The organism is Blastococcus sp. CT_GayMR16, assembly GCF_004570875.1.
GTDB lineage: Bacteria > Actinomycetota > Actinomycetes > Mycobacteriales > Geodermatophilaceae > Blastococcus_B.
Genome location: NZ_SPQK01000016.1, coordinates 1 through 54,759 on the forward strand (window position 1 = coordinate 1; position 54,759 = coordinate 54,759).

The 54,759-nt window shown below is 72.9% G+C and carries 59 protein-coding genes and 1 riboswitch (1 of these 60 only partly in view); of the genes, 32 read left to right on the top strand and 27 right to left on the bottom strand.

Annotated features, from left to right (window positions below; translation table 11 throughout):
• Positions 1-512: hypothetical protein (locus E4P38_RS16085; RefSeq protein WP_245161072.1), on the top strand; the 512-nt coding region annotated here is incomplete at its 5' end.
• A gap of 142 nt (positions 513-654) precedes the next feature.
• Complete coding sequence (locus tag E4P38_RS16090) at positions 655-1,626, top strand: carbohydrate kinase family protein (protein WP_135132964.1); 972 nt, start codon at positions 655-657, stop codon at positions 1,624-1,626.
• 137 nt (positions 1,627-1,763) lie between these two features.
• Here the strand turns inward: E4P38_RS16090 and E4P38_RS16095 are convergent, their stop codons facing one another.
• The 6 genes from E4P38_RS16095 to E4P38_RS16120 are packed head-to-tail and all read right to left on the bottom strand — an operon-like array spanning position 1,764 to position 7,152.
• Positions 1,764-2,420 (bottom strand): flavin reductase family protein, encoded by a 657-nt coding sequence (locus E4P38_RS16095; RefSeq protein WP_209309143.1) that lies wholly within the window; start codon positions 2,418-2,420, stop codon positions 1,764-1,766.
• A complete protein-coding gene (locus E4P38_RS16100) occupies positions 2,417-3,559 on the bottom strand; it encodes a glycosyltransferase family 2 protein (protein WP_135132965.1) in 1,143 nt (380 codons plus the stop codon). The genes E4P38_RS16095 and E4P38_RS16100 overlap by 4 nt, the downstream gene beginning before the upstream one ends.
• Positions 3,556-4,383, bottom strand: coding sequence for a carotenoid biosynthesis protein (locus E4P38_RS16105; protein WP_245161073.1), 828 nt, complete (start codon positions 4,381-4,383; stop codon positions 3,556-3,558). Before E4P38_RS16105 ends, E4P38_RS16100 begins: the two co-directional genes overlap by 4 nt.
• Complete coding sequence (locus E4P38_RS16110; RefSeq protein ID WP_135132966.1) at positions 4,380-6,035, bottom strand: NAD(P)/FAD-dependent oxidoreductase; 1,656 nt, start codon at positions 6,033-6,035, stop codon at positions 4,380-4,382. The genes E4P38_RS16105 and E4P38_RS16110 overlap by 4 nt, the downstream gene beginning before the upstream one ends.
• 2 nt (positions 6,036-6,037) lie before the next feature.
• Positions 6,038-6,625, bottom strand: coding sequence for a GNAT family N-acetyltransferase (locus E4P38_RS16115; RefSeq protein WP_135132967.1), 588 nt, complete (start codon positions 6,623-6,625; stop codon positions 6,038-6,040).
• Entirely contained in the window at positions 6,622-7,152 is a 531-nt protein-coding gene (locus tag E4P38_RS16120) for a YbaK/EbsC family protein (protein WP_135132968.1), read from the bottom strand. The genes E4P38_RS16115 and E4P38_RS16120 overlap by 4 nt, the downstream gene beginning before the upstream one ends.
• Before the next feature lie 249 nt (positions 7,153-7,401).
• Here E4P38_RS16120 and E4P38_RS16125 point away from each other — a divergent pair, with 249 nt between their 5' ends.
• The 6 genes from E4P38_RS16125 (at position 7,402) to E4P38_RS16150 (ending at position 14,566) form a co-directional block, all read left to right on the top strand.
• Positions 7,402-7,728 carry a DUF6504 family protein gene (locus E4P38_RS16125; RefSeq protein WP_135132969.1) on the top strand — a complete coding sequence of 109 codons (327 nt, stop codon included), beginning with the start codon at positions 7,402-7,404 and terminating at the stop codon, positions 7,726-7,728.
• Positions 7,728-8,249: an SAV_6107 family HEPN domain-containing protein gene (locus tag E4P38_RS16130; protein ID WP_135132970.1), complete on the top strand. Its 522-nt coding sequence runs from the start codon at positions 7,728-7,730 to the stop codon at positions 8,247-8,249. The genes E4P38_RS16125 and E4P38_RS16130 overlap by 1 nt, the downstream gene beginning before the upstream one ends.
• A complete protein-coding gene (locus tag E4P38_RS16135; protein WP_135132971.1) occupies positions 8,246-12,004 on the top strand; it encodes a DNA polymerase III subunit alpha in 3,759 nt (1,252 codons plus the stop codon). Before E4P38_RS16130 ends, E4P38_RS16135 begins: the two co-directional genes overlap by 4 nt.
• A gap of 132 nt (positions 12,005-12,136) precedes the next feature.
• A complete protein-coding gene (locus E4P38_RS16140; protein WP_135132972.1) occupies positions 12,137-12,574 on the top strand; it encodes a hypothetical protein in 438 nt (145 codons plus the stop codon).
• 107 nt (positions 12,575-12,681) lie between these two features.
• Entirely contained in the window at positions 12,682-12,900 is a 219-nt protein-coding gene (locus E4P38_RS16145) for a cold shock domain-containing protein (RefSeq protein ID WP_135132973.1), read from the top strand.
• Positions 12,901-12,991: 91 nt separating this feature from the next.
• Positions 12,992-14,566, top strand: coding sequence for an HNH endonuclease signature motif containing protein (locus E4P38_RS16150; protein ID WP_135132974.1), 1,575 nt, complete (start codon positions 12,992-12,994; stop codon positions 14,564-14,566).
• A gap of 16 nt (positions 14,567-14,582) precedes the next feature.
• Here the strand turns inward: E4P38_RS16150 and E4P38_RS16155 are convergent, their stop codons facing one another.
• The 3 genes from E4P38_RS16155 to E4P38_RS16165 are packed head-to-tail and all read right to left on the bottom strand — an operon-like array spanning position 14,583 to position 16,539.
• Positions 14,583-15,194, bottom strand: coding sequence for an alpha/beta family hydrolase (locus tag E4P38_RS16155; RefSeq protein WP_135132975.1), 612 nt, complete (start codon positions 15,192-15,194; stop codon positions 14,583-14,585).
• Positions 15,191-15,862: an HAD-IA family hydrolase gene (locus E4P38_RS16160; RefSeq protein ID WP_135132976.1), complete on the bottom strand. Its 672-nt coding sequence runs from the start codon at positions 15,860-15,862 to the stop codon at positions 15,191-15,193. Before E4P38_RS16160 ends, E4P38_RS16155 begins: the two co-directional genes overlap by 4 nt.
• Positions 15,859-16,539, bottom strand: a complete 681-nt coding sequence (locus E4P38_RS16165; RefSeq protein ID WP_135132977.1) for a DedA family protein — start codon at positions 16,537-16,539, stop codon at positions 15,859-15,861. The genes E4P38_RS16160 and E4P38_RS16165 overlap by 4 nt, the downstream gene beginning before the upstream one ends.
• Before the next feature lie 72 nt (positions 16,540-16,611).
• Between E4P38_RS16165 and E4P38_RS16170 the strand changes: the two genes are divergently transcribed.
• The 4 genes from E4P38_RS16170 (at position 16,612) to E4P38_RS16185 (ending at position 19,458) form a co-directional block, all read left to right on the top strand.
• Positions 16,612-17,910 (top strand): amidohydrolase, encoded by a 1,299-nt coding sequence (locus E4P38_RS16170; protein ID WP_135132978.1) that lies wholly within the window; start codon positions 16,612-16,614, stop codon positions 17,908-17,910.
• Between the two features lie 262 nt (positions 17,911-18,172).
• Positions 18,173-18,535 (top strand): metalloregulator ArsR/SmtB family transcription factor, encoded by a 363-nt coding sequence (locus E4P38_RS16175; RefSeq protein ID WP_245161074.1) that lies wholly within the window; start codon positions 18,173-18,175, stop codon positions 18,533-18,535.
• A complete protein-coding gene (locus tag E4P38_RS16180; protein WP_135132980.1) occupies positions 18,532-19,017 on the top strand; it encodes an SRPBCC family protein in 486 nt (161 codons plus the stop codon). The genes E4P38_RS16175 and E4P38_RS16180 overlap by 4 nt, the downstream gene beginning before the upstream one ends.
• A gap of 54 nt (positions 19,018-19,071) precedes the next feature.
• Positions 19,072-19,458, top strand: a complete 387-nt coding sequence (locus E4P38_RS16185; RefSeq protein ID WP_245161084.1) for a VOC family protein — start codon at positions 19,072-19,074, stop codon at positions 19,456-19,458.
• Between the two features lie 7 nt (positions 19,459-19,465).
• Here the strand turns inward: E4P38_RS16185 and E4P38_RS16190 are convergent, their stop codons facing one another.
• Entirely contained in the window at positions 19,466-20,281 is an 816-nt protein-coding gene (locus tag E4P38_RS16190; protein WP_135132982.1) for an MBL fold metallo-hydrolase, read from the bottom strand.
• A gap of 43 nt (positions 20,282-20,324) precedes the next feature.
• Here E4P38_RS16190 and E4P38_RS16195 point away from each other — a divergent pair, with 43 nt between their 5' ends.
• From E4P38_RS16195 to E4P38_RS16210, 4 genes are all read left to right on the top strand, one after another.
• Positions 20,325-21,839, top strand: a complete 1,515-nt coding sequence (locus E4P38_RS16195) for a TldD/PmbA family protein (protein WP_135132983.1) — start codon at positions 20,325-20,327, stop codon at positions 21,837-21,839.
• Positions 21,836-23,224, top strand: a complete 1,389-nt coding sequence (locus E4P38_RS16200; protein WP_135132984.1) for a metallopeptidase TldD-related protein — start codon at positions 21,836-21,838, stop codon at positions 23,222-23,224. The genes E4P38_RS16195 and E4P38_RS16200 overlap by 4 nt, the downstream gene beginning before the upstream one ends.
• Positions 23,225-23,537: 313 nt before the next feature.
• Positions 23,538-23,840 (top strand): hypothetical protein, encoded by a 303-nt coding sequence (locus tag E4P38_RS16205; protein ID WP_135132985.1) that lies wholly within the window; start codon positions 23,538-23,540, stop codon positions 23,838-23,840.
• A 334-nt stretch (positions 23,841-24,174) separates the two neighbouring features.
• Entirely contained in the window at positions 24,175-25,191 is a 1,017-nt protein-coding gene (locus E4P38_RS16210) for a C40 family peptidase (protein WP_245161075.1), read from the top strand.
• Between the two features lie 58 nt (positions 25,192-25,249).
• Here E4P38_RS16210 and E4P38_RS16215 read toward each other — a convergent pair whose 3' ends face one another.
• Positions 25,250-25,828 carry a YdeI/OmpD-associated family protein gene (locus E4P38_RS16215; protein ID WP_245161076.1) on the bottom strand — a complete coding sequence of 193 codons (579 nt, stop codon included), beginning with the start codon at positions 25,826-25,828 and terminating at the stop codon, positions 25,250-25,252.
• A gap of 86 nt (positions 25,829-25,914) precedes the next feature.
• On the opposite strand from E4P38_RS16215, the gene E4P38_RS16220 reads away from it, so the two are divergent.
• From E4P38_RS16220 to E4P38_RS16230, 3 genes are read left to right on the top strand one after another with little or no spacing between them, the layout of a single operon-like run.
• Entirely contained in the window at positions 25,915-26,649 is a 735-nt protein-coding gene (locus tag E4P38_RS16220; protein ID WP_245161077.1) for a histidine phosphatase family protein, read from the top strand.
• Positions 26,630-27,520 (top strand): NAD(P)H-hydrate dehydratase, encoded by an 891-nt coding sequence (locus tag E4P38_RS16225; protein WP_135132987.1) that lies wholly within the window; start codon positions 26,630-26,632, stop codon positions 27,518-27,520. Before E4P38_RS16220 ends, E4P38_RS16225 begins: the two co-directional genes overlap by 20 nt.
• A 40-nt stretch (positions 27,521-27,560) precedes the next feature.
• Positions 27,561-28,142, top strand: coding sequence for a gamma carbonic anhydrase family protein (locus E4P38_RS16230; RefSeq protein ID WP_209309144.1), 582 nt, complete (start codon positions 27,561-27,563; stop codon positions 28,140-28,142).
• 1 nt (position 28,143) lies between these two features.
• Here the strand turns inward: E4P38_RS16230 and E4P38_RS16235 are convergent, their stop codons facing one another.
• The 3 genes from E4P38_RS16235 to E4P38_RS16245 are packed head-to-tail and all read right to left on the bottom strand — an operon-like array spanning position 28,144 to position 31,762.
• A complete protein-coding gene (locus E4P38_RS16235; protein WP_135132988.1) occupies positions 28,144-29,349 on the bottom strand; it encodes a cysteine desulfurase-like protein in 1,206 nt (401 codons plus the stop codon).
• A gap of 26 nt (positions 29,350-29,375) precedes the next feature.
• The gene (locus E4P38_RS16240) at positions 29,376-30,452 is read right to left on the bottom strand and encodes a homoserine O-acetyltransferase (protein WP_135132989.1); all 1,077 of its coding nucleotides are present in this window, start codon (positions 30,450-30,452) and stop codon (positions 29,376-29,378) included.
• Between the two features lie 17 nt (positions 30,453-30,469).
• The gene (locus E4P38_RS16245; RefSeq protein WP_135132990.1) at positions 30,470-31,762 is read right to left on the bottom strand and encodes a bifunctional o-acetylhomoserine/o-acetylserine sulfhydrylase; all 1,293 of its coding nucleotides are present in this window, start codon (positions 31,760-31,762) and stop codon (positions 30,470-30,472) included.
• Positions 31,763-31,805: 43 nt separating this feature from the next.
• Positions 31,806-31,921, bottom strand: a riboswitch (SAM riboswitch).
• An 83-nt stretch (positions 31,922-32,004) separates the two neighbouring features.
• On the opposite strand from E4P38_RS16245, the gene E4P38_RS16250 reads away from it, so the two are divergent.
• From E4P38_RS16250 to E4P38_RS16270, 5 genes are all read left to right on the top strand, one after another.
• Entirely contained in the window at positions 32,005-33,033 is a 1,029-nt protein-coding gene (locus E4P38_RS16250; protein ID WP_135132991.1) for a zinc-binding dehydrogenase, read from the top strand.
• A gap of 74 nt (positions 33,034-33,107) precedes the next feature.
• Positions 33,108-33,455, top strand: a complete 348-nt coding sequence (locus E4P38_RS16255) for a metalloregulator ArsR/SmtB family transcription factor (protein WP_135132992.1) — start codon at positions 33,108-33,110, stop codon at positions 33,453-33,455.
• Positions 33,452-33,886: an SRPBCC domain-containing protein gene (locus E4P38_RS16260; RefSeq protein ID WP_167760594.1), complete on the top strand. Its 435-nt coding sequence runs from the start codon at positions 33,452-33,454 to the stop codon at positions 33,884-33,886. Before E4P38_RS16255 ends, E4P38_RS16260 begins: the two co-directional genes overlap by 4 nt.
• Before the next feature lie 16 nt (positions 33,887-33,902).
• Entirely contained in the window at positions 33,903-34,499 is a 597-nt protein-coding gene (locus E4P38_RS16265) for a maleylpyruvate isomerase family mycothiol-dependent enzyme (protein WP_135132994.1), read from the top strand.
• Between the two features lie 71 nt (positions 34,500-34,570).
• Entirely contained in the window at positions 34,571-35,440 is an 870-nt protein-coding gene (locus tag E4P38_RS16270; protein WP_135132995.1) for an alpha/beta hydrolase, read from the top strand.
• Between the two features lie 24 nt (positions 35,441-35,464).
• On the opposite strand, the gene E4P38_RS16275 is transcribed toward E4P38_RS16270, so the two are convergent.
• The 5 genes from E4P38_RS16275 to E4P38_RS16295 form a co-directional block, all read right to left on the bottom strand.
• A complete protein-coding gene (locus E4P38_RS16275) occupies positions 35,465-35,908 on the bottom strand; it encodes a hypothetical protein (protein WP_135132996.1) in 444 nt (147 codons plus the stop codon).
• Entirely contained in the window at positions 35,905-36,798 is an 894-nt protein-coding gene (locus E4P38_RS16280) for a mechanosensitive ion channel family protein (RefSeq protein WP_135132997.1), read from the bottom strand. Before E4P38_RS16280 ends, E4P38_RS16275 begins: the two co-directional genes overlap by 4 nt.
• Positions 36,799-36,880: 82 nt before the next feature.
• On the bottom strand, positions 36,881-37,672 hold the full coding sequence (locus E4P38_RS16285; RefSeq protein WP_135132998.1) for a thioesterase family protein: 792 nt from the start codon (positions 37,670-37,672) through the stop codon (positions 36,881-36,883).
• A gap of 31 nt (positions 37,673-37,703) precedes the next feature.
• Positions 37,704-38,171, bottom strand: coding sequence for a nitroreductase/quinone reductase family protein (locus tag E4P38_RS16290; protein WP_135132999.1), 468 nt, complete (start codon positions 38,169-38,171; stop codon positions 37,704-37,706).
• Positions 38,168-38,617, bottom strand: a complete 450-nt coding sequence (locus tag E4P38_RS16295; RefSeq protein WP_135133000.1) for a nuclear transport factor 2 family protein — start codon at positions 38,615-38,617, stop codon at positions 38,168-38,170. The genes E4P38_RS16290 and E4P38_RS16295 overlap by 4 nt, the downstream gene beginning before the upstream one ends.
• 46 nt (positions 38,618-38,663) lie before the next feature.
• Here E4P38_RS16295 and E4P38_RS16300 point away from each other — a divergent pair, with 46 nt between their 5' ends.
• Positions 38,664-39,329, top strand: coding sequence for a TetR/AcrR family transcriptional regulator (locus E4P38_RS16300; protein ID WP_167760595.1), 666 nt, complete (start codon positions 38,664-38,666; stop codon positions 39,327-39,329).
• Here the strand turns inward: E4P38_RS16300 and E4P38_RS16305 are convergent.
• Positions 39,312-39,695 (bottom strand): hypothetical protein, encoded by a 384-nt coding sequence (locus E4P38_RS16305; RefSeq protein WP_135133002.1) that lies wholly within the window; start codon positions 39,693-39,695, stop codon positions 39,312-39,314. The genes E4P38_RS16300 and E4P38_RS16305 overlap by 18 nt on opposite strands.
• A 27-nt stretch (positions 39,696-39,722) precedes the next feature.
• Positions 39,723-40,292, bottom strand: a complete 570-nt coding sequence (locus E4P38_RS16310; RefSeq protein ID WP_209309145.1) for a DUF5655 domain-containing protein — start codon at positions 40,290-40,292, stop codon at positions 39,723-39,725.
• Positions 40,293-40,563: 271 nt separating this feature from the next.
• Between E4P38_RS16310 and E4P38_RS22975 the strand changes: the two genes are divergently transcribed.
• Both E4P38_RS22975 and E4P38_RS16320 read left to right on the top strand, forming a co-directional pair.
• Positions 40,564-40,917 carry an STAS domain-containing protein gene (locus E4P38_RS22975; protein WP_167760596.1) on the top strand — a complete coding sequence of 118 codons (354 nt, stop codon included), beginning with the start codon at positions 40,564-40,566 and terminating at the stop codon, positions 40,915-40,917.
• A gap of 60 nt (positions 40,918-40,977) precedes the next feature.
• On the top strand, positions 40,978-41,508 hold the full coding sequence (locus E4P38_RS16320) for an Lrp/AsnC family transcriptional regulator (RefSeq protein WP_135133075.1): 531 nt from the start codon (positions 40,978-40,980) through the stop codon (positions 41,506-41,508).
• A 12-nt stretch (positions 41,509-41,520) separates the two neighbouring features.
• Here the strand turns inward: E4P38_RS16320 and E4P38_RS16325 are convergent, their stop codons facing one another.
• On the bottom strand, positions 41,521-43,413 hold the full coding sequence (locus E4P38_RS16325) for a primary-amine oxidase (RefSeq protein WP_135133004.1): 1,893 nt from the start codon (positions 43,411-43,413) through the stop codon (positions 41,521-41,523).
• Positions 43,410-44,444 (bottom strand): agmatinase family protein, encoded by a 1,035-nt coding sequence (locus E4P38_RS16330; protein WP_135133005.1) that lies wholly within the window; start codon positions 44,442-44,444, stop codon positions 43,410-43,412. The genes E4P38_RS16325 and E4P38_RS16330 overlap by 4 nt, the downstream gene beginning before the upstream one ends.
• 255 nt (positions 44,445-44,699) lie before the next feature.
• Here E4P38_RS16330 and E4P38_RS16335 point away from each other — a divergent pair, with 255 nt between their 5' ends.
• Together E4P38_RS16335 and gabT are read left to right on the top strand one after the other, a co-directional pair.
• On the top strand, positions 44,700-46,145 hold the full coding sequence (locus E4P38_RS16335; protein ID WP_135133006.1) for a gamma-aminobutyraldehyde dehydrogenase: 1,446 nt from the start codon (positions 44,700-44,702) through the stop codon (positions 46,143-46,145).
• Positions 46,146-46,156: 11 nt separating this feature from the next.
• Positions 46,157-47,515, top strand: coding sequence for a 4-aminobutyrate--2-oxoglutarate transaminase (gene gabT, locus E4P38_RS16340; protein ID WP_135133007.1), 1,359 nt, complete (start codon positions 46,157-46,159; stop codon positions 47,513-47,515).
• Here gabT and E4P38_RS16345 read toward each other — a convergent pair whose 3' ends face one another.
• A complete protein-coding gene (locus E4P38_RS16345; RefSeq protein ID WP_135133008.1) occupies positions 47,516-48,724 on the bottom strand; it encodes a saccharopine dehydrogenase C-terminal domain-containing protein in 1,209 nt (402 codons plus the stop codon).
• 92 nt (positions 48,725-48,816) lie between these two features.
• Between E4P38_RS16345 and E4P38_RS16350 the strand changes: the two genes are divergently transcribed.
• Both E4P38_RS16350 and E4P38_RS16355 read left to right on the top strand, forming a co-directional pair.
• Positions 48,817-50,322 carry an APC family permease gene (locus E4P38_RS16350; RefSeq protein WP_135133009.1) on the top strand — a complete coding sequence of 502 codons (1,506 nt, stop codon included), beginning with the start codon at positions 48,817-48,819 and terminating at the stop codon, positions 50,320-50,322.
• A complete protein-coding gene (locus tag E4P38_RS16355; protein ID WP_135133010.1) occupies positions 50,319-50,732 on the top strand; it encodes a universal stress protein in 414 nt (137 codons plus the stop codon). The genes E4P38_RS16350 and E4P38_RS16355 overlap by 4 nt, the downstream gene beginning before the upstream one ends.
• 322 nt (positions 50,733-51,054) lie before the next feature.
• On the opposite strand, the gene E4P38_RS16360 is transcribed toward E4P38_RS16355, so the two are convergent.
• Complete coding sequence (locus E4P38_RS16360; protein ID WP_135133011.1) at positions 51,055-52,446, bottom strand: aspartate aminotransferase family protein; 1,392 nt, start codon at positions 52,444-52,446, stop codon at positions 51,055-51,057.
• Positions 52,447-52,591: 145 nt separating this feature from the next.
• Here E4P38_RS16360 and E4P38_RS16365 point away from each other — a divergent pair, with 145 nt between their 5' ends.
• The gene (locus tag E4P38_RS16365; protein WP_135133012.1) at positions 52,592-53,581 is read left to right on the top strand and encodes an EamA family transporter; all 990 of its coding nucleotides are present in this window, start codon (positions 52,592-52,594) and stop codon (positions 53,579-53,581) included.
• Positions 53,582-53,587: 6 nt separating this feature from the next.
• Here the strand turns inward: E4P38_RS16365 and E4P38_RS16370 are convergent, their stop codons facing one another.
• Together E4P38_RS16370 and E4P38_RS16375 are read right to left on the bottom strand one after the other, a co-directional pair.
• On the bottom strand, positions 53,588-54,397 hold the full coding sequence (locus E4P38_RS16370; protein WP_280791090.1) for an ABC transporter ATP-binding protein: 810 nt from the start codon (positions 54,395-54,397) through the stop codon (positions 53,588-53,590).
• Positions 54,394-54,759 carry the 3' end of an iron chelate uptake ABC transporter family permease subunit gene (locus tag E4P38_RS16375; RefSeq protein WP_135133013.1) on the bottom strand. It continues 672 nt past the right edge of the window, so 366 of the gene's 1,038 nt are visible here — the last part of the coding sequence; its start codon lies off the right edge, out of view; the stop codon is at positions 54,394-54,396. Before E4P38_RS16375 ends, E4P38_RS16370 begins: the two co-directional genes overlap by 4 nt.

Consider the following 54,759-nt stretch of genomic DNA (forward strand, 5'->3'; position numbering starts at 1 on the left):
CCTTCGTGGCCAACACGTTCGTGCCGCTGGAGACCTTTCCGTCGGTGCTGCGGCACTTCGCGGAATGGAACCCGGTGTCCTCGGTCGTGCAGGCGGCCCGCAACCTGTTCGGCAACTCCTTCGGCGCGCTCGCCATCGGCACCGGCCGGGCCTCCCGGCGCGGGTTCGTCCTCGACTCCGCCGTCGACCGGCTGACCGAGGCCGCCTACGCGAGCGCCCTGTGGGCCGCCGGGGCGCCGGGCTGGCTGGCCGTCGTCTTCGGGGCGCTGTGCTGGCTGCCCGACTACCTGCGCGCGCGGGCCGGCCAGGCGGGGGTGGCCGAGACCGGGGCGCTGTCGGTGTGGGAACGGCCGACGCGGGTGATCATGACCGGCCTCACGCTGGTGGGCGCGGGGGTGCTCGCCGGTGCGGCCGAGCTGCTGGTGACCGTGGGGACGGCGGCCGGCGCACTTCTCGGGGTCGTCGCCGTCACCCAGTTGGGGGTCTCGCTGCGCCGGATGCTGGCCGATTGAGCAGGACCGGAACCGCTGTGCCGACCTGCGCCATTGGGCCGACCGCCGGAGGGGCTCTTAGAGTGTTCCGGTGCGCTGCTCCGCAGTAGCGCGCAAGACAATCGCGCGGCCCTTCCGCCGATCCAGCCTTAGGGAGCGTTCCGTGCCCGTTGCCGTCACCGGCTCCATCGCCACCGACCACCTGATGACCTTCCCCGGGAAGTTCACCGAGCAGTTCGTCGAAGGGCAGATGGAGAACGTCTCGCTCTCCTTCCTCGTTGACGACCTCGTGCAGCACCGGGGCGGCGCGGGCGCGAACATGGCCTACGGGCTGGGCCTGCTGGGCCTGCAGCCGGTCCTCGTCGGCGCGGTGGGCAGCGACTTCGCCGAGTACGAGGCGTGGCTGAAGCGGCACGGCGTGGACACCCAGAGCGTGCACTGGTCGGAGCTGAAGCACACGGCCCGCTTCGTCTGCACGACCGACGCGTCGAACAACCAGATCGCGTCCTTCTACTCGGGCGCGATGTCGGAGGCCGGGAACATCGAGCTGGGCCCGGTCGTCGACCGGGTCGGCGAACTCGACCTCGTGGTGATCGGCCCCAACGACCCGAAGGCCATGGTGCGGCACACCGAGGAGTGCCGTCAGCGCGGCTTCGCCTTCGCGGCCGACCCCAGCCAGCAGCTGGCCTGGGCCGACGGCGAGATGATCCGCGGCCTGGTCGACGGCGCCGACCTGCTGTTCACCAACGAGTACGAGTCGCACCTGCTCCAGCAGAAGACCGGCTGGGACGTCGACGAGGTGCTCTCCCGCGTCGGCACCTGGGTCACCACCCGGGCGGCCGAGGGGATCCTCGTCCGCCAGGCCGACGCCGAGCCCATCTCGGTCATCGCCGTGCCGGAGACCAAGCCGGTCGAGCCCACCGGTGGCGGCGACGCGCTGCGCGCCGGGTTCATCGCCGGCCGGATGTGGGGTCTGAGCCTGGAGCGGGCCACCCAGCTCGGCTCCGCCGTCGCGACCGCCGCGGTCGAGGTCATCGGCACGCAGGAGTACGACCTGCCCAAGGAGAGCTTCCTGTCCCGGTTCGCCGACGCTTTCGGTGCCGACGCCGCCGACGAGGTCGCCCCGCATCTGTGACATTGCGGTCCTCCGGACCGCACCCCCTCCAGGAGCCGTACCCCGGCTGCGGCGAGGGTGTTCGAGTGTCCCCGGCGGGGACCCTTCGGGCCCCACACCGGGTCCACCGTTCCGTACCCGTCGGTGGTCGGCTGCTGCTACTTCCTCCTGACGGCTTCTCCGATGCTGGGGTCTTCTTGCCACTTCGTGAAGGGGATGCGGCGGATCTCGAGGATCTCGCCGAGGGTGCTCCATTCGTTGCCGCCGAGGCGGGCCAGCGGGTGGAGGCTCTCGATCCGGGGGCGGCCGTCCCGGACGGCGGTCTCCCAGACGCTGATCGCCTGCACGCGGCCGAAGACGACGGTGCTGTCGCCCAGGCGGACCGTGGAGTGCAGGGTGCACTCGACGGCGACGGGTGACTCCGCCACCCGGGGGACGCCGACCCGCTCGCTGGGCTCCAGCCGGACGCCGCACGCCTCGGCCTCGCTCGTGCCGGGCGGGAAATCGGTGCCGGTGGCGTTGACCTGCTCGAAGAGCGCCTCGGGCGTGAGGCTGACGGTGAACTCGCCGGTCGCCTCGACGTTGCGCAGCGAATCCTTCCGTCCGACCGAGGTGAACTGGATGACGGGCGGCTTCACGCAGGCCACCGTGTAGAAGGAGTGCGGCGCGAGGTTGATGACCCCGTCGGCCGACTGGCTGCAGACCCACGCGATGGGCCGGGGCACCACCACGGAGTTCATGACCCGGTAGAAGGCCGTCGGCTCCATCTCCTGGGGATCGAAGAGCACGCGGGCGGGGGAGTCGGCGGAGGTCACGTGCCCATCGTCGCCGGACCGCTGTGGTCCGGCGCGGGCAGGGCCCGGCCGCGCCAGCGCAGCGTGCCGCGGCGGCGACCGATCACCGAATGCGCCATCAGCAGATCGAGGACCAGCACCGACAGCGGATGCGCCAGGGTGTCGGGCCACAGCCGCCCGCCCGTGCCGGCGGCCACGACCGCCCGCCCCGCCGTGCCCGCGACGTACCCGAGCAACCCGGCGCGGGACCCGCGGAGAGCCGCGAGCGGGGGCACGACCCAGACCGCGGTCAGGACGACCGCGGCGGCGGTGCTCGCCACCGGAGAGCCGCCGACCGCGCCCCACAGCGACTTGGCGTACCCATCCCGCAGGGCGGGCCAGCCGTCGTACATGCGGCAGGCGGCGAGCCGGGAGCCGTCGACGGGGCCGCCTCGGCCACCGGACCGTTTCACCGCCCGCAGCAGCGCGATGTCCTCGAGCACCTCGCCGCGCACCGCCCCGTGCCCGCCCGCGCGGTCGTAGCCGCTGCGGGTGAGCACCAGGAACTGGCCGTTGGCCGCGGCGAGGGACGGCCGCGGCGACCGCTCGGCGATGCGGAGCGGCAGCGTCGTCGCCCACAACCACTGCTGGAGCGGCTGGACCAGTCGCTCGGCGGCGCTGCCGGCGAGCTGACGCGGCCACGGGGACACCAGGTCGAGGCGGTGCCGGTCCAGCACCGCGATCGCTCCGGCCAGCGCGTCGGGGAAGAGGCGGACGTCGGCGTCGACGAACGCGACGATGCTGTCGTCCGCCCGGTCCGCGGCGTCGACCCCGACGGCGCAGGCGTGCGGCTTGCCGAGCCAGCCCGGCGGGGGCGGGTCGGCGGTCACGAGCCGGATCCGCGGGTCGGGCACGGCCCGCACGAGGTCCGCCGTCCCGTCGGTCGAGCCGTCGTCGACGACGACGACCCGGAGGTCGTCGACACCGCGCTGGTCGAGCAGCGCGGCCAGGCAGCCGCCGACCTGGTCTGCCTCGTCCCGGGCCGGCAGCACCACCGTGACGCGACGTCGGACCGGCGGGGGGTCGGCCGGCGGTCGCCGGAGCAGGGCGACGTTGATCGCCGCGTGCACGGCACCGGCCACCGAGATGCCGGCCAGGACCCGGACGAGCCGACCGCTCACCTGGCGCTCAGTCCTGCGCGGTGCTGGACGAGCAGCGTTCCCAGCACGGGCACCGCGAGGCCGGCGCCCCAGGCGGCCGAGCCGGGCAGGCCCAGCCAGCCCGCATGCGCCAGCGCTCCGCCCAGGGTCATCCAGGCGATCGCGAGCAGCGGGGCGGCGTCCCCGATCCGTGGTGCAGCGGCCACGGACGTCCGCGTCACCATCCGGTCGAGCAGCACCATCACGACGACGCCGGCGAGCAGCCACCCGGCCAGGTTGGTCAGGGGCACGGTCGGGATGCCGGGCAACCCGGGTGACGGATCCGACCAGGTCCAGTACCCGGCCTGCACCAACTGCGGGTCCAGGACGACGTCCCAGGCGGCGAAGACCGCCGCCGCCACCCCGATCCGGACGGCGGTCCGTCGTCCGGACCGCACCGGGCGCGTCAGCCGGTCGGCGAGCACCCAGCTGGGCCACGCGATCATCAGCCAGGCGAGCGGCACGAGGAACGGCACCCCGAGCAGGGTGGGGCCGAGGGCGTCGCTGTAGGTGTACCTGCCATAGGGGAAGCCGGTGGCCAGGCCGAGGGCCTCGAAGCTCACCGCGGCGAGCACCACCAGGAGGGCGAGCCCCGCGCCGACCCGGGCACCACGGCTCAGGCCTGCGTGCGTGACCGACAGCCCGGCGCCCAGCACCACGATCGTCCAGCTCACGGCGTCCCGACCCGCGCCGGACGTCAGGGGATAGGCGATCGCGGTCAGGACGAGCAGCACGGCGAGCGCCATCGGCACCGCCCGCCGGCGGACCGCCGCGGACGAGCCGTGGACGAGGACGGCTGTCGTCACCGACGAAATCCTGCGACGGCGCGGCGCACCGCGGCCCGGCCACGGGCGAGCGGACGACGGTCGCCGAGCAGTACGCCGGCCGCCGTCCGACCGGAGTTGCCCGACACCCCGCCGCCGGGATGCGTGGATGCTCCGGCCAGGTAGAGGCCGGGCAGGCCCGGAACCCGGTAGCCGGACAGTGCGGGCGTGGGCCGGAAGCCGAACATGCTGGCCAGTCCCATCTCCACGTGCATGACGTTGCCACGCGGCAGCGACAGTTCGCGTTCCAGCTCCAGGGGCGTCTGTACGTACAGCCGCTGTACCGACTGCGCGAAGCCCGGAGCGAACCGGTCGACGGCGTCGATCAGTCGGCGTGCTTCTGCGTCGGCGAGGGAGTCCCAGTCCGCGCCGTCGGCCAGCTCGTAGGGGTACCACTGGCCCCAGATCGTGACGACGTGCTGCCCCGGCGGGGCGAGCGTGTCGTCGCTGGCGGAGAAGCACATCGCCAGCGGGACCGGGGACCTCGGCAGTCGGCCGGCGGCCCAGTCGCCGTGCGCAGCGGCCAGCTCGGCCCGGTCGGTGCACAGAAGTTGCAGTCCCTGTAACGACTGGGTGGCCGGTGCGCCCGGGTAGGCGGGCAGTGCGTCGGTGAGCGCCCGGACGACGAGGCCGAACCCGTTGCCGAGCGGCGGTGTGGCGTCGGCGAGGGCCGGTGGCGCGAACTCGCCGGCCAGGTCGCGGGTCGCCAGCACGTGGCAGGCGGCCACGACGGCAGGTGCGGCCACCCGTCGTCCGGAGACCGTCTCGATCCCGGTGACCCGGCCGTCCGCGACGAGCAGTCGCGCGGCGCCGTCGCCGAGGACGACCCGGCCGCCGTCGGACTCCAGCCGCCGGCGCAGCGCGGCGGTGAGCCCACCCGAGCCACCGACCGGGTGACCGGGCGGGACGTCGTGCAGCAGGGTGGCCCAGGCGACCATGGCCGCGGTGCCCGGTTCGGACATCGGCGGCCCCGACTGGGCACCGAACCAGGCCAGGGCCGCCTTCAGTCGCTCGCTGGTGAACCAGCGGTCCAGCAGCGCATCGCCGGACCCGAGGAAGTCCACCGCGAGATCGGCACCCGGCGTGCGGGGCCGCCCGCCCGCCGGCGCGCCCATCGGCCAGAAGGAACGGACCAGGCCGGCAGGGGTGGGCCGACGGCCGAAGGACGCGGCGACCGCCCGGCTGCGCGGGGCCCAGACGGCCACGAACTGCCGGTAGGCCTCCGCGTCCTCCGGGCCGCACGCGGCCGCGATCGAGGTGCAGGTCGCGTCGAGGTCGACCGAGAAGACCAGCGGCTGCCCGTCCGGTCCGGGGTCGCCCGGCGACGGCGCGGGGGCGAAGCCCCAGGGGTCGCAGTCGAGATAGCGCAGCCCGTGGGCCGCGAGGTCCAGGTCCTCGACGATGCCGCTCTGCCGGACGATGACGTGCGCGCTCGAGCCGCGGTCGACGAGGACGCCGGGCCAGCGCTCCACGGTGGACACCGCGCCGCCGAGGACGTCGTCGGACTCCACGACCTCCACCGAGAGCCCGGCCCGGGCCAGGTAGCAGGCCGCGACCAGACCGTTGTGGCCCGCGCCGACGACGACGACGTCGACCGCTGCGCCAGGGGGGAGCGTCGGGGGAGGGGGCGCCACGCTCAGCTGTTCGCCGGGACTGGTTCGCGTGGATGCAGGGGCAGGCGGGCGCCCAGGATGGCGAAGGGACGCGCGTCGCCCGGGAAGTGGTAGCCGCGCGCCAGGTCGATGAACCCGTCCGCGTGGTAGAGCCGGAACGCCTTGGTGTCGGCGTCGGGAGTGGACAGCAGCGCGGCCGGGTGGGGCAGGTCGGCCACCAGGGCGTGCAGCAGCCGTCGTCCCAGGCCCTTGCTCTGGTGGTCGGGGTGGACGTGCAGTTCGCACACCTCGAACGCCCCGGGCAGCCACTTCTTCGCCGTCCGCCGGTCCAGTGCGGCGCGCACCTGGTCGTGCCACCACTGCCCGGGCTCGACCAGGTAGCCGTAGCCGAAGCCGACGAGCTGCTCGCCCTCCGGGGTCGCCTCGAAGGCCCCGACGGCGCGGAAGCCGGGCCGGTCGGTGTGCTGGATGGCGTACCCGTAGCGCCCGGCGACCACGGCGGCGTCGTAGCCCATGGCCAGCCCGTAGATGGTCAGGGCCTCGTGCATGTGGTCGCGCAGCCAGCGGATCGGCAGCTCGGTGACCCGGGTCGTGGGCTTGGTGCCGGTCATGCGCCGACCGCCTTCCCGGCGGTGCCGATGGCGCCGTCCGAGGTCGGCCCGTTGCCGACCTCCGCTGCTGTGCCGGCGGTCAGCCGGAGCAGCTCTTCATAGCTCGTGGGAAAGATCGAGGCCGGGTGCCCGGCGGCGGCCCAGACGACGTCGTAACGCGCGAGCTCGACGTCGACGAGGGTGCCGATCGGCTCCGGGTGGCCGATCGGTGCGACGCCGCCGATGACCTGGCCGGTGTGGCGGAGGACGAAGTCGGCGCGGGCGGGCGCGATGCGCTCGACGCCCAGCAGGGCGGCCACCTTGGACTCCTCGACGCGGTGCGCCCCGCTGGTGAGGATCAGCACGGGGGAGCCGTCGGCGTCGAAGACCAGGCTGTTCACGATCGCGCCCACCGGGACGTCGAGAGCAGCCGCGGCGGCGGCGGCCGTGCGGACCTCCGCCGGGAGCATGCGCACCTCACCGGTCCCGCCGGCCTCCGTGAGCAGCCGGGTGACCGTGGCCACCCGGGGGTGTGCGGGTGCGGTCATGGCCCGATCCTGCCACCGGGCTCTGTCCGGTGCCCCCTCCGGATGCGTGCGTGCGACACGGGCACCCGGTCGTGGGCCCCGGTCTTGACGACGACTCCGGGGTCCGGTCTACTGGACAGTGTTCGAACAAACGTTCGAACACTGTCGGTCCGCCGCTCCCCGGCCCTTCCCGCCTGGAGCAATGGTCCCGCCCGGAGCGGCGGCCCCGGGCCGGTGCGTGGCGTGGATGGAGACGGTGGGGAGTGGAGCATGAGCCGGGTACTCGGTGAGACCGCCGGTCGGGTGGGCGAAGAGGTGCAGGTCGAGCGCGGTCCGCTGGGTCCGGTGCAGTTCTGGCGGGGGGAGTCCCGCTACCTCGTGGGCGAGCTGCTCGACTCCTGGGTGGAGACCCCCGCCTGGTGGCGCCGCGGTGCCGCCGTGGCCGGCGGGGCCTCCGCCGAGCTGGTCGCGAACCAGGAGGTGTGGCGGGTCGAGGCGGTCCGGGCGGGCCGCTCGCGGACGAGCTTCGCCGGTGTCTACGACCTGTCCTGGGACGCCGCGGGCAACCGTTGGTGGCTCGTCCGGGTGCACGACTGATGGGCGCCGTCCGCGCCGTGCCGGCCGCCGGTCAGCTGCCCCTGCCCCCGGCGCTCCCGGCCGCTGCGGCGCAGCTCCTGGACCAAGCGCACCGCGGCCTGACCGAGGCCGCCGGCTGCCTCGACCCCCGGCAGCGCTATGCCACGGCGCACCTGGGTGCGCTGCGCGCCGCTGCCGCAGTGCTGGCCGCCCGCACCCGGCCCGAGCCGGCCCGCGGCCGGCCGCGCAGTGCGTGGGTGCTGCTCGGTCAGGTCGCGCCCGAGCTGGGGGAGTGGGCCACGTTCTTCGCTGCGGGTGCCGCCAAGCGGGCAGCGGCCGAGGCCGGCCTCTCGCACGCGGTGACCGAGCGGGAGGCCGACGACCTCGTCCGCGACGTCGGGGCCTTCCTCGCCGTGGTGGAGAACTGTCTCGCCACCTCGTACGGCAGCACGTCCGCCGTCGAGCCGCCGCGGCCCACCTATGCCCGGCCGCGCGTGGTCGGCGGCACCGCCACCGGGCCCGCCTCCAGGCCCCGGAGGTGACTGATCCCTTCGTCCATCTGCACGTCGCGTCCGGTTACTCCATGCAGTACGGGGCCAACCACCCTGCCGATCTCGTGGCCAGGGCTGCCGAGCACGGCATGACGGCACTGGCGCTCACCGACCGCGACGGGCTCTACGGCGCGGTCAAGTTCGCCCTGGCCTGCCGGTCGGCCGGCGTGCGGCCGATCTTCGGGGTGGACCTCGCGATCGCCCCCGTCCTGGACACCACGCTGCCCCCCGCTCTGGCCCATCCGGTGGGTGGCGGGACGCGCCCCCGGATGCAGGCGCCTGCCCGCCGGGCGCCTGCCCGCGGTGGGGCCAGCGTCGACCCCAGGCTGCCCCGGGCGACCTTTCTCGCCCGCGACGGCGCCGGCTGGCGATCGCTGTGCCGGCTCACCAGCGCCACCCACCTGCGCAGCACCCGCGGGGAGCCGGTGAGCTCGCTGGCGATGGCGGCCGAGCACGCGACCGGGCTGATCGCACTGCTCGGTCCCGGCTCCGCGGTCGGCCGGGCGCTGCTCACGGGCCGGGCCGATCTCGCCCTCGCCCACCTCGACACCTGGCGGGCGGCGTTCGGCCCGGGCCGGCTGGTGCTCGAGGTCGTCCACCACCGCGGTCAGGGCGATCGCTCGCGGGCCCAGGCGATGCTCCGGTTCGCGGCCGAGCACGACGTGCCGGTGGTACTGAGCAACGCCGTCCGGTACGTCGACGCCCTGGACGCCCCGACCGCCGACGTGCTGGACGCCGCCCGCCGGCTGGTGGCGCTCGACGCGCGGCACGTCGACCGGCGGACCGCCGAGGGCTATCTCAAGTCGGGCAAGGAGATGGCCGAGGTCGCCGAGGAGCTCGTCGGCCCCGACCGCGACGCGGCCCTGCGGCTGCTCGAGCGCACCGCCCGGCTGGCCGAGCAGTGCGCGGTCGACATGCGCGACGACCTGGGCATCGGCAGCGTCCGCTATCCCGAGCTCGACGTCGTCACCACGCCCGCCGAGCGGGGGATGGGCCCGTCGGAGGTGCTGCGTGCCCGGTGCGAGGCGGGGATGGGCCGTCGGGGGATGGCGCCCTCGGAGCGGGTCCGGCAGCGACTCGACGAGGAGCTGGGGGTGATCGACCAGCTCGGCTACCCGTCCTACTTCCTCACCGTCGCCGACGTGGTCGACCTCATCAAGAGCTTGAGGGTTCGGGCCGCGGCGCGCGGATCGGGTGCCGGCAGCCTGGTCACCTACCTGCTGGGCATCTCCGACGTCGACCCGCTCCGGTACGGGCTGCTGATGGAGCGCTTCCTCTCCCCGCTGCGCCACCAGCTGCCCGACATCGACATCGACGTGGAGTCCGCCCGGCGGATGGAGGTCTACGACGCGGTGATCGACCGCTTCGGCGCCGACCGGGTCAGCTGCATCTCGATGATGGACACCTACCGGGTGCGGCACGCGATCCGCGACGTCGGGGCCGCGCTCGGGTTGCCTCCGGCGGAGATCGACGCCGTCGCCAAGGCCTTTCCGCACATCCGGGCCAACCAGGTGCACGCCGCGCTCAAGGACCTGCCGGAGCTGCGGGCCAGCCGGCTCGGTTCCCGACGGGGTGGTGGCACCGGCGATCTCGACCTGATGTTCGACCTGGTCTCCCGGCTCGACGGCCTGCCGCGGCACATCGCGCTGCATCCGTGCGGGGTGCTGCTGTCGGACGCCACGCTGCTGGACCGCACGCCGGTGGAGAGCAGCTACCTCGGCTATCCGATGAGCCAGTTCGACAAGGACGACGTCGAGGAGCTCGGCCTGCTCAAGCTCGACCTGCTGGGCATCCGGATGCAGTCGGCGATCGCGCACGCCCTCGACGAGGTGGCCCGGGTCGACGGCGAGACCGTCGACATCGACGCCGTGCCGCGCGACGACCCGATGACGTTCGAGCTGATCCGCAGCACCCGCACGCTCGGCATGTTCCAGATCGAGTCGCCCGGGCAGCGGGAGCTGGTCGGCAAGTTCGGGCCGCAGACATTCGAGGACATCATCATCGACATCTCGCTGTTCCGGCCCGGGCCGGTGAAGAGCGACATGGTCACGCCGTTCCTCATGGCGCGGAACGGCTGGCGGGACGCCGTCTACCCGCACCCCGACCTCGAGTTCGCCCTCGAGGAGACGGCGGGGGTCGTCGTCTTCCACGAGCAGGTGCTGCAGGTGGTGGCCCGGATGACCGGCTGCACCCTGGCCGAGGCCGACGAGGTGCGCCGGGCGCTGGGGGAGAAGGACGCGCACGCCGAGGTGCGGGCCTGGTTCGTGCCGCAGGTGCTGGCCGCGGGCTATCCGGTGGACGTCGCCGAGCAGGTCTGGACGGTGCTCGCGGCGTTCGGGTCCTTCGGCTTCTGCAAGGCCCACGCGGCGGCGTTCGCGCTGCCCACCTACCAGTCCGCCTGGCTGAAGACCCACCACCCGGCGGCATTCCTCGCCGGGGTGCTCACCCACGACCCGGGGATGTATCCCAAGCGGCTGATCCTGGACGACGCCCGCAACTTCGGGATCCGGGTGCTGGGCCTGGACGTCAACGTCTCCGCCGGCACCTACCGCGTCGAGCGGATCGAGTCCGAGCCCGACGGCGACACCGGGGACGACGACACCGGGGACGACGGCAGGGGCTGGCAGCGGCCGGAGTGGATGCCGGACTCGATGCGGTCGCCGTCGGACTACGGCATCCGGCTGGCGCTCGCCGACGTGAAGGGCATGTCGGAGGAGGAGGTCGCCCGGGTCGTGACGGGGCAGCCGTACCGCTCGCTGACCGACTTCTGGCACCGGGCGTCGGTGTCCCGGCCGGTGGTCGAACGGCTGGTGCTGGCCGGCGGTTTCGACTCCCTCTACGGCTTCGGGGTGCGCGACCGCGAGGCCGGCCGGCCGACCCACCGCCGCAAACAGGTGACCCGTCGCGACCTGCTGCTGCAGATCGGGGAGCTGGACCGCTGGAGCCGCAGCGGTGCGCGGGCGAGTTCCAGCGGGCAGCTCAGCCTGGACCTGATGGGGCTGGAGCTGCCCGAGGGCGAGACGGAGGGGCCGGAGGAGACCGGACCGAGCTGGGCGGAGGGCAGCGGCCTGCCGGAGTTCACCGACGCCGAACTGGTGCGCGCCGAGCTGGAGGTGCTCGGCCTGGACGCCAGCCGGCACGTCGTCGACTTCTACAAACCGTTCCTGGCTGCCATCGGGGCGGTGCCGGCGGGGGAGCTGCTCACCTGCCGCAGCGGCGCGGAGGTGCTGGTCGCCGGGGTGAAGGTGGCCACCCAGACGCCGCCGATCCGCTCGGGCCGCCGGGTGGTCTTCGTGACCCTGGACGACGGCACCGGATGCACCGACTCGACCTTCTTCGAGGACGCGCAGGGGCCGTACGCCGCCACGGTGTTCCACTCCTGGCTGCTGGTCATCCGGGGGGTGCTGCGGCGCACGGGTCCGCGCGGGGTGTCGCTGCGGGCCACCGGGGCCTGGGAACTGCCGGCGCTGCACGAGGCGTGGGAGGCCGACGGGCTCGACGGCGTGCGGGACCTGATGACGACGCCGGGGGAGTACACCGACCAGGCCATCGCCGGGGCGGCGGAGTCGCGGAACTCGCGGCCGGTCATGGTGCGGCCGGTGCTGGTCCATCCGACGGGCTTCCGGATGTCGCCCTACGCCGACATCAAGCCGGCGGGCGAGGACTCGAAGATCGCGGCACGGCGTGCGGCGTCCGGACCGCCCCGCAAGCTCTGGCACTCCAGCCCCGGCAGCTCAGGCCACTGATCCCAACCGGACTGGCAGGCACGTCCCTGAAGGCGGCTTTAGGGACGGATCGGCACCTCGCGTGGCGTGTTAGATGCCGACGTGGGCCGGAAGCGGAGACGAGGCGACGCAGCGGATGAACCGCTCCAGTTCATGAGTCCTGAGCAGTACCGCAAGAAGTTCGGACAGGAGCCCGTCTTGCCCGAACCCAATACCGAGCCGTCGCCTGACGCCGAGGGCTGGCAAGACTGGACGATGCCTTGGCCACCCCCCACGGTGATCGTGGTCATGGCCGAATGGACAGGCACCTTCCTCTGGAACAGGTCCCCTGATCGTGCCGTCTTCGCCGACGACTACGTGTTAGACCCTGAAGTTCTGGGGCTGACAATCCGGCTTGCCGAGCGCCTGACGTCCTGGAATGACCGATACGGCACGGGCACGATCAACGCCGGGTGGTGGGACGAGGGATGGTCTCTGGCCCAGGACCTTCAGCATGAGTTCGACAGGCGAGGCTTGGAGGTCGAAGTCCTCTACCACGACTTTGACGGGCAGGAACGATCCACCAGAGACGGTCGCCGCTCCCATCGTTGACGAGGAATCGCCGGTGTCCCTAGTGGGCCGCTACGGGTCATCCGCTGGCGGACCCGTTGTCCCCCTCGACCCTGACAGGTGGGCTGCGGATGGTGCACTCTCGCGCTGTGGCAAGAGGAGTCGTGAAGTTCTTCCGCGCCGAGAAGGGCTGGGGAGCTATCGCGTCGACAGAGTTGCCGCCTGGGGAAGACGCCTGGGTGCACTTCTCAATGATTGACGGCCCGGGCTACCGCTTCCTCGACGAAGGCGACGTGGTCGAGTTCGACTACGAGCAAGCTGTCCAGGACAGCTTCCGGTGGCGGGCCACGTGGGTCAGGAAGCTCTGACGCGGCCGGCTAGTGGCGGAGCCACCGAGGCGAGTCGAAGTCCGCTGCGGACGCGCGGAAAGTGTCGTACCCCTTCCGTAGGTTCGCTCATGTGTTCGAAGGGGACGGGTTCGGGGTCGGGTTGACGATCAATCAGCTCGACGCGCTCCCGTGTCCGGGGGCGGAACTGGTCCCGGCCGACCCGGACCGGCATCCGACCCGGCTGGGTGAGCTGATGCCGGTCGCGGCCCGCGACGATGTCGGGCTGGGGCAGGAGATGCGGCGGGCGAACATCGCCGACAGTCGCCTGTGGGCCTACCGGCTGGAGATGACCGCCCAGCTCGCGGCCCGCCGCCGCGACGATCGCGACCGCGCACCCGACCGGCCCGGTGCCGCGGTGCCCGGCTGGACGACGACCAGTTGGGTGCTCGACGGCTACTCGGAGTTCCTGCCCGACGAGGTCGCGCTGATCATGAACTGTTCGCGGGCGGAGGCGACCCGGCTGACGGAGGCGGCGCTGATCCTGGTGCACCGGATGCCCGACACCTGGGCTGCCCTGGCCGACGGGGAGCTGAACTGGCCCCGGGCCCGGGCGGTCGCGGCCGAGATCGTCCGGCACGGACCCGACCTGGACCCGCACGTGCTGGCCCAGGTCGAGGCCGTGGTGCTGCCGCAGGCCGCGGAGCTGGCCGTCAGCGGGCTGAGGGCGCTGCTGCGCGCGGAGCTGATCAAGCGTGACGCCGAGGCGGCCGACCGCCGGCGCGGGCAGGCCGAGAAGGCCGCCGACGTGCGGCTGCGCCGATCGGTGCACGAGGGCATGACGGAGCTGGTCACCGTCGTTCCGCACCCGGTCGCCGCCGCGATGTTCGGCATGGTGGACGTCCACGCCCGGCAGGCCAAGAGCGACGGTGACCAGCGCCCGATCGGCCAGCTGCGGGCCGAGGTGATGGCGCACTCGACGCTGCGGCCGTGGGATGAGTCCCGGCCGGCGGTCACCGCCGAGCTGCGGGTGCTCGCCCCGCTCGCCGCGCTGCTGCCAGACCCGGCCGACCCGGCGGTCGGCGGCGAACCGGCCGGGAACGCCGCGGTGGAGGACGAGCCGATCACCGCCGCGCATCTGCGTGCGTTGCTCACCGCCCTGGACGCGGTCTGTCCGGGCGGTCTGCAGGCCCCCACCGCGGGCTCGCTGCACCTGGATCTGCTCGGCGCCGGCGGGAATCTGCTGGCCACCCTGACCCGCCGCGAACTGGAACGAGCCGCGCGGCGCGGCTGCCGGCTGCACCCCGGCGGCGACTGCCGGTGCGCGATCGTGGAACGCCCCCCGGCCACCGACAGCTACCGGCCGACCGACGCGCAGCGACGCTGGGGCAGAGCCCGCGACCGGCACTGCCGCCACCCCGGCTGCCGCAACCAGGTCGGGCGCACCGACCTCGATCACGTCATCGCCCACGCTGACGGCGGGGCCACCGACTGCGACAACCTGTGCTGCCTGTGTCGCCGGCACCACCGGCTGAAGACCCACGCGCCCGGCTGGCACTTCCGACTCGACCCCGACGGCGCCCTGCTCGTCACCACACCCACCGGCGTCACCCGGATCAGCCGACCACCCGGCGCCGCATGGCTGGAGCCCTACGAACTCGGAGCGCTTCCACCGGGCCTCGAAACCCTCGACCCCGCGCCCTTCTGAGCGGGTCGTCGTGAGATCAGCACAGCTCGGCGAGCCAGGACATCGCGGCGGCGGCGACGACGTGCACGTCCTTCTTGAGGGCGTGGTCACCGGCGACGCCGTAGACCGAGGCGTTCGCCCGGCCGGAGAGCACCGCGGCGACGTCCTCCGGTCCTCCGAAGGCGTCGGTCTCCCCCTGGACGACGACGATCGGCACCGTCACGGCGGTCAGCTCCGGGGCGCGGCTCTTCTCCGGGCGACCTGGCGGGTGCAGCGGGAAGGCCAGCGCCAGCACGCCGGCGGCCTCCTGGTCTGCCGACGTCCGGCACGCCACCCGGGCGCCCGCGCTCCGGCCGCCGAGCACCAGCGGACCGGTGAGCGTGCCGTCGGCGCGCAGGGCGGTGAGCACCGCGCGCCAGCCTTCGTCGAGCCTCGGCGGTGCGGGCGCGATCCTCCGGCCGGCGACCCGCCACGGCTGCTCGACCCGGACAACCCGCCAACCGGCCGCGGCCGCCTCGGTCGTGATCTCGAGCAGGTCGGCGGACTCCACGCCGCCCCCGGCGCCGTGACCGAGCACGAGGGTGCCCCGCGCGCCGCCGTCCGTGAGATGCGCGCGGGCCGGACCGAGGGGGGTGTCGATCTCGTTCATGCGACTGGCAGCGCCAGGAGCGCGTCGACAACGCCGGCCAGATCGGGGGCCGTGACGTGCGGGGACTCGTAGACGCCGGGGTAGACGCGCTCGCTCCGGGGGAACCAGGCGCCGGTCAGTCCCGCGCGCTGTGCGCCCAGCACGTCCCAGCCGTGGGCGGCGACGAGGGCCATCCGTTCCGGCGGCACCCCACAGGCGCCCGCCGCCCACAGGTACACCTCGCGGGCCGGCTTCCAGGCGCGGATCGCCTCGCTGGACAGCGACCGCTCGACCAGCGGGCCAATGCCGCCCCGTTCCAGTCCGGCCTCGGCGACGCCGGGTGAGCCGTGGGTGAGGGTGACGACCCGGATGCCGCCCCCGACCAGGCGGCGCAGCGCGGGCTCGACGTCGGAGTGAGGTGCCAGTTCGCCGAACGCCGCGAGCACGTCGGCACGCTCACCGGGGCCGAGGTCGCTCTCCTGGGCCAGGGCCGCGTCGAAGGCCTCCCGGAATCGGCACCAGGAGCCGACGGCGGCACCGGCGACGCCGGTCAGCAGGGTGCGCGCGAACACCGTCGGCAGCAGCGTCGCCGGCTCGCCGGCCTCGATGAGCGCCGCCCGCACGGGAGCGAGGTCGAGCAGGGTCTCGTTGACGTCGAAGGCGACGACCGCGGGTCGACTGCGGGTCACGCCGCCTGGTCCCGGGGATCGGGCGGCAGGTCGGCCGCCGCCGACGGCGGGCGCCGCATCTTCCCGGTCGCCTTGCGGTAGACGAACCAGAGCACCGCCAGAACCACGACCGCGACGACCACGTAGTCCAGGTAGTGCAGGTTCGCCTCGAGGAAGTCACCTGCCGCGACGCCGATGCTGACCAGCACCGTGTTCCAGATCAGGCTGCCGCCGGCCGTGAACACCAGGAACTGGCCGATCGGCATCCGGACGACGCCCGCGGGCACCGAGATGAAGCTGCGCACGATCGGCACCATGCGACCGAGGAAGACCGCCGAGCGGCCGTGCCTCTCGAACCAGGCGAAGGTCCGGTCCACGTCCTCGGTCTCGACGAGCGGCAGCCGGTCGAGGAAGGCATGCGAGCGCCGGGGCCCCAGGGCGAGGCCGACGTAGTAGAAGAAGATCGCGCCCAGGATCGAGCCCAGCGTGGCGAAGAGGATCACCGGGACGATCGACATCCGGCCGTCGTTGATCAGGATCCCCGCCAGGCCCAGCACCGCCTCGCTCGGGATCGGCGGGATGATCGTCTCGGCGAGGATGCTCAGCCCGACCCCCACCGCCCCGAGCTTGTCGACGAGGTCGAGGAGCCAGCCGGTGATGCCGCCCTGGTCGGTCGATGCGGCGGCGAGGAGCGACATGCAGCCCACGGTAACGGCGGCTCCTGGCAGTCGCCGCGCCCCACGGTCGGTGCCGCACTAGGTTCGGTTCCCATGCCGCACCGGTTCACCTCCCGCGCCGTCGTGGTCGGCGACCGCGCCGGCACCGTCGTCCTCGATGCCGTCGTCGACGTCGAGGACGGCCTGATCCGCTGGGTCGGGTCCGCCGCCGACGCCCCACCGGCGGATGACGCCGAGGTCACCGAGCTCCCCGGACTGCTCATGCCGGGGCTGGTCAACACGCACTCCCACGCGCCGATGGTGTTGTTCCGCGGCCAGGGGGAGGGGCTGCCCCTGGACCGCTGGCTCCAGGAGGTCATGTGGCCGAGGGAGGCGCGGCTGACCCCGGAGGACGTCGAGGTCGCGATGACCGCGGCGTCGGCGGAGATGCTCGGCAACGGGGTGACCACCAGCGTCGAGATGTACTTCCATCCGGAACGAATCGCTGCCGCGGTAGGCCGTACCGGCGCGCGCGCCGTCATCGCTACGCCGCTGCTGCCGCTGCCCGGGCTCCCGCCGTTCGACGAGCAGCTCCGGGCCGCCGTCGAGCTGGCCGCCGGAGCGCCCGGCGACGGGACGGTCGAGTACGCCATCGGGCCGCACTCCGCCTACACGGTGCCGCTGCCGGTGCTGCGGGACGCCGCGACCGCCGCCCGTGAGCACGGGTTGCTCCTGAATCTGCACGTCGCCGAGACCGCGACCGAGGGCGCCGGGCTGCTGGCCGAGCACGGCCTCTCGGTGCCGGCGCTGCTGGCGGCCCACGACGTCCTTGGCGGCCGGGTGCTGGCCGCGCACTGCGTGCACCTGGACGACGGCGACCTCGAGCTCTGGGCGGAGTACGACGTCGCCGTCTCCCACTGCCCGGCCAGCAACGCCAAGCTGGCCAGCGGCGTCGCCCCGCTGCGGGCGATGCTCGACCGCGGCATCCGGGTCGGCATGGGCACCGACGGCCCGGCGTCCAACGACGGTCTCGACCTGTTCGCCGACCTCCGGCTGGCCGCCTCACTGGCCCGGCTCGCCGGCCGGTCGGCGACCGCACTGACTGCTGCGGAGGCGATCTGGCTGGCGACCGGTGCCGCGGCCGACGCGATCGACCGGCCGGATCTGGGGCAGCTGGAGGCCGGCCGGCGCGCGGACCTCGTGCACGTCGACACCCGGAACCTGGTGTTCGAGCCGGTCGGCGACCCGGGCGACGTCCTGGCGCACCTCGTCTGGTCCGGCGCGAGCCGGCACGTGCGCGACGTCTGGGTGGGCGGCCGCCAGGTCGTGGCCGACGGCGTCTCCACGACCGTGGACGCCGAGGCGCTCCGGGTCGACGTCGCGGAGCGGGCGGCGCGGCTGGCCGCGGGCTGACCGCTCGTGCCGGGGCAGCGGCTTGGCCGCGTTCGGGCAGGAGCTCGTGCGGGTGCACGACTGGCTCCGGGACGAGGTGCGTGCCCTGCACGAGGCGGCCGCAGCGGGCCGGGCACCAGACGGTGCGGCGCGACCGCTCGCTGCGCACTGCGCGGCGTTCCCCGAGGTGACGTTTCTTCAACCGAACGGTTGACCAAGTGCACACCCCGGTCGTAGCCTCCTAATCAACCGAAAGGTTGAGTACCGAGGAGGACGTCCAGTGGTGGCAGATCCGCTCTCCCGGGTGTTCTCGGCGCTGGCCGATCCCACCCGGCGGGACATCGTGGCGAGGCTCGCGGTCGGCGACGCCACGGTCAACGAGCTCGCCGCGCCGTACGACGTGACCGTCCAGGCCGTCTCCAAGCACCTCAAGGTGCTGGAGGACGCCGGCCTGGTGAGCCGGAGCCGGGAGGCCCAGCGCCGCCCGGTGCACCTCGAGGCGAATGTCTTCGACCTGATGACCAAGTGGATCGAGCGATACCGGCGCCAGGCCGAGGAGCGCTACCGCCGTCTCGACGACGTCCTGCGCTCCATGCCCGATGCCGTTGACACACCCCCATCCCCCCAGGAAGGAACACCGTCATGACCAGCACCACGCACCACGAGACCCAGATCGTCTCCGACCCCGACGTCCCGATGGTCCGGATCATCCGCGAGTTCGACGCGCCGCCGGAGAAGGTCTACCGCGCGCACACGGACCCGCAGCTGGTCGCCCAGTGGATGGGGCCGAACGGCATGGAGAACCGGATCGACCAGTGGGACTGCCGCACCGGCGGTTCCTGGCGCTACGTGGCGATCCAGGACGGCGAGGAGTACGGCTTCCACGGCAGCTTCCACGAGGTGCGCCCGAACGAGCTGATCGTCCAGACCTTCACCTTCGAGGGGTTCCCGGACGGCGTCGCCCTGGAGAAGCTCGTGCTCGAGGACCTCGGGAACGGCCGCACCCGGCTGACCGCGACCTCGCTCGTCGACTCCTTCGAGGGCCGCGACGCCTTCGTCGCCAGCGGCATGGACGTCGGGGTCAACGAGGGCTACGAGAAGCTGGACGAGCTGCTCGCCCGCAGCTGACCTCGCTGCCGACCAGGCCCTGACCGCACCAACCCGAGGAGCACCTCCGTGGACATGAAGCTCGAACTCGTTCCGATCCCGGTCACCGATGTCGACCGGGCCAAGGCGTTCTACTCCGAGCAGCTCGGGTTCGACGTCGACGTCGACGTCCAGCCGGCCGACGGCGTGCGGGTGGTGCAGCTGACGCCGCCGGGATCGGCCTGCTCGATCGGCCTGGGTACCGGCCTGTCCGCCTACGAGGCGCAGCCCGGGTCGCTCCGGGCGCTGCACCTGGTCGTCACGGACATCGAGAAGGCCCGCGCCGAGCTGATCGGCCGCGGCGTCGAGGTGGGCGAGCTGCAGGACGTCGGCGGCGGGGTCCGGTACGCCTCGCTCGAGGACCCCGACGGCAACGGGCTCGTCCTGCAGGAGATGTCGTGGCGCACCGGCGACGCCTTCTGAGGAAGCGCTAGGCCCGGAGCGAGATGGTCTCGCCGCGGCCGACGGGACGCAGCTCCCCCGGGAGCTCCCGTCGGCCGACCTCGGCGAGGAAGTCGCCGAGCGGGCTCCTGAACCGGGTGTAGTCGTCGTAGTGCACCGGCACGGTGACCGGCGGCGTGAGCAGCTCGACGAGATCGGCGCCCTGCCGGGCGTCCATCGTGACGGTGATGCCGAGGACCCTGGTGCCGCCGAGGTGGGGGATCAGCACGTCGAGGGGACCGCACCGCTCCAGCACCTCACCGAGGATCGGCCGGTAGAGGGTGTCCCCGCTGATGTAGCCCCGCCAGGACACGTCCCCGCCCCGCACGAGCTCGACCACGCTGCCCATCACCTGCGGCAGCACTCTGGCGAGCGGCCCGGGGCCGTGCACCCCCGGGACCGAGGTCACCCGGAGCATGTCCGTGCCGCGGGTGAACTCGTGGCTCTCCCACGGCCGCAGGTCCGACGTGGACGTGAAGCCCCGGTCGGCGAGGCACCTCGCCGCCTCGGGGGTGGTGACGACCGGGGTGCCCTTGGGCAGCGACCTCGTGGCTACGCGGTCCCAGTGGTCGCCGTGGTGGTCGCCGTGCATGTGGCTGAGCAGGATGCCGTCGAGCGCCGGCAGCTGGGTCGGCTGGAGGGCGGGTTCGGTCAGGCGCCTGGCGCGCAGGCCGTAGCCCAGGTGGGCCCGCTGCCCGCGGTGCAGGAAGTTCGGATCGGTGAGCAGCGTGAACGAGCCGATCCGGAGCAGCATCGTCGCGGTGCCGCCGAAGGTGAGCGTGACGTCGTCCCCGGTCTCGGCCATGCGGGCCCGGGTACCCCTGTCGGGCGGCTGGTAGACAGGGCCCGTGTTCCGCTCCCGCACCGTCGACGAGACGTTCCTCGCCCTGCCGCTGGCGGCGCTGACCGACGCGGCGCTGACCCGGGCGGTCGACCTCGGCTGCGAGCACGCCGACCTCCGGGTCGAGCGCATCCACACCCAGACGGTCAGCCTGCGCGATGCCCGGCCCGAGTCGTTCACCGACGGCGAGGACCTCGGGCTCGCCGTCCGCGTGGTGCACGAGGGCACGTGGGGCTTCGCGGCCGGCGTCGTCCTGACGGCTGCCGAGGCCGTCCGCCTGGCCGAGGAGGCCGTGACCGTCGCCAAGGTCTCCGCGGCGATCAACAGCGACCGCGTGGAGCTCGCTCCCGAGCCGGTCTACGCCGACGCGATGTGGGTCTCCGACTACGAGATCGACCCGTTCGAGGTGCCCGACAGCGAGAAGAGCGCGCTGCTCATCGAGCTGTCCGAGCAGCTCATGGCGGCCGACGGCGTCGAGCACGTGCAGAGCAGCTGCATGCACGTGAAGGAGCAGAAGTACTACGCCGACACCGCCGGCACCCGCACCCGCCAGCAGCGCGTCCGCATCCACCCGGAGTTCACCGCGCTCACTGTCGACCGTGCCACCGGCCAGTTCGAGAGCATGCGCACCCTGGCCCCGCCCGTCGGCAAGGGCTGGGAGTACCTGACCGACGGCAACTGGGACTGGCCTCGGGAGTTGTCGGAACTGCCCGAACTCCTGCGGGAGAAGACGAAGGCCCCCTCGGTGGAGGCCGGCCGCTACGACCTCGTCGTCGACCCGACGAACCTCTTCCTCACCATCCACGAGTCCATCGGGCACGCGACCGAGCTGGACCGGGCGCTCGGCTACGAGGCCGCCTACGCCGGGACGTCGTTCGCGACCGTCGACAAGCTCGGCACCCTGCAGTACGGCTCGCCGCTGATGAACGTCACCGGCGACCGGACCGCCGTGCACGGGCTGTCCACGATCGGCTGGGACGACGAGGGCGTCGCCGGCCAGCAGTGGGACATCGTGAAGGACGGCGTCCTGGTCGGGTACCAGGTGGACCGCAACATCGCCCGGCACACGGGGATGCCGCGGTCCAACGGCTGCGCGTTCGCCGACTCGCCCAGCCACGTGCCGGTGCAGCGGATGGCGAACGTCTCGCTGCAGCCCGCCCCCGACGGGCCCTCGACGGAGGAGATCATCGGCGGCGTCGAGCGCGGCATCTACGTCGTCGGCGACAAGAGCTGGTCGATCGACATGCAGCGCTACAACTTCCAGTTCACCGGTCAGCGGTTCTACAAGATCGAGGGCGGCCGGCTCGCGGGCCAGCTCCGCGACGTCGCCTACCAGGCGACGACCACCGACTTCTGGGGCTCCATGTCCGTCGTCGGTGGGCCGCAGACCTACGTCCTCGGTGGCGCGTTCAACTGCGGCAAGGCCCAGCCCGGCCAGGTCGCACCGGTCAGCCACGGCTGCCCGACCGCGCTGTTCGAGAACGTGTCCATCCTGAACACCGTCCAGGAGGCCGGCCGATGAGTGCGTGCACCCCGCAGGAGCTCGTGGAGCGGGCGCTGGCCGCTTCCACGGCCGACGGCCAGGTCACCTTCGTCACCGACAGCTCCGAGGCCAACCTCCGCTGGGCGGCCAACAGCCTCACGACCAACGGCGCCATGCGCTCGCGGCACGTCGTCGTCGTCTCCTTCGTCGACGGCGGCGCGGGTCTGGCTGGCGGCACCGTCGCGCGCACGGGGACGCCGGACGTCGCCGCGCTCGTCGCGGCCAGCGAGCAGGCCGCGCGGGACGCCGGACCGGCCGAGGACGCCGTCCCGCTGATCAGCGAGGAGCCCGCGGGCGGCGGCGACTGGGACGCCGAGCCCGCCGGGACCTCGATCGAGGTGTTCGGCGACTTCGCCCCCGCGCTCGGCCAGGCGTTCGGGGAGGCGCGCGACCGCGACGAACTGCTCTTCGGCTTCGCCGAGCACTCCATGCGGACGACGTACCTCGGGACGTCGACCGGCCTGCGCCTGCGGCACGACCAGCCGACCGGCCGGGTCGAGCTCAACGGCAAGAGCCCGGACTTCTCCCGGTCGGTGTGGGCCGGCACCGGCACACGGGACTTCGCGGACGTGTCGGTGGCCGACCTCGCCGCCGACGTCCAGCGGAAGATGGGCTGGTCGCAGCGCCGGATCGACCTGCCCGCCGGACGGTACGAGACGCTGCTGCCGCCGTCGGCCGTCAGCGACCTGATGATCTACCTCTACTGGACGATGGAGGCCCGCGACGCCGACGAGGGCCGCAACGTCTTCGCCCGGCCGGGCGGCGGCAACCGGATCGGCGAGCGGCTGGCCGCACTGCCCCTCACCCTGCGGAGCGACCCCGCCGCGCCGGGCCTGGAGACCGCGCCGTTCCAGGTGGTGGGCGCATCCTCGGGGTCGGCCTCGGTGTTCGACAACGGCATGGCCACGCCCGCGGTCGACTGGATCTCCGACGGCGTCCTCGCCAACCTGATCCGCCCGCGAGCCTGGGCGCTGAAGACGACGGCCCCGGCCACGGCCGCCGTCGACAACCTGATCCTCGAGGACCCGAACGCGACCGCGACGCAGGCGGAGATGCTCGCCGCGACCGAGCGCGGGCTCCTGCTGACGACGCTCTGGTACATCCGCGAGGTCGACCCGCAGACGCTGCTGCTGACCGGACTGACCCGCGACGGGGTTTTCCTGGTCGAGAACGGCGAGGTGACCGGGGCGGTCAACAACTTCCGGTTCAACGAGTCGCCGGTCGATCTGCTGGGCCGCACCGTGCAGGCCGGCCGGACCGAGCGCACCCTGCCGCGCGAGTGGAACGACTGGTTCACCCGGGCCGCGATGCCGCCGCTGCGGGTGCCGGACTTCAACATGAGCAGCGTCAGCCCCGCGAGCTGATCGCGGACCGGTCCGTCCCGGGCCGATTGTGGACGCTGATCCCAACCGTCACTCCATTCCCGCCCGATGCCCCCGAGCGGTGCATGTGCGACAACACAATCGCGGAACCGATGACACAAACTGACGGCGACGGCGCGTGCTGACGCGGATACGCTGAGTGCAGGGAGAGCGACGCAGCTGCACCCCGGAATCGGACAGATTTGCACTCAGGGATTCAGTTCCCTGCGATATCTGCCGATATCACGTTCAGCTTCACCTTTTCGCATGCACAGTGGTTCCGTCCTCCGAACGGAACTGTCGAGGGGAGGACTCCGTGACCAGGAGTCGCAAGCCGTCCGTCTTCCAGGTGGGCAAGGTCCGGGACGACGGCCGCACGGTCGTCATCTCCGGCTGGGGTCTGGGCCTGTGTGCCCAGGGCTGCTCCTGCCACCGTCACCCGTCCGCCGGGCACCTCGCGATCGAGGAGGACCAGGCCGGGGGCGCTCTCGGCCTCGCCACCTACCGCGAGGGGGGCTGCGACTGCTGCGAGCCGTGGACCGCCGACGAGCTCGCCGCGATCCTGCGCGACCTCGACGCCGTGACGAGCCTCCAGGCCCAGGAGCCCCTCGCCGGCTAACTGAAGGACCCCCCTGCCCCCACCGCTCGCACGCTCGCGGCGGGACCCTGCAGCGGGGCCACCGCCAGCCGCACCGGCCGGCGGTCATGTGCGCCCGGAGTGCAAATCCGTCAGTGGAATGCGCTCTGGGCGCACATTTGTCTGTAGCGCCTCCACCATTCCGGTGCGAGTGACGAATGGGGCGCGGCGATACTCCTGTGACAGGCGTGGCGATGCACAGAACATGACCAGCGCGCCCTCCACTACTTGTCGACAGCACATCCCTACCGTCCGTTCCGACGCGCATGGAATGTGGCCCCTTCCCCGGGCCCGGCGCAGCAGACGGAGGCCGACGGTGCAGTTCACCCGCACGACCACTCGCCGCCGTTCCCGTGCCGCCCTGGCGCTGGGCGCGGCACTCGTCGCCGCCGCGACCGGACTCCTGTCCCCGACCTCCGCCGGCGCCGCTCCCGCGACCGCGGCCGAGGCCAGCGAGCTCGTCCGCAAAGCCGCCGAACAGCTGACCATCGTCGACGAGCAGATACACGAGGCGGAACTGATCGTCGCCAACCAGCAGCAGGAGGCCGCGGCCGCCGCCGGGCAGGCCGCCGCCGCACAGGCCGCGCTGGCCGCCTACGAGCCGCAGCTGCGGGCGATCGCCCAGAGCGGCTACACCGGCAAGACGCAGTCCCGCTTCGCCGCGTTCCTCACCAGCGAGTCGGCGACCGAGCTCGTGCAGCAGATGACGACGCTGGACATGATCGCCGAGCACACCAACTCGGTCGTCGCCGAGGTCGCCGCGGCCCAGGAAGCCGCGACGCTGGCACAGGCCGCCGCCGACCAGGCGGCCGCGACGGCCACGGCCGGCCTCGAGCAGCTCCAGGGCCAGCGGGCCGAGGTCCAGAAGCAGATCGCCGACTACCAGGCAGCCTTCGGGCGGCTGTCAGCTCCCGAGCAGACCGCCGTCACGACCGCCGTGGCGGGTCGCTCGCTGCAGGCGCCCCGGGACCTCCCCATGCCTCCAGGCGCCGCCGGCGAGGCCATCGCCACCGCGTTGGCCCAGGTCGGCGACCGGTACGAGTACGGCGCCACCGGCCCGGACGCCTTCGACTGCTCCGGCCTCACCTCCTACGCCTACGCCGCGGCCGGCATCTCGCTGCCGCACTCCAGTGGCGCGCAGTCGCAGCTGGGCACCCAGGTGTCGCGAGGCGAACTGCAGGCGGGGGACCTGGTCTTCTTCTACACACCGATCAGCCACGTCGGCCTCTACATCGGCAACGGGATGATGGTGCACGCGCGGACCTACGGGTCGCCGGTCGCGGTCACCAGCGTCGACCAGCGCGGTTTCCGCTTCGGCGTCCGCCTCGGCTGAGGCCCCGTCCAGAGGCTCGCCCCGAACCTGCGAGGGGTGAGGAGGACGGGGTCCTCTCTCAGTGCAGGCGACCCCCGTCCTTGAGCAGCTGGACGAGAGCGGCGATCCGCTTGGCCCGCGTGGCGTCGGACGCGGCGGTGTGCACCCGCCAGAGGACGGCGTAGCGATTGGCCCCGTCGAGGGCCTCGAACTGCTGCTGCGCGGCCGGCTCCTCGGCCAGCGCCGCGGCGAGGTCGTCCGGCACGGTGATCGTCGCCGAGCCGGCGTACGCCCGTTCCCACCGTCCGTCGGCCCGGGCGGCGTCGACGGCCGCGAGCCCGGCGGGGCGCATCCGGCCCGCGAGGGTCAGCGCCTCGACGGCGTCGACGTTCTTCTGCGACCAGACGCTGCGGGCGCGGCGCGGGGTGAGCCGCTGCAGGTAGAAGCGCTCGTCCAGCCGGTTGGACCGCCCGTCGATCCAGCCGAAGCAGAGGCAGGACTCGACCAGCTCCGCGTAGGTCACCGACGGAACTCCTGCGCCCTTCTTGGCGAGCTTGACGTACACGCCGGGCGCGGTCGCGTGTTCTGCCTCCAGCCACGCCTCGAAGGCCGCCTGGTCGGGGAAGTCCATGACCGGCAGGTCGGTCGGCAGGGTCACGCGGATATCCTGCCGGTTTCGGGGGAGCGTGGTGGGGCTACCCGGCGTCGGGGGAGCCGCAGCGTGCGGCCGGATGGAGGTGGCGCGTGGCCGACCGGGAGCCGAGCCCGTCCGTGCTGTGGTTGGTGCGGCACGGCGAGAGCATGGGGAACGTCGCGGACGCGAACGCCCAGAAGGCGGGGGCGGGCCGATTGGACCTCGACATCCGCGACCCCGACGTCCCCCTGTCCGACAATGGCCGGTCGCAGGCCGAGGCGCTGGGCCGCTGGCTGGCCAAGCTGCCCGAGGAGGAGCGGCCGACCGCCGCCCTGAGCTCCCCGTTCGCCCGGGCGCTGACGACGGCGCAGCTGGCCACCGCCGGCCTCGACGTGCGGGTGCGCACCGACGAGCGGCTGCGGGAGCGTGACTTCGGCGCCTTCGACGGGATGACCGGCGCCGGGATCCGGGAGCAGTACCCCGACGAGGCGGGGCGGCGCGACCTGCTCGGCAAGTTCTACTACCGGCCGCCGGGCGGTGAGAGCTGGGCGGACGTCGCCCTGCGCATCCGCAGCCTGCTGGCCACCGAGGGACTGCGGCACGACTGCGAGCGACTCATCGTGGTCGCCCACCAGGCGGTGATCATGGTCTTCCGGTACGTGCTGGAGGAGCTGACCGAGCAGGAGCTGCTCGCCGTCGACAAGGAGGAGCAGGTCGCCAACGCGTCGCTCACCCGCTACGAGCTCGACGGCACCGGGGAACTCAAGCTGGCGGCGTTCAACGAGGTCGAGCACCTGGACGACGAGAAGGTCACCGAGGAGCCCGATGCCGCGCCCAGCCCCTGACCCCACGATCGTCACCCCGGAGGTGCTGCGCGGGTGGCAGCTCCCCGAGCCCACCGGCGACAAGAACACCCGCGGCTCGATCCTGGTGATCGGCGGGAGCTCGGAGACCCTCGGCGCGGTGCTGCTCGCCGCCGAGGCCGCCATGCGCGCCGGCGCGGGAAAGCTGCAGGTGGCCACGGTCGCCTCGGTGGCGCCCTTCGCGGCGGCGGCTCTGCCGGAGGCGCTGGTCCGGTCGCTGCCGGAGACCGACGCCGGGGCCATCAGCGCCGACGCCGCCGACGCGGTCCGTGACCTCGCCGAGGCCGCGGACGCCGTCCTCATCGGGCCGGGCATGGCCGACAAGGAGGTGACCCAGGAGTTCGGGGCGCGCTTGCTGCCGCACCTGAAGGGCCCCCTGGCCCTGGACGCGCTCGGCCTCGCCTGCGTCACTGCCGACGACGCGTGTCTCCACCACCTCGCCGGCCGGGTGGTGCTCACCCCGAACCCGATGGAGCTCGCCTACGCGCTGCACGTCGAGGAGGACGACCTCGCCGACGACCCGGCAGGCGCGACGGCGGACCTCGCAGAGCGGGCGCAGGCCGTCGTGGGGCTGGGCGGGGTCACGTCGTGGGTCGCTGCCCCCGACGGCCGGCTCTGGCGCGACGACAGCGGTGCGGCCGGCCTCGGGGTGTCCGGATCGGGCGACGTCCGCGCAGGAATCACCGGCGGACTGCTCGCTCGCGGGGCCGACCCCGCACAGGCCGCCGTCTGGGCGGCCTTCCTGCACGGCCGCTGCGGCGAGCGGCTGTCCTCCTCGGTCGGGCGGCTGGGTTTCCTGGCGCGGGAACTGCCGCCGGAGATTCCCCGAGCACTCGCCGAGATCAGCGGCTGACTGCCAGACTGCGCCGACGACGCGCAACGAGGAGGACGGCGTGCAACACGACAACTACATCGCTGAACTGGACTTCGGGAAGCCCCGGATCGACGACCAGGCCTTCGTGGCGCCGACGGCGGTCGTGGTCGGGGCGGTGACCATGGGTCCCCACTCCAGCATCTGGTACGGCGCCGTCGCCCGGGCCGACGCGGACGTCATCGAGATCGGCGAGGGCTCCAACGTCCAGGACGGCTGCACGCTGCACTCCGATGCCGGTTTCCCGCTGCTCGTCGGCAAGGGGGTGACCGTCGGCCACCGCGTCGTCCTGCACGGGGCGCGGGTCGACGACGACGTCCTCGTCGGCATGGGCAGCATCGTCATGAACGGCGCACACATCGGCTCGGGCTCGATCGTCGCCGCCGGCGCCGTCGTCACCCCGGGCACCCAGGTGCCGCCGGGCTCGGTGGTCGGAGGCGTCCCCGCGAAGGTGATCCGCCAGGCGACCGAGGACGACCTCGCGCACATCCGCGGCAACGCGGCCAGCTACACCGAACGGCTCGCCTCGGCCCGCAAGGTGCGCCCGGTGATCCGCCGCCCGCTGCCGCCGGCCGGCACGGTGCCGGGCGACTACATGAGCTGACTCAGCGGACGGCGAGGAACTCCCGCAGACCGGCGAGCAGCCGGTCGACGTCGTCCCGGTCGCTGTAGGGGGCGAGCCCGACGCGCAGGCCGCCGGTGTCGCCGAGGCCCAGCCAGCGGCTGGCCTCGATCGCGTAGAACGACCCGGCCGGCGCGTTCACGCCGCGCCCGGCGAGGAAGCGGTAGGCGTCGGCGGCGTCGTGCCCGTCGAAGGTCATCAGCAGCGTGGGCGTCCGGTGCGCGGCGCGCGACCACAGCCGGACGCCGGGCAGCGCGCCGAGCCCGGCCTCCAGGTGCGCCCGCAGGTCGTCCTCGTACGCCTCCAGCGCGGTCATCGATGCGACCACGCGCTCGCGGCGGGTGCCGTCGGCGGTCGTGAGGTCGGCGAGGAAGTCGACGGCCGCGGTGGTTCCGGCGAGCAGCTCGTAGGGGAGCGTGCCGAGCTCGAAGCGCTCCGGCACCTCCTCGGACGACGGCAGCAGCTTGGCCGGCGCGAGCGTCTCGAGCAGGGACGGCGCGGCCGCGAGCACGCCGCAGTGCGGCCCCAGGAACTTGTACGGCGAGCAGGTGAAGAAGTCCGCGCCCAGCGCCGCGACGTCGACCGGGGCGTGCGCGGTCAGGTGCACGCCGTCCACCGCCAGCAGGGCGCCGGCGTCGTGCACGAGCCGGGCGATCTGCGTGACCGGCGGCCGGGTGCCGATCAGGTTCGAGGCGCCCGTGACGGCGACCAGCCGCGTGCGCTCGTTCAGCACCTCGGCGACGTCGTCCGCGGTCAGCTCGCCGGTGGCGGGGTCGAACGCGATCCAGCGGACGGTCGCGCCTCCCGCCTCGGCGGCCCGCACCCAGGGGCGGACGTTCGCGTCGTGGTCGAGCCGGGAGACGGCCACCTCGTCGCCGGGACCCCAGCCGACGGCCAGCGTGCGGGCCAGGTCGAAGGTCAGCTGGGTGGCGCTGCGGCCGAAGACGATCCCGCGCGGATCGGCGCCCAGCAGGTCCGCCACCGCCTGGCGGGCGCCGGTGACGATGTCGTCGGCGGTGACCTCGGCCGCGGTGACCCGTCCGCGGTTCGCGATCGGCGAGGTGAGGGTGTCGGCGACGGCGCGCGCGACGGAGTCGGGCACCTGCGTGCCGCCGGGGCCGTCGAAGTGGGCAGTGCCTGCCCGCAGCGCCGGGAACCGGTTCCGAACGGCGGCGACGTCGTAGCTCATGCCGCCGGACGCTACTGACTCGACGGTCAGGGGGTGAGCAGGCCGTGGAGGAGGGCGCCGACCGCGTCCACCTCGATCAGGAATCCGTCGTGCCCGTACGGGGAGGCGATCACCTGCAGCGGGACGCCGAGTGCATCGGCGACCTGCTGCTGGAGCTCCAGCGGATAGAGCCGGTCGCTGTCCACCCCGGCCACCAACGCCCGCGCCGTCACCCGGGACAGGGCCGCGGCCACCCCGCCGCGGCCGCGGCCGACGTCCCAGCTGTTCATCGTCTCGGTGAGCAGCACGTAGCTGCCGGCGTCGAACCGGCGGGCGAGCTTGTCGGCGTGGTGGTCCAGGTAGGACGCAACGGCGAAGCGGCCGTCGTCCTGTACCTCCGAGCCGAACCGCTCGCCGAGCTCGTAGGCGCTGCGGTAGGTGAGGTGCGCGATCCGGCGGGCGATGCCCAGCCCGTCCACCGGAGGGTCGGTGCGCGGGTAGCCGCCGCCCGCCCAGCGGGGGTCGGCCCGGATCGCCGCCTGCTGCGTGGTCTGGGTGCCGATCTGGTCGGCGGTCGCCACCGCCCCGGACGCCAGGAAGAACAGCGAGGCGACGCGGTCGGGCATCGCCACCGCCCACTCCAGCGCGCGCATGCCACCCATGGAGCCGCCGACGACGCAGGCCCATCGGCCGATTCCGAGGGCGTCGGCCAGCGCCGCCTCCACGCGGACCTGGTCGCCGACGGTCACCTCGGGGAAGCGGGCACCCCAGGGGCCGTCGTCCGGGGCGCGGGACGACGGCCCCGTCGTCCCCTGGCAGCCGCCCAGCACGTTCGCGCAGACGACGAAGAAGCGGTCGGTGTCCAGCGCCCGGCCCGGGCCGATGAGCCCGTCCCACCAGCCGCCGGTGGCGTGCCCGGGCCCGGGCGGCCCCACGACGTGGCTGTCGCCGGTCAGCGCGTGCTCGACGAGGACGGCGTTCCCGCCGTCCTCGTCGGGCGTTCCCCACGTCTCGTAGGCGACCCGCACACCCGGGAGGACCCCGCCGCGCTCCGGGCGGAAGGGCCCGGGCAGGTCGAGGAACCGGCGGTTCCCCGCCGGGTCCCCCTCGACCCACCCGCCCATCTCAGGCTGCCCTGCGACTAGGACGACTTGGCGGCGCGGAATCCCGCCTCGAGGTCGGCGATGATGTCCTCGATGCCCTCCAGGCCGACGGCCAGGCGCACCAGGCCGGGCGTGACGCCGGTGGTCGCCTGCTCCTCGGGGGTCAGCTGGGAGTGCGTGGTCGAGGCCGGGTGGATGACGAGGCTGCGGACGTCGCCGATGTTCGCCACGTGGCTGTGCAGCTCCAGGGCCTCGACGAACTTCTTGCCGGCCTCGACGCCGCCGTGCAGCTCGAACGTCAGTACCGCGCCGCCGCCCTTCGGTGCGTACTTCTGCTGGGCCGCGTGCCAGGTGGACGAGGGCAGGCCCGGGTAGTTGACCGAGTCGACCTCGTCGTGGCCCTGCAGGAACTCCGCCACCTTCACGGTGTTCGACACGTGCCGCTCCATGCGCAGCGACAGCGTCTCGATGCCCTGGACGACGAGGAACGCGTTGAACGGGGAGATCGCCGGGCCGAGGTCGCGCAGCAGCTGCACGCGGGCCTTCAGCGCGTAGGCGGGCGCGCCGAGGTCCTTGTAGACCACGCCGTTGTACGTCGGATCGGGGGTGGTGAAGCCGGGGAACTTTCCGCTGCCCCAGTCGAACCTGCCGCCGTCGACGATGAGGCCGGCGATCACCGTGCCGTGGCCGCCGAGGTACTTGGTCGCCGAGTGGACGACGACGTCGGCGCCGAACTCGAACGGCCGGATCAGGTACGGCGTCGCGACGGTGTTGTCGACGATCAGCGGCACCCCGTTGCGGTGCGCGACCGCGGCCACGGCCTCGATGTCGAGGATGTCGCCCTTCGGGTTGCCGATGGTCTCCCCGAAGAACGCCTTGGTGTTGTCCTGCACCAGGGACTGCCAGTTCTCCGGGTCGTCGGCGTTCTCGACGAAGGAGACCGTGACGCCCAGCTTGGGCAGCGAGTGGTGCAGCAGGTTGTACGTGCCGCCGTACAGCGAGGCCGATGCGACGACGTGGTCGCCGGTCTCGGCGACATTGAGGATGGCCAGGGTCGTGGCCGACTGTCCGCTGGACACCGCCAGCGCCGCGACGCCGCCCTCCAGGGACGCCACACGTTGCTCGAGCGCGTCCTGCGTCGGGTTCATGATCCGCGTGTAGATGTTGCCCATCTCGGCCAGCGCGAACAGGTCGGCGGCGTGCTGGGTGTCGCGGAACTGGTACGCGGTGGTCGCGTAGATCGGCAGGGCCCGGGCCCCGGTGGTCGGGTCGGGGCTGGTGCCGGCGTGGATCTGCCGGGTCTCGAAGCTCCAGCTCTGGGGATCGCTCATGCGCCGCCTACCTCTCGCTCGGGAGGGCCCGCGGCGCGCGAGAACTCCGTCCTTGCCGGGCGACGGGCGTCGTCCAGCCGGCTCTTCCCCTGGAGCACCTCAGACGGAGTAGAGGTTGCCGGGCAGCCAGCCAGGTGCTTTGCGCTGCCTCTCAGGAGCCACTGCTGATCCTAGGACGACGCTGTCCCACGTGAAACACCCGTCCCACTGGGTGGACTCTGCCCGTGGGGCAGGCTGGGGGCGTGCGCGCGCTGGTCTTCGACTCCTTCGGTGGTCCGCTCGAGATCCGGGACGTGCCCGCTCCCGAGCCGCCGCCGGGAGGGGTCGTCGTCCGGGTGGGGGGGAGCGGGATCTGCCGCAGCGACTGGCACGCCTGGCAGGGCCACGATCCCGACGTCGTCCTGCCGCACGTGCCCGGCCACGAGCTGGCCGGCGCCGTCGCCGCGGTCGGCACCGGAGTGCGCAACTGGTCGGTCGGCGATCGGGTGACCGTCCCGTTCGTGAATGCCTGCGGCACGTGCGCCCAGTGCGCTTCCGGCGAGCAGCAGGTGTGCGCCAGGCAGACGCAGCCCGGCTTCACGCACTGGGGCTCGCTCGCCGAGTTCGTGGCCCTGGACGCCGCGGACGTCAATCTCGTCGGCGTCCCCGAGGAGCTCGACCTGTCCACCGCCGCCGCGCTCGGCTGCCGGTACGCGACGGCTTTCCGCGCGGTCGTGCAGGTGGCAAGGGTGCGGGCCGGCGAGTGGGTGGCGGTGCACGGCTGCGGCGGAGTCGGGCTGTCCGCCGTGCAGATCGCCGCCGCGGCCGGCGCCCGCGTGATCGCCGTCGACGTGGCGCCGGGGGCGCTCGCCCTCGCCCGGCAGCTGGGGGCCGAGCACGCCCTGGACGGCGGCACCGACGTGCCCGCGGCGGTGGCCGAGCTGACCGGTGGGGGAGCCCACGTCTCGCTGGACGCGCTCGGTGCCGCCGTCACCTGCATCAACTCGATCCGCAGCCTCCGCCCGCGCGGCCGGCACGTGCAGGTGGGGCTGCTGCCGCCGGCGCAGGGCCGCCCCGAGGTGCCGATGGAGCGCGTGATCGGCCTGGAGCTGCAGGTGCTCGGCAGCCACGGCATGGCGGCGCACGCCTATCCGGAGCTGCTTGGCCTGATCGCTGCCGGGCGACTGGACCCGCGGCCGCTGATCACCCGCCGGCTCTCCCTCGATGACGCCGCCGCTGCGCTCGCGGAGGTCGGCCGCCGGCCCGGCATCGCCGTCGTCACGTCGTTCTGAGGAATGCCTGCAGACGCTGCTCCGTGTCAGTCATCCAGTAGACGCTTGATAAAGCATCTGCTTGAATAACCGCCATGGAGATCACCGTCGACGACCAGCGGCTCGACGCCATGTTCGCCGCGCTCGCCGACCGCACCCGGCGCGACATCGTGGCCCGGCTCAGCGAGGGCGAGGCGACGGTGAAGGAACTGGCGGCGCCGTACGCCATGACCATGCAGGCCGTCTCGCAGCACATCCGGGTGCTCGAGCGGTGCGGCCTGATCAGCCGCGGCCGGCACCGGCAGAGCCGACCGTGCCGGCTGGAACCGCGGGCGCTGGAGACCGCCGTGTCGTGGATGGAGGAGAGCCGGCGCGCGTGGGCGGAGCGGATGGACCGGCTGGAGTCCCACCTCGCCCGTCTGCAGGACGGCGGGGAACAGTGAGCGCCGACCAGCTGGTCTACCGGAAGGTCTTCCGAGCGCCGCGCGAGCTGCTGTGGCGGTGTCTCACCGAGCCCGCGGAGCTCGCGCAGTTCTGGGGCCCGCGCGGGATGACCACCCCGCTCGACGGCATCGTCGTCGAGCTGCGCAGCGGTGGCCGGTTCGAGACCCTGATGCTCGGCGAGCACGGCAGCCACCAGATGCTCGCCACCTTCACCGAGGTCGTCCCGCCCGAACGGCTCGCCTGGGTCGAACCGGCCAGCGGTGTGCACACGACCAGCACCCTCACCGACCTCGGCAACGGCAGCACCGAGGTCGTCATCGAGCAGCGCCACGTGCCCGAGCCGATGCGCTCGCCGGAAGCCCGCGCGGGCTTCCTCACCTCCCTCGACAAGCTCGAGGAGCACCTTGCCCACCTGACCGAGCCCATCTGACCCGAGAGGACCAACCGTGACCGACCTCCAGTCCTGGGTGGCGCCGACGTTCCACGGCCTCGCCGACCTGCTCGCCTCCGCGCCTGCCGAGACGTGGGACGCCCCGTCGCTCTGCGAGAAGTGGCAGGTCCGCCACGTGGTCGCGCACGTGACGATGCCGGCGCGGCTGACGCCCGAGCAGTTCGGCGCCGAGATGGCGGCGGCCGGCGGCGACTTCGGCCTGCTCTCCAACAGCGTGGCCGCCCGCGACGCTTCCCTGCCGGTCGCCGACCACCTGGACGCGCTTCGCTCGCCGCTGCTGCACCGGTGGCAGCCGCCGGGCGGCGGCGCGGCCGGTGCGCTCAGCCATGCCGTCATCCATTCCCTCGACGTGACGGTCGCGCTCGACCGGCCGGCGGTTGCGCCGGTCGAGGCCGTGGTCGCCGTCCTCGACCAGCTCACCGCCGCGAACGGCGCGTGGTTCGGGGTCGACCTGACAGGCGTCCGGCTCGAGGCGGCCGACATCGACTGGAACTGGGGAAGCGGCGAAGTCGTGGGCGCCGACAGTGGCGCCCTGGTGGCGCTCCTGAGTGGCCGCGCCCTGCCTGACGGCCGCGCGCTGCCCCGCGCCTGACTCGCCTTGCGATGACTTCCGGCCGCTGAGCTGGTCTGCACCTCCGTCCCCCGTCCACCCAAGGAGCCCTCATGGACACGCAGAGCGTCACCCGCCACCACCTCGACGTGCCCGGCGGCCGCGTCTACTACGAGGTGCGTGGGTCGGGTCCGCTCCTCCTGGTGGTCGGGCAGCCGATGACCAGCGGTCCCTTCGCGCCGCTGGCCGACCTGCTCGCCGAGGACCACACCGTGGTGACCTACGACCCGCACGGGGTGGGCGAGAGCACGATGGACGACCCGTCGCAGGACGTGACGCCGGAGGTCGAGGCGGACGACCTGGCCGCGATCATCGACGCGGTGGGCGGTGCCCCCGCGGACGTGTTCGGCAGCAGTGGTGGCGCCGTCGCCGGACTGGCCCTGGTCGTCCGGCACCCGGAGAAGGTCGGCACGCTGATCGCCCACGAGCCACCCGTGGCCGAGTTGCTGCCCGACGCCGCTCACATCCGCGCCGCGGTCGACCAGGTCGAGGACGCCTACCGGGCACACGGTGCCGGGGCGGGCTGGGGTGGGTTCATCGACCTCGTGATGCACGACGGCCCGATGACCGACGCCGGACCGGCGCCTGTCCAGTGGCCACCCGCGGGCGGGAGCGGCGACGAGGGGCCGGCGCCCGAGCCGTCAGCTAAGCGGCAGGCCGACGACGAGACCTTCTTCCTGCGGATGCTGAAGCCGTTCACCCGCTACCAGCCGCCGGTCGACGCCCTCCGGTCCGCCGGCCCGCGCATCGTCGTCGCGGTGGGCGAGAACTCCGGCGAGGAGATCGCGGGTCGCTCCGCCGAGGCGCTGGCCGAACGCCTGGGCAGCCTGCTCGTCCGCTTCCCCGGCGACCACGGTGGCTTCATGGCCGACCCGGCGGGGTTCGCGGCCGCGATCCGGCAGGTGTCAGCCGGGTCCCGGTGACCGGCCTTCGGTCCGGGCTTCCGGTCAGCCCGCTGGTGAACTGGTCGTCGGGATCGGCAGCGTCGGGCTGGGCGTCGTCGCCGGCGTGCTCGGGAGGCTGCTCCCCGTCGTCCCCTCCGGCGTCGTCGTCTCGAGGGGTCCCGTGGTCGTCGACTCCGGCGTGGTCGTCGGCAGTTCCTCGGTCGACCCGGGTGCGGTCGTCGTCGTCGTCGTCGTCGCCGTCGGCTCCGGTGCGGGTGCCGTCGTGGACGCAGGCGCCTGGACGCCGGTGCCGGTCGTCGCCGTCCCCGTCGTCTCCGGGCGGATGTTGAGGTAGAGCGTCCCGATCGCCAGGAAGAGGACGGCCAGGACGACGGTCGACGTCCGCGCGCGGCCGAGGTGTGCGGGGATCCGGGACCAGCGCGACGGGGCCGGGGCGGTGCTGACCGTGGGGGTGACCGCCGGCTGCTCCTGCGGAGGCTCGCTCACCGGTCCCCCTCCCGTGCGAGATCCTGGGTCGCCGGGTTCTCCACCGGCGGCGGTGGCGGCACGCTCAGCCCCTGGTCGCGGAACGCCAGGACGACGCGGGCGCGCAGGTCACGGCCCACCTCGAACTGCTTGCCGGGCAGCGTGCGGGCGACCATCCGCACGTTGACCTGGTCCAGGTCGAGGCTCTCCACACCCATCACGCTGGGCGGGTCGAGCAGCAGTCGGCGCAGGCCGGGGTCCCGGAAGGCCTCGCGGCCCACCTCGCGCAGGATCTCGTTCACCCGGTTCACGTCCACGCTGGTCGGGATCGGGACGTCGACGACGGCACGGGCCCAGTCGCGGGAGAGGTTCACGACCTTCGCGATCGCCCCGTTGGGCACCGTGATGACCTCGCCGTTCGGCGAGCGCATCCGGGTCACGCGCAGGGTGACGTCCTCGACGGTGCCGGTCGCCGGCTCGCCCGCCCCGGTGACGGTGATCGAGACGACGTCGCCGAAGCCGTACTGCCGCTCGGTGATGATGAAGAAGCCGGCCAGCACGTCGCCGACGATCCGCTGCGCGCCGAAGCCGAGCCCGACGCCGAGGACGGTGGCGGGCGCGACCAGCCCGGTGACCGGCACGCCCAGCCGCTCGAGGACGAAGAACACCGAGATCGAATAGATGAGCACGATCGCCGCCCAGGTGAGTACCTGGGTCAGGGAGTGCCGGTGCTTGGCGGCCTCGGACCGCACGAGGACGTCGCCCCCGGTGGAGCGGTTGTCGATCCGGTCGGTGATCCGGCCTCCGACCCAGCCCACGAACCGGGCCAGCAGGATCGACCCGATGATGATCAGGACGACCTCGAGGCCGCGCCCGGACAGCCAGTCGCGCAGTTCGGCCAGGGGACTCATCGCGGCGCCGTCCGCGGGCTCGGTCGGTTCGTCATTGCTGCCACCTTGGCCGGTCGGGAGGGCCGCTGCCAAATCCCGCTGATCAGCGGGGCTCCACGAACAGCGACTGGGTGGACCGTCCGATCGCCCCCGCCTCGTCGAACAGGACGGCGTAGCACTGGGCGGCCCCGGCACCCCCCAGCACCGTCGTGGCGTCCATCCCCAGCCAGTCCCCCTGCGGCGGCCGGTGCAGGGCCACGCTGAGGTCGACGTTCGCGAACGTGGCGCTCTTCCAGTCGAGTGCCGCCGAGATGCCGCTGGCGGCGTCGGTCATCACCAGCAGGTGCTGCAGCGGTGTCATGGGCTCGCCGGCGACGAGCTCGCACTCCGGCCGCGTCCACGCCGAGGCCGGTCCGGGGGAGTTGAAGCTGCCGGTGGCGAACCGCCACTCGAGCGCGCGGTGGTAGGCGATGTCCTCGGTGAAGAACGCGGCGTCCTCCTGGCGGCTGTCCAGCGGTCCGGCGGCAGCGGGATGCGTATCGGGCTGCCGGTCGGCGGCACCGTCCGCCCGGGTGCGCATCCGCCAGGCGGCCAGCCGCATGAGCGGGCGCTCGTCGCCGGCGGTCAGGACGGCCTCCACCAGTTCGATCCGCCGGCCGGGGCGGACGACGGACGCGCTGATCCGGATCGGGCCGACCGGCACGGGCCCGAAGATGTCGTAGGCCATCCGCACCGTCTGCCCGCCGTCGATGGCGCTCGCCCGCTCGGCCTCGCGCAGCAGCAGGGCGGCTGGCGGTCCGGCGTGCTGCAGCCCCGGGTCCCAGGGGCCGATGGTCAGCGCGGTGGCCTCGTAGCCGCCGTCCGCCGGGAGATAGAGGGATGCGGGCAGCTCCATGCCCAGCAGTCTGTCGGGTCGGTCAGGAGGGTCAGGACGCCGGGCCGGTCTCCTCCAGCCGGACTGCCCGCCGGAGCATGCAGAGTTCGGCGTCGGTACCCGTCCAGCCCGGCGGCAGGCTGAGCCCGACGTGCCGGGCCCCCGAGGTCGTGATGGCGGTCCGGAGCACGGCTGCTGCCTCGGCCTGGTCGTCGACCAGCACTCCGGTCGCCGCCCACCGGCGGCCACGGGAGGCGACCCGGACCGCTGCGCCGCCGGTGAAGTTGAGCGCCCAGGGGGCGTCGGTGAGCGCGTACAGCGCGTCGCCGTGCCGGCGGGCGAGGACCGGGACCGACAGCCGGCGACCGCTGCGGCGGCCGGTGAACTCCAGGACGAGCAGGTCGCCGGTCCAGCGCCCCGCCGGGGAGCGGGCGATCGACCGGACGACGGGGTTGACCAGCCAGCGCATGAGTCCGCGCGGTGGCGTGGCGGATCGCGGTCCCGCGCTGGTGGAGGTCACGGCGCGCTCCCCACCGTGCGCTCGACCGCCGTGGCGACGGCGACGCTCTCGGCGTCCACCTCTTCCATGTAGAAGCGGCTCCACCGGATGGCGTCGTCTCCGGTGTCCGCCGCACCGGCGGACCCGATGCCGAGCACCGTGACACCGCGCATGCGCATGTGCGTCCCGTCGCCGCGGGTGCCCGACCAGTCCCACTCCGCCCAGAGCGTGGCCGGATCCCGGGGTGCGCTGGTGCCCCACCGGACGAGGACGGCGGCCAGATCGGGGACCGCGGCCAGGATGTGCGACCAGTTCTCGCGCACCTGCGCGCGCCCGCTGAAACCACGGGAGGGGTGCACGGGCGTCTCGTTGAGGTACTCGGGAACGAAGCAGGCGGCCACCGCGACCGGATCGTGGCCGTTGATGGCCCGGAAGAGGCTGCCGAGCGCAGCCGGGACGTCGTCCATGACGATTCTCTTTTCGATACAGCTATCTGTAATGGATACTGCGACGGTGGACCCCTCGCTTCCCCCCGTCAAGAGGCGCTACGACGGCGGCCGCAGGCGTGCCCGGGCCGGCGAGGCGCGACGGCGGGTCCTGGACGCGGCGCGTCGGCTCTTCCTGGAGCGCGGCTACGCCGCCACCACGGTCGCAGCCCTGGCCGCGGACGCCGGGGTGTCCGTCGAATCGGTCTACAAGGTCTTCGGCAGCAAGGCCCGGCTGGTGCTCGCCCTGTTCCACGACGCCGTCGCCGGGCACGGGTCGGAATCCGCCGAGCTGCGCGCGGACCGGCTGTCGACGGACGAGAGCGACCCGCGACGGCGACTCAGGGGCTTCGGGAACCTCGTCGCCGAGGTGACCCCCCGGGTGGCGCCGCTGATGCTCCTGGTCCGGGCCGCGGCCCAGACCGATGCCGAGCTCCGCGACATCTGGGAGCAGATGCTGTCCGAGCGTCTGGAGCGCACGGCCGGGCACGCTCGCGCGCTGGCCGACGGGGGACACCTGCGCCCCGGCGTCACCGTCGACGAGGCGCGCGACGTGCTGTGGCTCTACAACGCACCGGAGGTCTACGAACTCATGGTCATCCGGCGGCAGTGGTCCCCACGCCGCTTCGGGGACTGGGTAGGGAAGGCCTACGTCGCCGCCCTGCTGAGCGACGCATCAGGGTCCGCCGTCTGAGCCCCCCGAGCGGCGGGTCTCCCAGACCGCCGTCGCCGTCCAGGCCGCTGCGGCGACGGCGATCACCGACCACAGCCAGCGCAGGTCGGCATCCGTCGAGAGCAGCAGGAGGACGGCGACGACGAGGACCGCACCCGCCAGCGGAACCGTGTGGAAGAGCGTGCGCAGGGTGTCCGGGCCCGGGATCGCGATGAACACGACCGTGGCGACGACGAGCAGGAATCCGCACAGCGCCGCCAGGAACATCGAGGTCACGCCGTACTCGTCCGGCAGGGCGATCGCGCCGAGCCCGAAGGCGACGGTCCCGAGGGCGAGCCCGAGCAGGGTGCGGCGTCGGCGGTCGGACCACCGTGGCCTGCTGTCCACGCAGCCCAGTGTGCCTCGCGGGCCCGGTCAGCCGTTCTGGTCGTAGGCCGCCCGCAGGAGGGCCCGGACCTCGTCGTCGACGTCGGCCACGGAGAAGAGCTGGACGCGATGGGTGGCCGATCCGGGCGCGTTGGCGGGTTGCAGGCGGGCAGCCGCCGGGGGTTCGGGCAGCCGGAGGCCGAGGTCGACCCGGGTGGCCGTCGCGGCCGCCACGGCGGCGAACTGCCGACGGCGCACGAACGGCACGTACGTGCCCCGCCCCTCCAGGACGACGTCGTCGCCGAACCCCACGGCCGCCTCCCGCAGGGCGTCGAAGATCGGCCGCAGCGCAACCTTGGCGCCGGTGTACTGCGCGTCGACGTAGCCCTCCACGGTCGGGCGCACCCAGCCGGCGGCCCGTGCCGCGGCGTCGGCGATCGCCCATTGGCTGTTCTGCTTGACGCCGTGCACGTCCTTCAGCCACCGGCGGACGGCGTTCTGGTCGAGCGGATCGACGCCGGACTCCGCCACGAGCGCCACCCAGTCCTCCAGGGACCGGCCGGTGCGCTCGGCTATCGAGTCGGTGACGGCGCTCGTCATGTCGTCGGGAGTCGGCACGGGCAGACGGTATTCCCACCCGGGGTACGGCGACCGGGTGGTCACGCAGCGTCGCGGCCGGGCCACCACCGGCGTGTCGCCCCCGGCGCGCCGACGGTGTGGCGGCCACCACTACGGGTTCTGTCGGTGGCCCTGCGTAACGTTGGTCCCGACGGCGGTGCCGTCGGCAGGGCTGGGGGAGCAGGGCATGGTTCGGGCGCATGAGCGGGACGCCTCGCGACGGTTGGGGCGGGCCTCGGGTGGACGTCGTCCCTGGTGGGTGGGCCACCCCGTGCCCCGTCGTCCTGCCGCCGGGCTGGACTGGGAGTCGTCGGGCACGCGCGCGGTTGTGACGGTGCGCGGCGAGGTGGGCGCCCAGCTGGAGTCGTTCCTGGCCGGCCGTCCCCTGGCCGGCTGTCGGGAGCTGGACATCGACCTCGCCGGAGTTGCCTCGATCGGCTCGCTCGGGCTGTCCGCCTTGCTCGGTGTCCGGAGATGGGCTCTCCAGCGCGGCATCGCGCTGCGCCTTCGGGGCGTCCAGCCGTCGGTCTGGCGGGCGTTCGAGGTGACCGGGCTGGACCGTGCGTTCGCCCGCGGCGCCGAGGACCGCGGGCCGCAGCCGGTTCAGGAGCTGGCCCTCTTCTAGCCGCACCGAGCCGCCGGCCGAGCCGGCCGGCCCCGCTGGCTACGATCTCCGGTGGTCGAGATGGTCGTCGACGACGGATCCGGTGGGCGGGAGGTGGCGCGCGTGGCTATCCGGGGTGGCGGACTGGTACTCGACGACATCTCGCGGGCGATCATCGAGCAGCTGCAAGAAGACGGCCGGCGGCCCTACGCGCGGATCGCGGCCGCGGTCGGGCTCTCGGAGGCGGCCGTCCGTCAGCGGGTGCAGCGGTTGCTGGACGCAGGCGTCATGCAGATCGTCGCCGTCACCGACCCGCTCCAGGTCGGCTTCTCCCGGCAGGCGATGGTGGGCGTGCGCACCCTGGGGGACACGCGCACGGTCGCGGACGCGCTGGCCGAGTTCGACGAGGTCGACTACGTGGTGATCACCGCCGGCTCGATCGACCTCCTGGTCGAGGTCGTGTGCGAGGACGACGACCAGCTGCTGGACATCGTCAGCATGATCCGGGCGACCGAGGGCGTGGAGTCCACCGAGACCTTCCTGTACCTCGGCCTCCGCAAGCAGACCTACGCGTGGGGCACCCGCCCGCCCGGCAGCGCCCCGACGGACTGAGCCGGCCTGCTGTCAATGACAGCGTCCCGGGTTCGGGGGCACGTCGAGGGCGGGATTGCGGTCGAAGAACCCCCAGGGCTTCAGCGAGAAGGACACGGTGTCCACCGGCATGACCGGCCAGTCCTCGGGCCGCGGGATGTGGTGGATGCCGAAGACGTGCCACAGCACGATGTCGGTGTCGGCGATCGAGCGGTCGGCTGTCGTCCACTGCGGCAACCCGGCCGATCCGCGGCTCTGGTTGCAGAACTCTCCCGCCGGCCAGCGCTCCTCTTCCTTGTACGGCGTGACCCACAGGGTGTGGTCGATGACACCGGCCCGCGCCATGATCGGCGAGTTGCGGTCCACCAGCGCCGGGAACGACGCCGAGGCGACCAGCTTGTAACCGGTCGGCGTCCCCAGGCGGTTGAGCCGGGCCCGGTTGACCACCTTCCAGCCGCGCTGGCCGGCCCAGTCGTAGTCCTGCTTGCCGTCGGACTCGGTGAGCAGCGGGCGGCTGCGCTGCACCAGCGCCAGGCCGTAGGGGTTGGCGTCGGAGACGGGCACCGCCTCGCTCTCGGAGACCACGACGGTGTTCTCCGGCCCGTCGATCTCCATGTCCATGCGGGCGACGATGAAGTGCTGGTGGAACGGCGCGTACGTCTGGTCGTCCACCACGGTGCCCGTGGGCGGGGCCTCGCCGTCGAACGAGCTCGTGACCATGATCCCGGTGGCGCGGACCTCGCACTCGATGGTGCCGTCCTGGTAGAAGCGCCAGTAGATCAGGTACTCGTAGTTCGCCACCGTGGCGTGGAACGAGACGACCATCCGCCGGGACCGGCGCACCTCGGCTCCCGCCCTTTCGTCGACGTGCTTCCACAGGACGCCGTCGTCCTCCTCGTGCAGGCAGATGGCGTTCCCGATGGTGTACGGCTCGCCCCGGCTGTCGTGCAGGACGGCGTCGACATAGGCGATGTCGCCCAGGCAGTCGCAGCCCAGCTCCAGCGACGTGGTCATGAAGCCCAGGCCCCACTCCCCGATGTCGAACGCCGTCCGACGGTGGTGATCGGGGGACGGGTCCCGGTAGGGCACGACCATCTCGGCGAAGGACAGCCGGTGCGCGATGGGCCGGGTGGCGTCGCCGTCCCGGTAACCGACCCGGTGGATCACCAGGCCCTCGCGGTAGTTGAAGCCCAGCCGCATCGACCAGTTCTGCCAGCGCAGCTCGTTCCCGTCGAGGGCGAAGGACGGGCCCTCCGGCTGGAGAATCTCCAGCGCCTTGACGTCGCTGCGCTGGACCAGGCCGGGCACCAGATCCGGGCGGTACTCGCCCATGGGAGAGCCGCCGACCGGCGGTGCGTCGTCCTCGATGCGCAGCAGCTCCAGAGTGTTCATGTCCACCACGAAGTGCAGGCCGTCGACCGGGTTGGCGTACGGATTGCCCATCGGCGTCGACCGGCGCCAGACGTCGGTCCAGCCGACCCGGCGGTCCTGGAACTCCGCGGGGATCAGCGAGTGCCCGTAGGCCCACGTGTCGATCAGGACCAGGTCGAGCTCGGTGATGCCCCGCTTCGCGAGCGCGGCGATGACGTCGGGGTGGGCGATGAGTGCCTCGTGCGCCTCGTGCCACTCGTCCAGGGTCATGTTCGCCTGCTCCCCCGGGACGGCGTCCCAGGCGAGGACGGCATCGTCGGTGAGCGAGACCAGCGCCTTGTAGGTGGTTCCCTCGTCGCGGCTCCAGCAGGTCACCCGCGCCTCGCGGCGGACCGGGTCTCCGGGGGCGAAGGTGCGGACGAGGTCCTTGGCCGGCTCCCTGAGCTCGATCGAGGCGAAGCGCCAGCGCTCGTCGACGCCGCGGTCCCGGCGCAGGACGGCAGCCGCGGCCCGGAACTCGTCGGCGGTCAGCGGATCGAGCGGGTGGGCCGTCATGTCGGGTCCTCGGGTGTCGGGCGGTCGGCGAGCAGGGGCAGGGTCGGGTCCCAGGTGCTGCCGTGTCGGGCGTCCCGCCGGCGGCGGGCGATCGCGGACAGGGCCTCGAGGACGACGCGGTTGGCCAGGGCCGCGGTGATGTCGGCGTGGTCGTAGGGCGGGCTGACCTCGACGACGTCCATGCCGACCACCGGCAGCTCCAGGCAGATCCGGCGGACCGAGTCGAGCAACTCCCGCGCGGTCAGCCCGCCCGGCTCCGGGGTGCCGGTGCCGGGGGCATGGCCGGGGTCGCAGACGTCGATGTCCACGGACAGGAAGACGCCGTCGCACTCGTCGGTCGCGATCCCGAACGCCTCGGTCAGGCACGTGCCCAGCCCGCGCGAGCCGATCTCGGCCATCTCGTAGGACCGCATCCGCTGCTCGGCCATCCAGTCCAGCGTCGCCGGCGGCGGCCAGTAGCCGCGGAGACCGATCTGCAGGAACCGGTCGCCCCGCAGCGCCCCCGACTCGATCAGCCGGCGCATCGGCTGGCCGTGCCCCCACAGCGAGCCGAACTCGATATCGCCGGTGTCGGCGTGCGCGTCGAAGTGCAGCATCGACACCCGCCCGTGGCCCAGGACGTTCGCGACCCCCGTCGCGTCGGCGAACGCGATCGAGTGGTCGCCGCCGAGCACCACCGGGATCGCGCCGGACCGGGTCACCGCCTCGACCGCCTTCTCCAGCGCGGGCAGGGCCGTCTCGATGTCGCCGGAGTACATCTCGACGTCGCCGGCGTCGAGGACCCGCAGGTCACGGAGGCCGTCGGTGCGCAGCGCGAGGCTCGGACGTGTCCCGTCGTGGGGCAGGTAGTCGGCCATGCGGATGGCCTGCGGCCCGAACCGGGTGCCGGGACGGTGCGAGGTGCCCCCGTCGAACGGAGCGCCGAGGACGACGGCATCGGCACCGGCGAACGTGGTCGGGTCGGCGAGGTCGCATCGCTCGATACCGAGAAAGGTGATGTCGGGCCCGTACTGGGCGCCGTAGCGGGGCATGCAGTGCCGTCCTGTCGTGCCGAGGGATCGTGCGCGCACAGGATGCCGATGCCGGATCCAGCCCCCGAGCGTGTGCGTCAATGTCTCACGGGAGCGGGATGATGTGGGCGTCTCACGACGGAACGAGTCGCACAGGCCTAGAGTGACGACGGAAACAGTGGCCGACCGGGCGTCTTCCTGCACTCGTCGGAGACTGACGCCGACCCGTACGCCGGACCGGATCCGACGGTTCGCCACGCCGCACGAGGAGGACTCATGGGCGAGACGCTGGTGCTGCACAACATCGTCGGCGGCGAGCACGTGGACCCCGTCGACGGGCGGCAGGCTGACCTGGTGGACCCCTCGACCGGGAAGGTGTTCGGCTCCGCGCCGGTCTCCGGCGCCGAGGACGTCGACCGTGCCTACGCCGCGGCGGCCACGGCCTTCGAGACCTGGCGGGACGTGACGCCGGCCGAGCGGCAGCGAGCCCTGCTCCGCCTCGCCGACGCGGTCGAAGAGCACGCGGACGAGCTCGTGGCACTGGAGAGCCAGAACACCGGCAAGCCGCTGGGCCTCACCGCGAGTGAGGAGATCCCGCCGATGGTCGACCAGATCCGGTTCTTCGCCGGGGCGGCGCGCACGCTCGAGGGCAAGGCCGCGGCCGAATACCTGGCCGGTCACACCAGTTGGGTCCGGCGCGAGCCGATCGGCGTCGTCGGCCAGGTGACGCCCTGGAACTACCCGATGATGATGGCGGTCTGGAAGATCGCCCCGGCGCTCGCCGCGGGCAACACCGTGGTGCTCAAGCCGAGTGACACCACGCCCGTCACCACCCTCCGGCTGGCCGAGCTGGCCGCCGACATCTTTCCGCCGGGCGTGCTCAACGTGGTCTGCGGCGACCGGGACACCGGCCGCGCGCTCGTGGAGCACCCCACGCCTCAGCTGGTGGCCATCACCGGATCGGTGCGGGCCGGGATGGAGGTGGCCGAGGCAGCCTCCCGCGACGTCAAGCGGGTCCACCTCGAGCTCGGGGGCAAGGCGCCGGTGGTCGTGTTCGACGACGCCGACCTCGCGGCCGCCGCGGAGGCGATCGCCGTTGCCGGGTACTTCAACGCCGGACAGGACTGCACCGCAGCCACCCGCGTGCTGGCCGCTCCCGGGATCCACGACGACTTCGTGGCCGCGCTCACCGAGCAGGCGAAGGGCACCACGACGACCTACGCGAACGGGGCCGGCGACCCCGACGCGCTCGTGCCGCCGGTCAACAACGCGGCGCAGCTGGCCCACGTGACCGGTTTCCTCGACCGGGCCCCTGGCCACGCCGAGATCACCGCCGGCGGCTCCCGGCAGGGCGACCGCGGATTCTTCGTCGAGCCCACCGTCGTCGCGGGCCTGCGGCAGGACGACGAGATGGTGCAGCGGGAGATCTTCGGGCCGGTCATCACGGTGCAGCGCTTCACCGACGAGGACGAGGCCGTCCGCTGGGCGAACGGGGTCGAGCTCGGCCTGGCCTCCAGCGTCTGGACGAGGGACTTCGGCCGTGCCATGCGGATGAGCAAGCGGCTGGACTTCGGCTGCGTGTGGATCAACACCCACATCCCGCTCGTCGCCGAGATGCCGCACGGCGGGTTCAAGCACTCCGGCTACGGCAAGGACCTCTCCCTGTACGGGTTCGAGGACTACACCCGGGTCAAGCACGTCATGGCCAACATCGAGTCCTGAGGGAGACAGTGATGACCGGGGTGCTCAGCGGGGTGGATGCGCCGGCGCAGGAACGGCGGCTGGTCACGGAGATCCCCGGGCCACGCTCCCGCTCGCTGATGGAGCGCCGCGCCGCCGCAGTCTCCGCGGGGGTCGGCACGACGCTGCCGGTGTTCGTCGAGCGCGCGGGTGGCGGGGTGGTCGTCGACGTCGACGGGAACTCCCTGATCGACCTCGGCTCCGGTATCGCCGTGGTCAGCGTCGGCAACGCCGCGCCCCGGGTGGTCGACGCCGTCCGCGAGCAGGTGGCGGCCTTCACCCACACCTGCTTCATGGTCACGCCCTACGAGGGATACGTGGCCGTGTGCGAGGAGCTCGCCCGCCTCACCCCCGGGGACCACGCCAAGAAGTCGGCGCTGTTCAACTCGGGGTCGGAGGCGGTGGAGAACGCCGTGAAGGTCGCCCGGCTCGCCACCGGCCGGCAGGCGGTGGTCGTCTTCGACCACGCCTACCACGGCCGGACCAACCTCACGTTGGCGCTGACGGCGAAGAACATGCCCTACAAGCACCGCTTCGGGCCGTTCGCCCCCGAGATCTACCGCGTGCCGATGTCCTATCCCTTCCGCGACGAGCCGGGTATGACCGGCGCCCAGGCGGCCGCCCGGGCGCTGCAGCAGGTGGAGACGCAGGTCGGCGCCGGCAACGTGGCCGCCGTCCTGATCGAGCCGGTGCAGGGCGAGGGCGGGTTCGTCGTCCCCGCTCCGGGATTCCTCGCCGCCGTGGCCCAGTGGTGCACCGCAGCAGGTGCGGTGTTCATCGCCGACGAGATCCAGACCGGCTTCTGCCGCACCGGCGACTGGTTCGCCTGTGACGCCGAGGGCGTCGTCCCCGACCTGATCACCACGGCGAAGGGCATCGCCGGCGGGATGCCGCTGGCCGCGTTGACCGGCCGGGCCGAGCTGATGGACGCCGTCCACCCCGGCGGCCTCGGCGGCACCTACGGGGGCAACCCGGTCGCCTGCGCCGCGGCGCTGGCGACCATCGCGACGATGGAGGACCTCGACCTGTCCGCCGCGGCGCGGGCCATCGAGGCGACGATGCTGCCCCGGCTCCGGGCGCTGCAGGAGCGCACCGACGTGATCGGCGACGTCCGGGGGCGGGGCGCCATGCTCGCCGTCGAACTGGTCCGCCCCGGGACGGTGGAGCCCGACGCGGCGCTGACCGGCCGCATCGCGCGGGCCTGCCACGCCCAGGGAGTGATCGTCCTGACCGCCGGGACCTACGGGAACGTGCTGCGCTTCCTGCCCCCGCTGGTGATCGGCCAGAACCTCCTGACGGAGGCGCTCGATGTGCTCGACGCGGCATTCGCCGCGGAGGTCCCCCGACGCTGATCAGCCGCCTTCGCGCATCCCCCAGGGCGCGCCGTAGGCGGTGAGCAGCTCGAGGTAGGGGATCGCGTCGAACGCCTCGGGACCGAGCACGCCGCTGCCCTGCCAGGCTCCGGTCGCCAGCAGTTCCAGCGCGACGACCGGGTTGACCGCGGTCTGCCAGACGACGGCCTGCGCCCCGTACTCGCTCATCGACCAGGCGTTGTCCACCACCTGGTACAGGTAGACCTGCCGGGGCCGGCCGTCGGTGCCCGTTCCACTCACCCAGAGTCCCGCGCAGGTCTTGCCGCTCATCAGCTCGCCCAGTCCGGCCGGATCGGGCAGGGACGCGGCGACGACGTCACGCGGCGACACCTCGACATCGCCGACCCGGATCGGTGTCGTGGAGTCCAGGCCGGTCTTGTGCAGGGCCTTGAGGACGTCGATGAACTCGGTGCCCAGCCCGTACTTGAAGGTCACCCGCCGGGCCTCGACCCAGCGCGGCATGAGGATCACCTCTTCGTGCTCCACGTTGACGCACTCGACCGGGCCGATGCCCTCGGGGAACTCGAAGACCTCGGGCTCGCTGAACGGCTCCGTCGTGAACCAACCGCGCTCCCGCTCCCACACGACCGGCGGGTTCAGGCACTCCTCGATCGTCGTCCAGATGTTGAAGGACGGCGCGAAATCGTGGCCGCGCACCGTCAGGTTCGCGCCGTCGCGGACGCCGAGCTCGTCGATCTCGCTGAAGAGGTGGTCGGCCGCGTACCGGGCGAAGACGTCGGACAGGCCCGGTTCGACGCCGATCCCGACCAGCGCCAGCCGTCCGGCCGCCGCCCACTCGCCGGCGAGGGCGAACTGCTCGTCGCCGAGCTTGACCCCCGTCTCCTGGTACGGCCGCTCCGGATGCGGGTGCGACAGGGACATGGCCATGTCGAGGTAGTGGACGCCGGCGGCCAGCGCGGCCCGGAACAGCGGCATGACGAAGCGCGGATCGGTGGCGTTGAGCAGGACGTCGCAGCCGTGCTCGGCCAGGAGTGCACCGACCGCGGCCTCGTCGGACGCGTCGACCTGCGCCGCCACGAACCGCGGGTCGCCTGTGGCCGCGACCGCCTTCTCCGAGCGGACCGGGTCGTAGTCGGCCACGACGAGTCGGTCGACGAACGAGCGGCGCGCGGCGATCGCCGTGACCGCCCCGCCGACACCGCCGGCGCCGACCAGCAGAATGCGCATGGGTGTCACCCTACCGACGTGATTCGTCGCGTAACCAACTATTGACCAGCGAAAAGCTTGCCGTTCGCCCGAGTAGCTGCGATAACCGTCGCATGACAGCCGACCCAGCAGACCAGGTCGTCCGCCCGACCGAGGAGGCCACCCTCCGGCCGGGAGCCATCGGCTTCGTGGACGCACTGGTCATCGGGCTGGCCTCGACCTCGCCGGCCTACTCCCTGGCGGCGATCCTCGGCGCGCTCGTGGCCCTCACCGGAGTCAATGCACCGGGCGTGCTCCTGGCCTCCTTCGTGCCGATGCTGCTGATCGCGGCGGCGTTCGCGGCGCTCAACCGGGTCGACCCCGACTGCGGCACGACGTTCTCGTGGGTCACCCGGGCGATGGGGCCGTGGATCGGCTGGATCGGCGGCTGGGCCATCGCGATGACCGGCGTCCTGATCGTCGGCTCGCTGGCCAACGTCGGTGTCATCTTCACCCTGCGCACCGTCGGCCTCGACGGGCTGGCCGAGAACACGCCGGCCGTACTGGTGCTGACGGTCGCGCTCGTCCTGCTGATGACCTGGATCTGCGTGCTGGGGACGGAGCTGTCGGCGCGGCTGCAGAACGTGCTGATCCTCGCCCAGACCGTCGCCCTGCTCGTGTTCGGGGCGGTGGCGCTCGTCCGGGGCCTCTCCGGGGACAGTCCGCTGGGCGGCCTGACGCCGGAGTGGAACTGGCTGAACCCCTTCGGCGCCGGCGGGGCCGCCCTGAGCGGTGGGCTGCTGCTGGGGGTGTTCGCCTACTGGGGCTGGGAGTCGGCGGTCAACCTGACCGAGGAGACCCGGGACTCGACGTCGACGCCCGGGCGTGCGGCCATCGTCTCGACCTTCGTCCTGCTGGTCACCTACGTCGGCGTCGCGATCGCGGTCCTGGCCTTCGCCGGGACGGAGTACCTCTCGGACAACGCCGACGAGGAGGAGGCGATCTTCGCGCTGCTGTCCACCGAGGTCATGGGCGGCTGGGACTGGGTGGTGCTGCTGGCCGTGGCCACCGCGGCGATCGCCTCCACGCAGACCACGATTTTGCCGGCGTCCCGGACCGGCTTGTCGATGGCGCGCAGGCACGCGCTGCCCCGGCGGTTCGGGCACATCTCGCCGCGGTTCCGCACCCCCGACGTCTCCACCTGGTGGGTCGGCATCATCGCCAGCGTCTGGTTCGTCCTGGTCAGTCTGGTGAGCGAGAACGCGCTCTTCGACTCCATCACCGCGCTCTCGCTGCTCATCGCGTTCTACTACGCGCTGACCGGCATCGCCTGCGCGGTCTATCACCGTCGGCAGCTGACCCGCAGCGTGTCGTCGTTCCTCCTCATCGGCGTCGGCCCGGTCATCGGGTCACTCCTGCTCATCTGGCTGCTGGCGCTGAGCATCCGCGATCTGGCCAATCCCGAGAACAGCTACACGGGGCAGGCCTGGCTCGGCGTCGGGCCCCCGTTGGTGATCGGCCTCGGGATCTTCCTGCTCGGCCTGCTGGTCATGCTGTGGTGGAGGACCCGGGACGCGACCTTCTGGCAGGAGAAGCCGAGCGTGGCACCCGAGCCCACGGCCGTGGAGGAGAACCGGTGAGCATCGTCCTGGGCTACGACGAGTCGCCGGGTTCCCGTCGGGCGCTGGCGATGGCCGTCGACCTGGCCGCCCGGTTGGACGAGCCGCTCGTCCTGGTCTACGGGGCCGAGCCGCCCGGTGGCATGGGCGAGGAGTTCCGCGCGCACCAGCGGGCGCTGGCCGAGATCGGCCGGACGGCGGTCGAGCACGCGGTCGCCGAGGCCGACGCCGCCGGGGTACGGACCGTCGTCGAGGTTCTCGACGAAAAGCCCGCCCAGGCGCTCATCGACGCCGCGGACCGGCACGACGCGCGGGTCATCGTCGTCGGCACGAGTGGGGAGAGCCCACTCCGCGGCGCCCTCCTCGGCTCGGTGCCGCACAAGCTGCTGCAGCTGTCCGACCGGCCCGTGCTCTGCGTGCCGGCGGGGTAGAGCGCACCCGCGCCCCATTCGGGGCGCCGGAACGGGGCCTCAGCGCGCTCCATCCGGCCGAATCATCTGCAGCCGGGCGGCGTGGCCGGCTCGGATGTCGTGCCTGCAGCCGTCCGGTGAACCGGGCGCGGGCGGTCAGCGCCTCCCAGGGAGTCCAGCCGTCCGGACCGATCACCGAGGCGACGTCGAGGACCATCCGTCGAGCCTGGCGAGGCGCGGGCCCGCGGAAGGCGCCGCAGAGGATCTGTGGACGGCGCTCGGTGAAGGACACCCGGGCCCCGTTTCCGGGCCCAGAAGGGGGCGTGAGTGCGCTCTCCCAGGATCAGAGGCGGGACCAGGCCTCGGTCAGGACCCCGCGGAGGATCTGCTCCATCTCGTCGAACTCGAACTGGCCGCAGATCAACGGCGGCGCGAGCTGGATCACCGGATCGCCGCGGTCGTCGGCGCGGCAGTAGAGCCCGGCCTCGAACAACGCGCCGGACAGGAAGCCGCGCAGCAGCCGCTCGGACTCCGCCGCGTCGAAGGTCTCCTTCGTCGCCTTGTCCTTGACCAGTTCGATCCCGTAGAAGAAGCCGTCGCCGCGGACGTCGCCGACGATCGGCAGGTCCAGCAGCCGCTCCAGGGTGGACCGGAACGCGCCCTCGGTCTCCAGGACGTGGGAGTTGAGGCTCTCCTCCTCGAACAGGTCGAGGTTGGCGAGCGCGACGGCAGAGCTGACCGGGTGACCGCCGAAGGTGTAGCCGTGCGCGAAGCTCGCCGCGCCCTGCAGGAACGGCTCCATCACGCGGTCCGAGGCGATCATGGCGCCGATCGGGGAGTAGCCGGAGGTCATCCCCTTGGCGCAGGTGATCATGTCGGGCACGTAGCCGAACTTCTCGCAGGCGAAGGTCGTCCCGAGCCGGCCGAAGGCGCAGATGACCTCGTCGCTGACGAGCAGGACGTCGTGCCGGTCGCAGATCTCCCGCACGCGGTCGAAGTAGCCGGGCGGCGGGGGGAAGCACCCGCCCGCGTTCTGCACCGGCTCGAGGAAGACGGCGGCCACGGTGTCCGGGCCCTCGAACAGGATCTGCTGCTCGATCTGGTCGGCCGCCCACCGGCCGAAGGCCTTGGGGTCGTCGCCGAAGACCGACGCCCGGTAGATGTTCGTGTTGGGCACCCGGAACGTACCGGGGACCAGCGGCTCGAAGACCTCCTTGAGCGCCGGGATCCCGGTGATGGACAGCGCCCCCTGGGTGGTGCCGTGATAGGCGACCGCCCGGCTGATGACCTTGGTCTTCATCGGCTTGCCGACCAGCTTGAAGTACTGCTTCGCCGCCTTCCACGCCGTCTCCACGGCCTCTCCGCCGCCGGTCGTGAAGAAGACGCGGTTGAGGTCGCCCGGCGCCGCCGCCGCCAGCCGCTGGGAGAGCTCGATCGCGGCCGGGTGGGCGTAGGACCACAGCGGGAAGAAGGCCAGCTGCTCGGCCTGGCGCGCGGCGGCCTCGGCCAGCACGCGGCGCCCGTGCCCGACCTGAACGACGAACAGCCCGGCGAGGCCGTCGAGATAGCTCTTCCCGCGGTCGTCGAAGATGCGCGCGCCCTCGCCGCGGACGATCACCGGCGGGGGCGTCTCGCTGTAGGCGCCCATGCGGGAGAAGTGCAGCCAGAGGTTTCTGGCCGACTCCGCGCCGGCCGTCGGAGTGGGTGCGGTGACGTCCTGCTCGGTGGTGCTCATCTACGGATCCCGTCGTCCATCATGTACATCGGTGACCGAACAGTAGCGATTCGGGCTGTCGACTGACGAGACCGTGGGTCGGAGTGCAGGCCCGCAGGCGGGACGCGCGGCGCACGTCGTTCCTCCCCCTGTAGGTGTCTCGGCAATGGTTGAGGACTACGTTGCCGGTGTGCTCCGCGTCGCCCGGCCCCCTCTCGGCTATGCCCTGACGCTGGCCGGGGCCGGCCTCTTCGCCGTCAACGGCACGGTCTCCACGCTGGCGCTGGAGGCGGGCATCTCCGCGACCCGGCTCACCGCCCTGCGCTGCACCGGCGCGGCGGTGTGCCTGCTGGTCCTCCTCGCGGTCGTCGCCCCGCAGCGGCTGCGCGTCACCTGGCGCGAGGTCCCGTTCCTGGCGGTGTTCGGCGTCGTCGGCGTCGCGCTCACCCAGTTCCTCTACTACGTCGCCATCGGCCGGATGCCGGTCGGGATCGCGCTGGTCTTCGAGATGACCGCGCCCGTCTTCATCGCCCTCTACGTCTGGCTGGTGCGGCACGAGAAGGTGCGCAGCCGGCTCTGGCTCGCACTGCTGCTCTCGCTGTCCGGCCTGGTGCTGGTCGCCGAGATCTGGCAGGACGGCGGATCGCTGGACCCCATCGGCGTGGGCGCGGCGCTGATCGCGGCGCTGTGCCTCGCGACCTACTACCTGATGGGGGAGCGCGGCACCGTCACCCGCGACCCGGTGGCGCTCACCTGCTGGAGCTTCGTGGCGGCGGCGCTCTTCTGGGCCGCTGCCGCGCCGTGGTGGCTGTTCGACGCGGGGGTGCTCGGCGAGCGGGTGCCGGTGTCGGTGGGCTCGCTGCAGGTGCCGCTGTGGATGCTGGTGACCTGGATCGTCGTCCTGGGCGCGATCGTGCCGTTCTGGCTGTCGATCTCCGCGCTGCGGCACCTTCCCCCGACCGCGGCGGGCCTGGTCGCGACCATCGAGCCGGTGTTCGCCTCGATCGTGGCGTGGCTGTGGCTCGAGCAGGTGCTCACCGGGTGGCAGGTGGCCGGCGGGATCGTCGTCCTCACCGGGATCGTGCTGGCCCAGACCGCCCGTGCGACGCCGGTGCCGACGTCCCTCCCCGAGACGCCGGCGGCCCTGTCGAGCTGAGCCGCGTCAGCGCAGTCGCCGGACCGGCACCACCATCGGCGTCCCGGCGACCGGATCGGGCAGCACCCGGGCCTCCAGATCGAACGCGTCGGCCAGCAGCTGCTCGGTGAGCACCTCGTCGGGCGTGCCGGAGGCCACGAGCGCGCCGTCCTTCATCGCGACCAGCCGCTCGGCGTAGCGCGCCGCCAGGTTGAGGTCGTGCAGCACCACGACGACCGTGCGACCGCGCTCGGCGTGCAGCCGGCCGACCAGTTCCAGGACGTCGATCTGGTGGGAGAGATCCAGGTAGGTGGTCGGCTCGTCGAGCAGCAGCAGGTCGGTGCCCTGCGCCAGCGCCATCGAGATCCAGGCACGCTGGCGCTGGCCACCGGAGAGCGCGTCGACGGGGCGGTCGGCGAGGTCGGCCATGTCGGTCCAGGCCAGCGCCTCGGCGACCACCGCCTCGTCGTCCCTCGACCACTGGCGCAGCCAGCTCTGGTGGGGGTGCCGCCCACGGGCGACCAGGTCGGCGACGGTGAGGCCCTCGGGTGCGATCGGCGACTGGGGCAGCAGCCCGAGCACCTTGGCGACCTCACGGGTCGGCGTCCGCGCGATCGCCCGTCCGTCCAGCAGCACCTGGCCCGAGGCGGGGCGCATCAGGCGGCCGAGGGCCCGCAGCAGGGTGGACTTCCCGCAGCCGTTGGGGCCGACGATCGCGGTGAACGACCCCTCGGTGAGCTCCAGGTCGAGGTCGTCGACGACCACGCGTTCGTCGTAGGCGAGCCGGAGGTGCTCGGCCGCGAGACGGATCGGTCCGCTCCTGATGTCGATCGTCACAGGGTGGATCGCCGCCTTCCGCGGACGAGGAGCCAGAGCAGGTACGGGGCGCCGATGGCGGCGGTGAGGATGCCGACGGGCAGGGCCTGGGGGAGCAGGGTCCGGGTGACCAGGTCCGCGCCCACCACGAGCACCGCGCCCAGCAGTCCGGAGGCCAGCAGCGGCGGCCGCGACCCTCCGGTCAGCCGGACGGCGATCTGCGGGACGACCAGCGCGACGAAGGTGATCGGCCCGGCGGCCGCGACCGAGGTGGCGACCAGTCCCACCGCGACCAGGACGACCGCCGCCTGGGCGAGCGGCAGCCGGACGCCCAGGCCGCGCGCGGTGTCGTCGCCGAACTGCAGGACGCCGAGCACGCGGCT

Excerpts from the sequence above, each read along its gene's own strand:
- E4P38_RS16115 (WP_135132967.1), bottom strand. The coding sequence starts at position 6,625 with ATGACCGGCACCAAGCCCACGACCCGGGTCACCGAGCTGCCGATCCGC.
- E4P38_RS16120 (WP_135132968.1), bottom strand. The coding sequence starts at position 7,152 with ATGACCGCACCCGCACACCCCCGGGTGGCCACGGTCACCCGGCTGCTC.
- E4P38_RS16125 (WP_135132969.1), top strand. The coding sequence starts at position 7,402 with ATGAGCCGGGTACTCGGTGAGACCGCCGGTCGGGTGGGCGAAGAGGTG.
- E4P38_RS16130 (WP_135132970.1), top strand. The coding sequence starts at position 7,728 with ATGGGCGCCGTCCGCGCCGTGCCGGCCGCCGGTCAGCTGCCCCTGCCC.
- E4P38_RS16140 (WP_135132972.1), top strand. The coding sequence starts at position 12,137 with ATGAGTCCTGAGCAGTACCGCAAGAAGTTCGGACAGGAGCCCGTCTTG.
- E4P38_RS16155 (WP_135132975.1), bottom strand. The coding sequence starts at position 15,194 with ATGAACGAGATCGACACCCCCCTCGGTCCGGCCCGCGCGCATCTCACG.
- E4P38_RS16165 (WP_135132977.1), bottom strand. The coding sequence starts at position 16,539 with ATGTCGCTCCTCGCCGCCGCATCGACCGACCAGGGCGGCATCACCGGC.
- E4P38_RS16170 (WP_135132978.1), top strand. The coding sequence starts at position 16,612 with ATGCCGCACCGGTTCACCTCCCGCGCCGTCGTGGTCGGCGACCGCGCC.
- E4P38_RS16180 (WP_135132980.1), top strand. The coding sequence starts at position 18,532 with ATGACCAGCACCACGCACCACGAGACCCAGATCGTCTCCGACCCCGAC.
- E4P38_RS16185 (WP_245161084.1), top strand. The coding sequence starts at position 19,072 with ATGAAGCTCGAACTCGTTCCGATCCCGGTCACCGATGTCGACCGGGCC.
- E4P38_RS16190 (WP_135132982.1), bottom strand. The coding sequence starts at position 20,281 with ATGGCCGAGACCGGGGACGACGTCACGCTCACCTTCGGCGGCACCGCG.
- E4P38_RS16200 (WP_135132984.1), top strand. The coding sequence starts at position 21,836 with ATGAGTGCGTGCACCCCGCAGGAGCTCGTGGAGCGGGCGCTGGCCGCT.
- E4P38_RS16225 (WP_135132987.1), top strand. The coding sequence starts at position 26,630 with ATGCCGCGCCCAGCCCCTGACCCCACGATCGTCACCCCGGAGGTGCTG.
- E4P38_RS16235 (WP_135132988.1), bottom strand. The coding sequence starts at position 29,349 with ATGAGCTACGACGTCGCCGCCGTTCGGAACCGGTTCCCGGCGCTGCGG.
- E4P38_RS16240 (WP_135132989.1), bottom strand. The coding sequence starts at position 30,452 with ATGGGCGGGTGGGTCGAGGGGGACCCGGCGGGGAACCGCCGGTTCCTC.
- E4P38_RS16245 (WP_135132990.1), bottom strand. The coding sequence starts at position 31,762 with ATGAGCGATCCCCAGAGCTGGAGCTTCGAGACCCGGCAGATCCACGCC.
- E4P38_RS16255 (WP_135132992.1), top strand. The coding sequence starts at position 33,108 with ATGGAGATCACCGTCGACGACCAGCGGCTCGACGCCATGTTCGCCGCG.
- E4P38_RS16270 (WP_135132995.1), top strand. The coding sequence starts at position 34,571 with ATGGACACGCAGAGCGTCACCCGCCACCACCTCGACGTGCCCGGCGGC.
- E4P38_RS16280 (WP_135132997.1), bottom strand. The coding sequence starts at position 36,798 with ATGAGTCCCCTGGCCGAACTGCGCGACTGGCTGTCCGGGCGCGGCCTC.
- E4P38_RS16285 (WP_135132998.1), bottom strand. The coding sequence starts at position 37,672 with ATGGAGCTGCCCGCATCCCTCTATCTCCCGGCGGACGGCGGCTACGAG.
- E4P38_RS16295 (WP_135133000.1), bottom strand. The coding sequence starts at position 38,617 with ATGGACGACGTCCCGGCTGCGCTCGGCAGCCTCTTCCGGGCCATCAAC.
- E4P38_RS16320 (WP_135133075.1), top strand. The coding sequence starts at position 40,978 with ATGGTCGTCGACGACGGATCCGGTGGGCGGGAGGTGGCGCGCGTGGCT.
- E4P38_RS16325 (WP_135133004.1), bottom strand. The coding sequence starts at position 43,413 with ATGACGGCCCACCCGCTCGATCCGCTGACCGCCGACGAGTTCCGGGCC.
- E4P38_RS16330 (WP_135133005.1), bottom strand. The coding sequence starts at position 44,444 with ATGCCCCGCTACGGCGCCCAGTACGGGCCCGACATCACCTTTCTCGGT.
- E4P38_RS16335 (WP_135133006.1), top strand. The coding sequence starts at position 44,700 with ATGGGCGAGACGCTGGTGCTGCACAACATCGTCGGCGGCGAGCACGTG.
- gabT (WP_135133007.1), top strand. The coding sequence starts at position 46,157 with ATGACCGGGGTGCTCAGCGGGGTGGATGCGCCGGCGCAGGAACGGCGG.
- E4P38_RS16345 (WP_135133008.1), bottom strand. The coding sequence starts at position 48,724 with ATGCGCATTCTGCTGGTCGGCGCCGGCGGTGTCGGCGGGGCGGTCACG.
- E4P38_RS16350 (WP_135133009.1), top strand. The coding sequence starts at position 48,817 with ATGACAGCCGACCCAGCAGACCAGGTCGTCCGCCCGACCGAGGAGGCC.
- E4P38_RS16360 (WP_135133011.1), bottom strand. The coding sequence starts at position 52,446 with ATGAGCACCACCGAGCAGGACGTCACCGCACCCACTCCGACGGCCGGC.
- E4P38_RS16365 (WP_135133012.1), top strand. The coding sequence starts at position 52,592 with ATGGTTGAGGACTACGTTGCCGGTGTGCTCCGCGTCGCCCGGCCCCCT.